The organism is Bradyrhizobium sp. SRL28 (assembly GCF_018596315.1).
GTDB lineage: Bacteria > Pseudomonadota > Alphaproteobacteria > Rhizobiales > Xanthobacteraceae > Bradyrhizobium.
In genome coordinates, this window is sequence record NZ_JAHEAG010000001.1 from 518,250 (window position 1) to 568,191 (window position 49,942).

At 60.4% G+C, this 49,942-nt stretch carries 79 protein-coding genes and 1 pseudogene (2 of these 80 only partly in view); 58 read left to right on the forward strand and 22 right to left on the reverse strand.

Features of this window, described 5'->3' with window-relative positions; genetic code table 11:
- From KIP88_RS02225 to KIP88_RS02245, 5 genes are all read right to left on the reverse strand, one after another.
- Nucleotides 1-337: the 5' portion of an enoyl-CoA hydratase-related protein gene (locus tag KIP88_RS02225; RefSeq protein ID WP_249790464.1), read on the reverse strand. 101 nt of this gene lie to the left of the window's left edge; 337 of the gene's 438 nt are visible here — the first part of the coding sequence; the start codon lies at nucleotides 335-337; its stop codon lies beyond the left edge, outside the window.
- 225 nt (nucleotides 338-562) lie between these two features.
- The gene (locus KIP88_RS02230; RefSeq protein ID WP_214486188.1) at nucleotides 563-1,384 is read right to left on the reverse strand and encodes an enoyl-CoA hydratase-related protein; all 822 of its coding nucleotides are present in this window, start codon (nucleotides 1,382-1,384) and stop codon (nucleotides 563-565) included.
- An 88-nt stretch (nucleotides 1,385-1,472) separates the two neighbouring features.
- The gene (locus KIP88_RS02235) at nucleotides 1,473-2,177 is read right to left on the reverse strand and encodes an SDR family NAD(P)-dependent oxidoreductase (protein ID WP_214486190.1); all 705 of its coding nucleotides are present in this window, start codon (nucleotides 2,175-2,177) and stop codon (nucleotides 1,473-1,475) included.
- Between the two features lie 17 nt (nucleotides 2,178-2,194).
- On the reverse strand, nucleotides 2,195-4,522 hold the full coding sequence (locus tag KIP88_RS02240) for a molybdopterin-dependent oxidoreductase (RefSeq protein ID WP_214486191.1): 2,328 nt from the start codon (nucleotides 4,520-4,522) through the stop codon (nucleotides 2,195-2,197).
- A gap of 16 nt (nucleotides 4,523-4,538) precedes the next feature.
- Nucleotides 4,539-5,162, reverse strand: a complete 624-nt coding sequence (locus KIP88_RS02245) for a TetR/AcrR family transcriptional regulator (RefSeq protein ID WP_214486633.1) — start codon at nucleotides 5,160-5,162, stop codon at nucleotides 4,539-4,541.
- A 168-nt stretch (nucleotides 5,163-5,330) separates the two neighbouring features.
- Between KIP88_RS02245 and KIP88_RS02250 the strand changes: the two genes are divergently transcribed.
- Together KIP88_RS02250 and KIP88_RS02255 are read left to right on the forward strand one after the other, a co-directional pair.
- Nucleotides 5,331-6,530 carry an acetyl-CoA C-acyltransferase gene (locus tag KIP88_RS02250; RefSeq protein WP_214486193.1) on the forward strand — a complete coding sequence of 400 codons (1,200 nt, stop codon included), beginning with the start codon at nucleotides 5,331-5,333 and terminating at the stop codon, nucleotides 6,528-6,530.
- 94 nt (nucleotides 6,531-6,624) lie between these two features.
- Complete coding sequence (locus KIP88_RS02255) at nucleotides 6,625-7,836, forward strand: multidrug effflux MFS transporter (RefSeq protein WP_214486194.1); 1,212 nt, start codon at nucleotides 6,625-6,627, stop codon at nucleotides 7,834-7,836.
- 4 nt (nucleotides 7,837-7,840) lie between these two features.
- Here the strand turns inward: KIP88_RS02255 and KIP88_RS02260 are convergent.
- The 4 genes and pseudogenes from KIP88_RS02260 to KIP88_RS02275 all read right to left on the reverse strand — a co-directional run.
- Nucleotides 7,841-8,116 (reverse strand): annotated as a pseudogene (locus KIP88_RS02260) (flavin reductase family protein); the annotation flags it as partial.
- On the reverse strand, nucleotides 8,032-8,214 hold the full coding sequence (locus KIP88_RS02265; RefSeq protein WP_214486648.1) for a hypothetical protein: 183 nt from the start codon (nucleotides 8,212-8,214) through the stop codon (nucleotides 8,032-8,034). The pseudogene KIP88_RS02260 and the gene KIP88_RS02265, both read right to left, overlap by 85 nt.
- A gap of 15 nt (nucleotides 8,215-8,229) precedes the next feature.
- On the reverse strand, nucleotides 8,230-8,967 hold the full coding sequence (locus KIP88_RS02270; RefSeq protein WP_214486196.1) for an SDR family oxidoreductase: 738 nt from the start codon (nucleotides 8,965-8,967) through the stop codon (nucleotides 8,230-8,232).
- A 19-nt stretch (nucleotides 8,968-8,986) separates the two neighbouring features.
- Complete coding sequence (locus KIP88_RS02275) at nucleotides 8,987-10,585, reverse strand: class I adenylate-forming enzyme family protein (RefSeq protein ID WP_214486198.1); 1,599 nt, start codon at nucleotides 10,583-10,585, stop codon at nucleotides 8,987-8,989.
- Nucleotides 10,586-10,822: 237 nt separating this feature from the next.
- Here KIP88_RS02275 and KIP88_RS02280 point away from each other — a divergent pair, with 237 nt between their 5' ends.
- Both KIP88_RS02280 and KIP88_RS02285 read left to right on the forward strand, forming a co-directional pair.
- Entirely contained in the window at nucleotides 10,823-11,566 is a 744-nt protein-coding gene (locus tag KIP88_RS02280) for an SDR family NAD(P)-dependent oxidoreductase (RefSeq protein ID WP_214486200.1), read from the forward strand.
- Nucleotide 11,567: 1 nt separating this feature from the next.
- Entirely contained in the window at nucleotides 11,568-12,245 is a 678-nt protein-coding gene (locus KIP88_RS02285) for a glutathione S-transferase family protein (RefSeq protein ID WP_214486201.1), read from the forward strand.
- A 35-nt stretch (nucleotides 12,246-12,280) separates the two neighbouring features.
- Here KIP88_RS02285 and KIP88_RS02290 read toward each other — a convergent pair whose 3' ends face one another.
- Entirely contained in the window at nucleotides 12,281-13,480 is a 1,200-nt protein-coding gene (locus KIP88_RS02290; protein WP_214486203.1) for a CaiB/BaiF CoA-transferase family protein, read from the reverse strand.
- Between the two features lie 108 nt (nucleotides 13,481-13,588).
- On the reverse strand, nucleotides 13,589-14,221 hold the full coding sequence (locus KIP88_RS02295; RefSeq protein ID WP_214486204.1) for a 2-hydroxychromene-2-carboxylate isomerase: 633 nt from the start codon (nucleotides 14,219-14,221) through the stop codon (nucleotides 13,589-13,591).
- A gap of 240 nt (nucleotides 14,222-14,461) precedes the next feature.
- Between KIP88_RS02295 and KIP88_RS02300 the strand changes: the two genes are divergently transcribed.
- Entirely contained in the window at nucleotides 14,462-14,974 is a 513-nt protein-coding gene (locus KIP88_RS02300; protein ID WP_214486205.1) for a helix-turn-helix domain-containing protein, read from the forward strand.
- Nucleotides 14,975-15,245: 271 nt separating this feature from the next.
- Here the strand turns inward: KIP88_RS02300 and KIP88_RS02305 are convergent, their stop codons facing one another.
- From KIP88_RS02305 to KIP88_RS02325, 5 genes are all read right to left on the reverse strand, one after another.
- Nucleotides 15,246-15,395, reverse strand: a complete 150-nt coding sequence (locus tag KIP88_RS02305; RefSeq protein WP_214486206.1) for a hypothetical protein — start codon at nucleotides 15,393-15,395, stop codon at nucleotides 15,246-15,248.
- A gap of 389 nt (nucleotides 15,396-15,784) precedes the next feature.
- On the reverse strand, nucleotides 15,785-16,105 hold the full coding sequence (locus KIP88_RS02310) for an NIPSNAP family protein (RefSeq protein WP_057857011.1): 321 nt from the start codon (nucleotides 16,103-16,105) through the stop codon (nucleotides 15,785-15,787).
- A gap of 16 nt (nucleotides 16,106-16,121) precedes the next feature.
- Complete coding sequence (locus KIP88_RS02315) at nucleotides 16,122-17,261, reverse strand: ABC transporter ATP-binding protein (RefSeq protein ID WP_214486207.1); 1,140 nt, start codon at nucleotides 17,259-17,261, stop codon at nucleotides 16,122-16,124.
- Nucleotides 17,262-17,276: 15 nt separating this feature from the next.
- On the reverse strand, nucleotides 17,277-18,110 hold the full coding sequence (locus KIP88_RS02320) for a carbohydrate ABC transporter permease (protein ID WP_214486208.1): 834 nt from the start codon (nucleotides 18,108-18,110) through the stop codon (nucleotides 17,277-17,279).
- Complete coding sequence (locus KIP88_RS02325) at nucleotides 18,107-18,739, reverse strand: carbohydrate ABC transporter permease (RefSeq protein ID WP_374226416.1); 633 nt, start codon at nucleotides 18,737-18,739, stop codon at nucleotides 18,107-18,109. The genes KIP88_RS02320 and KIP88_RS02325 overlap by 4 nt, the downstream gene beginning before the upstream one ends.
- Between KIP88_RS02325 and KIP88_RS02330 the strand changes: the two genes are divergently transcribed.
- Both KIP88_RS02330 and KIP88_RS02335 read left to right on the forward strand, forming a co-directional pair.
- Nucleotides 18,652-19,155, forward strand: a complete 504-nt coding sequence (locus KIP88_RS02330) for a hypothetical protein (RefSeq protein ID WP_374226425.1) — start codon at nucleotides 18,652-18,654, stop codon at nucleotides 19,153-19,155. The two genes, KIP88_RS02325 and KIP88_RS02330, sit on opposite strands and share 88 nt — an antisense overlap.
- Before the next feature lie 94 nt (nucleotides 19,156-19,249).
- Nucleotides 19,250-19,708 carry a carbohydrate ABC transporter permease gene (locus KIP88_RS02335; RefSeq protein ID WP_214486213.1) on the forward strand — a complete coding sequence of 153 codons (459 nt, stop codon included), beginning with the start codon at nucleotides 19,250-19,252 and terminating at the stop codon, nucleotides 19,706-19,708.
- Here the strand turns inward: KIP88_RS02335 and KIP88_RS02340 are convergent.
- Nucleotides 19,641-20,438, reverse strand: a complete 798-nt coding sequence (locus tag KIP88_RS02340; RefSeq protein ID WP_214486215.1) for an ABC transporter substrate-binding protein — start codon at nucleotides 20,436-20,438, stop codon at nucleotides 19,641-19,643. The two genes, KIP88_RS02335 and KIP88_RS02340, sit on opposite strands and share 68 nt — an antisense overlap.
- Nucleotides 20,439-20,562: 124 nt before the next feature.
- On the opposite strand from KIP88_RS02340, the gene KIP88_RS02345 reads away from it, so the two are divergent.
- The gene (locus KIP88_RS02345) at nucleotides 20,563-21,438 is read left to right on the forward strand and encodes an IclR family transcriptional regulator (protein ID WP_214486216.1); all 876 of its coding nucleotides are present in this window, start codon (nucleotides 20,563-20,565) and stop codon (nucleotides 21,436-21,438) included.
- Nucleotides 21,439-21,781: 343 nt separating this feature from the next.
- On the opposite strand, the gene KIP88_RS02350 is transcribed toward KIP88_RS02345, so the two are convergent.
- The 4 genes from KIP88_RS02350 to KIP88_RS02365 form a co-directional block, all read right to left on the reverse strand.
- Nucleotides 21,782-25,135, reverse strand: coding sequence for an AAA family ATPase (locus KIP88_RS02350; protein ID WP_214486217.1), 3,354 nt, complete (start codon nucleotides 25,133-25,135; stop codon nucleotides 21,782-21,784).
- A gap of 171 nt (nucleotides 25,136-25,306) precedes the next feature.
- A complete protein-coding gene (locus tag KIP88_RS02355) occupies nucleotides 25,307-26,233 on the reverse strand; it encodes a polyprenyl synthetase family protein (protein WP_308163183.1) in 927 nt (308 codons plus the stop codon).
- A 17-nt stretch (nucleotides 26,234-26,250) separates the two neighbouring features.
- Nucleotides 26,251-26,874 carry a hypothetical protein gene (locus KIP88_RS02360; RefSeq protein WP_214486219.1) on the reverse strand — a complete coding sequence of 208 codons (624 nt, stop codon included), beginning with the start codon at nucleotides 26,872-26,874 and terminating at the stop codon, nucleotides 26,251-26,253.
- Between the two features lie 125 nt (nucleotides 26,875-26,999).
- A complete protein-coding gene (locus KIP88_RS02365; protein ID WP_214486220.1) occupies nucleotides 27,000-27,371 on the reverse strand; it encodes a hypothetical protein in 372 nt (123 codons plus the stop codon).
- A 33-nt stretch (nucleotides 27,372-27,404) separates the two neighbouring features.
- Between KIP88_RS02365 and KIP88_RS02370 the strand changes: the two genes are divergently transcribed.
- Nucleotides 27,405-28,988 (forward strand): FAD-dependent oxidoreductase, encoded by a 1,584-nt coding sequence (locus KIP88_RS02370; protein WP_214486221.1) that lies wholly within the window; start codon nucleotides 27,405-27,407, stop codon nucleotides 28,986-28,988.
- Nucleotides 28,989-29,007: 19 nt separating this feature from the next.
- Here KIP88_RS02370 and KIP88_RS02375 read toward each other — a convergent pair whose 3' ends face one another.
- Complete coding sequence (locus KIP88_RS02375; protein WP_214486223.1) at nucleotides 29,008-30,123, reverse strand: hypothetical protein; 1,116 nt, start codon at nucleotides 30,121-30,123, stop codon at nucleotides 29,008-29,010.
- A 1,274-nt stretch (nucleotides 30,124-31,397) separates the two neighbouring features.
- On the opposite strand from KIP88_RS02375, the gene KIP88_RS02380 reads away from it, so the two are divergent.
- From KIP88_RS02380 to KIP88_RS02620, 49 genes are all read left to right on the forward strand, one after another.
- Nucleotides 31,398-31,580 (forward strand): hypothetical protein, encoded by a 183-nt coding sequence (locus tag KIP88_RS02380; RefSeq protein WP_214486226.1) that lies wholly within the window; start codon nucleotides 31,398-31,400, stop codon nucleotides 31,578-31,580.
- 3 nt (nucleotides 31,581-31,583) lie between these two features.
- The gene (locus tag KIP88_RS02385; protein ID WP_214486227.1) at nucleotides 31,584-31,781 is read left to right on the forward strand and encodes a hypothetical protein; all 198 of its coding nucleotides are present in this window, start codon (nucleotides 31,584-31,586) and stop codon (nucleotides 31,779-31,781) included.
- A 23-nt stretch (nucleotides 31,782-31,804) separates the two neighbouring features.
- Nucleotides 31,805-32,116 carry a helix-hairpin-helix domain-containing protein gene (locus KIP88_RS02390; protein WP_214486228.1) on the forward strand — a complete coding sequence of 104 codons (312 nt, stop codon included), beginning with the start codon at nucleotides 31,805-31,807 and terminating at the stop codon, nucleotides 32,114-32,116.
- Entirely contained in the window at nucleotides 32,082-32,309 is a 228-nt protein-coding gene (locus tag KIP88_RS02395; RefSeq protein ID WP_214486229.1) for a hypothetical protein, read from the forward strand. Before KIP88_RS02390 ends, KIP88_RS02395 begins: the two co-directional genes overlap by 35 nt.
- Nucleotides 32,306-32,485 carry a hypothetical protein gene (locus KIP88_RS02400; RefSeq protein ID WP_214486230.1) on the forward strand — a complete coding sequence of 60 codons (180 nt, stop codon included), beginning with the start codon at nucleotides 32,306-32,308 and terminating at the stop codon, nucleotides 32,483-32,485. Before KIP88_RS02395 ends, KIP88_RS02400 begins: the two co-directional genes overlap by 4 nt.
- Complete coding sequence (locus KIP88_RS02405; protein ID WP_214486231.1) at nucleotides 32,485-32,739, forward strand: hypothetical protein; 255 nt, start codon at nucleotides 32,485-32,487, stop codon at nucleotides 32,737-32,739. The genes KIP88_RS02400 and KIP88_RS02405 overlap by 1 nt, the downstream gene beginning before the upstream one ends.
- Nucleotides 32,736-33,449, forward strand: a complete 714-nt coding sequence (locus tag KIP88_RS02410; protein WP_214486232.1) for a hypothetical protein — start codon at nucleotides 32,736-32,738, stop codon at nucleotides 33,447-33,449. Before KIP88_RS02405 ends, KIP88_RS02410 begins: the two co-directional genes overlap by 4 nt.
- Nucleotides 33,450-33,612: 163 nt before the next feature.
- Nucleotides 33,613-33,858, forward strand: a complete 246-nt coding sequence (locus KIP88_RS02415) for a hypothetical protein (RefSeq protein WP_214486233.1) — start codon at nucleotides 33,613-33,615, stop codon at nucleotides 33,856-33,858.
- Between the two features lies 1 nt (nucleotide 33,859).
- Complete coding sequence (locus tag KIP88_RS02420) at nucleotides 33,860-34,072, forward strand: hypothetical protein (RefSeq protein ID WP_214486234.1); 213 nt, start codon at nucleotides 33,860-33,862, stop codon at nucleotides 34,070-34,072.
- A gap of 58 nt (nucleotides 34,073-34,130) precedes the next feature.
- A complete protein-coding gene (locus tag KIP88_RS02425; RefSeq protein ID WP_214486235.1) occupies nucleotides 34,131-35,111 on the forward strand; it encodes a hypothetical protein in 981 nt (326 codons plus the stop codon).
- Nucleotides 35,112-35,197: 86 nt separating this feature from the next.
- A complete protein-coding gene (locus KIP88_RS02430; protein WP_214486236.1) occupies nucleotides 35,198-36,208 on the forward strand; it encodes a hypothetical protein in 1,011 nt (336 codons plus the stop codon).
- Nucleotides 36,205-36,432: a hypothetical protein gene (locus tag KIP88_RS02435; RefSeq protein ID WP_214486237.1), complete on the forward strand. Its 228-nt coding sequence runs from the start codon at nucleotides 36,205-36,207 to the stop codon at nucleotides 36,430-36,432. The genes KIP88_RS02430 and KIP88_RS02435 overlap by 4 nt, the downstream gene beginning before the upstream one ends.
- A 184-nt stretch (nucleotides 36,433-36,616) precedes the next feature.
- Nucleotides 36,617-37,135, forward strand: coding sequence for a GIY-YIG nuclease family protein (locus tag KIP88_RS02440; RefSeq protein WP_214486238.1), 519 nt, complete (start codon nucleotides 36,617-36,619; stop codon nucleotides 37,133-37,135).
- A gap of 36 nt (nucleotides 37,136-37,171) precedes the next feature.
- A complete protein-coding gene (locus KIP88_RS02445) occupies nucleotides 37,172-37,366 on the forward strand; it encodes a hypothetical protein (protein ID WP_214486239.1) in 195 nt (64 codons plus the stop codon).
- Entirely contained in the window at nucleotides 37,338-37,637 is a 300-nt protein-coding gene (locus KIP88_RS02450) for a hypothetical protein (RefSeq protein ID WP_214486240.1), read from the forward strand. The genes KIP88_RS02445 and KIP88_RS02450 overlap by 29 nt, the downstream gene beginning before the upstream one ends.
- A 4-nt stretch (nucleotides 37,638-37,641) precedes the next feature.
- Nucleotides 37,642-37,848: a hypothetical protein gene (locus KIP88_RS02455; RefSeq protein ID WP_214486241.1), complete on the forward strand. Its 207-nt coding sequence runs from the start codon at nucleotides 37,642-37,644 to the stop codon at nucleotides 37,846-37,848.
- Nucleotides 37,845-38,324 carry a hypothetical protein gene (locus tag KIP88_RS02460; protein ID WP_214486242.1) on the forward strand — a complete coding sequence of 160 codons (480 nt, stop codon included), beginning with the start codon at nucleotides 37,845-37,847 and terminating at the stop codon, nucleotides 38,322-38,324. The genes KIP88_RS02455 and KIP88_RS02460 overlap by 4 nt, the downstream gene beginning before the upstream one ends.
- A complete protein-coding gene (locus KIP88_RS02465) occupies nucleotides 38,321-38,566 on the forward strand; it encodes a hypothetical protein (protein WP_214486243.1) in 246 nt (81 codons plus the stop codon). The genes KIP88_RS02460 and KIP88_RS02465 overlap by 4 nt, the downstream gene beginning before the upstream one ends.
- A gap of 117 nt (nucleotides 38,567-38,683) precedes the next feature.
- Nucleotides 38,684-39,382, forward strand: a complete 699-nt coding sequence (locus KIP88_RS02470) for a hypothetical protein (RefSeq protein ID WP_214486244.1) — start codon at nucleotides 38,684-38,686, stop codon at nucleotides 39,380-39,382.
- Nucleotides 39,375-39,791 carry a hypothetical protein gene (locus KIP88_RS02475; protein WP_214486245.1) on the forward strand — a complete coding sequence of 139 codons (417 nt, stop codon included), beginning with the start codon at nucleotides 39,375-39,377 and terminating at the stop codon, nucleotides 39,789-39,791. Before KIP88_RS02470 ends, KIP88_RS02475 begins: the two co-directional genes overlap by 8 nt.
- A 144-nt stretch (nucleotides 39,792-39,935) precedes the next feature.
- Complete coding sequence (locus tag KIP88_RS02480; protein ID WP_214486246.1) at nucleotides 39,936-40,145, forward strand: hypothetical protein; 210 nt, start codon at nucleotides 39,936-39,938, stop codon at nucleotides 40,143-40,145.
- Nucleotides 40,146-40,153: 8 nt separating this feature from the next.
- Nucleotides 40,154-40,348 carry a hypothetical protein gene (locus KIP88_RS02485; protein WP_214486247.1) on the forward strand — a complete coding sequence of 65 codons (195 nt, stop codon included), beginning with the start codon at nucleotides 40,154-40,156 and terminating at the stop codon, nucleotides 40,346-40,348.
- Nucleotides 40,345-40,959 (forward strand): hypothetical protein, encoded by a 615-nt coding sequence (locus KIP88_RS02490; RefSeq protein WP_214486248.1) that lies wholly within the window; start codon nucleotides 40,345-40,347, stop codon nucleotides 40,957-40,959. The genes KIP88_RS02485 and KIP88_RS02490 overlap by 4 nt, the downstream gene beginning before the upstream one ends.
- Nucleotides 40,931-41,362: a hypothetical protein gene (locus tag KIP88_RS02495; RefSeq protein ID WP_214486249.1), complete on the forward strand. Its 432-nt coding sequence runs from the start codon at nucleotides 40,931-40,933 to the stop codon at nucleotides 41,360-41,362. Before KIP88_RS02490 ends, KIP88_RS02495 begins: the two co-directional genes overlap by 29 nt.
- Entirely contained in the window at nucleotides 41,359-41,580 is a 222-nt protein-coding gene (locus KIP88_RS02500) for a hypothetical protein (protein ID WP_214486250.1), read from the forward strand. Before KIP88_RS02495 ends, KIP88_RS02500 begins: the two co-directional genes overlap by 4 nt.
- On the forward strand, nucleotides 41,577-41,870 hold the full coding sequence (locus KIP88_RS02505) for a hypothetical protein (protein WP_214486251.1): 294 nt from the start codon (nucleotides 41,577-41,579) through the stop codon (nucleotides 41,868-41,870). The genes KIP88_RS02500 and KIP88_RS02505 overlap by 4 nt, the downstream gene beginning before the upstream one ends.
- On the forward strand, nucleotides 41,867-42,091 hold the full coding sequence (locus tag KIP88_RS02510) for a hypothetical protein (RefSeq protein ID WP_214486252.1): 225 nt from the start codon (nucleotides 41,867-41,869) through the stop codon (nucleotides 42,089-42,091). Before KIP88_RS02505 ends, KIP88_RS02510 begins: the two co-directional genes overlap by 4 nt.
- Before the next feature lie 103 nt (nucleotides 42,092-42,194).
- Nucleotides 42,195-42,425: a hypothetical protein gene (locus KIP88_RS02515; protein ID WP_214486253.1), complete on the forward strand. Its 231-nt coding sequence runs from the start codon at nucleotides 42,195-42,197 to the stop codon at nucleotides 42,423-42,425.
- Entirely contained in the window at nucleotides 42,422-42,790 is a 369-nt protein-coding gene (locus KIP88_RS02520; RefSeq protein ID WP_214486254.1) for a hypothetical protein, read from the forward strand. Before KIP88_RS02515 ends, KIP88_RS02520 begins: the two co-directional genes overlap by 4 nt.
- Nucleotides 42,790-42,960 carry a hypothetical protein gene (locus tag KIP88_RS02525; RefSeq protein WP_214486255.1) on the forward strand — a complete coding sequence of 57 codons (171 nt, stop codon included), beginning with the start codon at nucleotides 42,790-42,792 and terminating at the stop codon, nucleotides 42,958-42,960. Before KIP88_RS02520 ends, KIP88_RS02525 begins: the two co-directional genes overlap by 1 nt.
- Nucleotides 42,957-43,511, forward strand: coding sequence for a hypothetical protein (locus KIP88_RS02530; protein WP_214486256.1), 555 nt, complete (start codon nucleotides 42,957-42,959; stop codon nucleotides 43,509-43,511). The genes KIP88_RS02525 and KIP88_RS02530 overlap by 4 nt, the downstream gene beginning before the upstream one ends.
- Entirely contained in the window at nucleotides 43,508-43,717 is a 210-nt protein-coding gene (locus tag KIP88_RS02535) for a hypothetical protein (protein WP_214486257.1), read from the forward strand. The genes KIP88_RS02530 and KIP88_RS02535 overlap by 4 nt, the downstream gene beginning before the upstream one ends.
- Nucleotides 43,714-44,130 (forward strand): hypothetical protein, encoded by a 417-nt coding sequence (locus KIP88_RS02540; protein ID WP_214486258.1) that lies wholly within the window; start codon nucleotides 43,714-43,716, stop codon nucleotides 44,128-44,130. Before KIP88_RS02535 ends, KIP88_RS02540 begins: the two co-directional genes overlap by 4 nt.
- Nucleotides 44,131-44,144: 14 nt before the next feature.
- A complete protein-coding gene (locus KIP88_RS02545; RefSeq protein WP_214486259.1) occupies nucleotides 44,145-44,357 on the forward strand; it encodes a hypothetical protein in 213 nt (70 codons plus the stop codon).
- Nucleotides 44,354-44,635, forward strand: a complete 282-nt coding sequence (locus KIP88_RS02550) for a hypothetical protein (RefSeq protein ID WP_214486260.1) — start codon at nucleotides 44,354-44,356, stop codon at nucleotides 44,633-44,635. Before KIP88_RS02545 ends, KIP88_RS02550 begins: the two co-directional genes overlap by 4 nt.
- A 245-nt stretch (nucleotides 44,636-44,880) precedes the next feature.
- Entirely contained in the window at nucleotides 44,881-45,327 is a 447-nt protein-coding gene (locus tag KIP88_RS02555; RefSeq protein ID WP_214486261.1) for a hypothetical protein, read from the forward strand.
- A 66-nt stretch (nucleotides 45,328-45,393) separates the two neighbouring features.
- The gene (locus tag KIP88_RS02560; RefSeq protein WP_214486262.1) at nucleotides 45,394-45,849 is read left to right on the forward strand and encodes a hypothetical protein; all 456 of its coding nucleotides are present in this window, start codon (nucleotides 45,394-45,396) and stop codon (nucleotides 45,847-45,849) included.
- Nucleotides 45,850-45,984: 135 nt separating this feature from the next.
- Nucleotides 45,985-46,263: a hypothetical protein gene (locus tag KIP88_RS02565; protein ID WP_214486263.1), complete on the forward strand. Its 279-nt coding sequence runs from the start codon at nucleotides 45,985-45,987 to the stop codon at nucleotides 46,261-46,263.
- A gap of 22 nt (nucleotides 46,264-46,285) precedes the next feature.
- On the forward strand, nucleotides 46,286-46,543 hold the full coding sequence (locus KIP88_RS02570) for a hypothetical protein (RefSeq protein WP_214486264.1): 258 nt from the start codon (nucleotides 46,286-46,288) through the stop codon (nucleotides 46,541-46,543).
- Nucleotides 46,540-46,860, forward strand: a complete 321-nt coding sequence (locus KIP88_RS02575) for a hypothetical protein (RefSeq protein WP_214486265.1) — start codon at nucleotides 46,540-46,542, stop codon at nucleotides 46,858-46,860. Before KIP88_RS02570 ends, KIP88_RS02575 begins: the two co-directional genes overlap by 4 nt.
- Nucleotides 46,857-47,084 (forward strand): hypothetical protein, encoded by a 228-nt coding sequence (locus KIP88_RS02580; RefSeq protein WP_214486266.1) that lies wholly within the window; start codon nucleotides 46,857-46,859, stop codon nucleotides 47,082-47,084. Before KIP88_RS02575 ends, KIP88_RS02580 begins: the two co-directional genes overlap by 4 nt.
- Nucleotides 47,071-47,232 carry a hypothetical protein gene (locus KIP88_RS02585; protein ID WP_214486267.1) on the forward strand — a complete coding sequence of 54 codons (162 nt, stop codon included), beginning with the start codon at nucleotides 47,071-47,073 and terminating at the stop codon, nucleotides 47,230-47,232. The genes KIP88_RS02580 and KIP88_RS02585 overlap by 14 nt, the downstream gene beginning before the upstream one ends.
- The gene (locus tag KIP88_RS02590) at nucleotides 47,229-47,447 is read left to right on the forward strand and encodes a hypothetical protein (RefSeq protein WP_214486268.1); all 219 of its coding nucleotides are present in this window, start codon (nucleotides 47,229-47,231) and stop codon (nucleotides 47,445-47,447) included. Before KIP88_RS02585 ends, KIP88_RS02590 begins: the two co-directional genes overlap by 4 nt.
- On the forward strand, nucleotides 47,447-47,710 hold the full coding sequence (locus KIP88_RS02595) for a hypothetical protein (protein ID WP_214486269.1): 264 nt from the start codon (nucleotides 47,447-47,449) through the stop codon (nucleotides 47,708-47,710). Before KIP88_RS02590 ends, KIP88_RS02595 begins: the two co-directional genes overlap by 1 nt.
- A 69-nt stretch (nucleotides 47,711-47,779) precedes the next feature.
- A complete protein-coding gene (locus KIP88_RS02600; RefSeq protein ID WP_214486270.1) occupies nucleotides 47,780-48,121 on the forward strand; it encodes a hypothetical protein in 342 nt (113 codons plus the stop codon).
- Nucleotides 48,121-48,594 (forward strand): hypothetical protein, encoded by a 474-nt coding sequence (locus KIP88_RS02605; protein ID WP_214486271.1) that lies wholly within the window; start codon nucleotides 48,121-48,123, stop codon nucleotides 48,592-48,594. The genes KIP88_RS02600 and KIP88_RS02605 overlap by 1 nt, the downstream gene beginning before the upstream one ends.
- Nucleotides 48,591-48,998 carry a ParB/RepB/Spo0J family partition protein gene (locus KIP88_RS02610; RefSeq protein ID WP_214486272.1) on the forward strand — a complete coding sequence of 136 codons (408 nt, stop codon included), beginning with the start codon at nucleotides 48,591-48,593 and terminating at the stop codon, nucleotides 48,996-48,998. The genes KIP88_RS02605 and KIP88_RS02610 overlap by 4 nt, the downstream gene beginning before the upstream one ends.
- A 2-nt stretch (nucleotides 48,999-49,000) precedes the next feature.
- Nucleotides 49,001-49,351: a hypothetical protein gene (locus KIP88_RS02615; RefSeq protein ID WP_214486273.1), complete on the forward strand. Its 351-nt coding sequence runs from the start codon at nucleotides 49,001-49,003 to the stop codon at nucleotides 49,349-49,351.
- Nucleotides 49,352-49,906: 555 nt separating this feature from the next.
- A protein-coding gene (locus KIP88_RS02620; RefSeq protein ID WP_214486274.1) for a TROVE domain-containing protein crosses the window boundary here: on the forward strand, nucleotides 49,907-49,942 show its beginning. Its footprint extends 1,311 nt past the window's final position; only the first 36 of its 1,347 coding nucleotides appear in the window; it begins with the start codon at nucleotides 49,907-49,909; its stop codon lies off the right edge, out of view.

Below are 49,942 nucleotides of genomic sequence, written 5' to 3' on the forward strand. Positions count from 1 at the left end.
TGAAACATATCCCCTGCACTGCCGTGACGATCGGCTTGCGGCACCGGCTCTTCAAGGCGAACGCATCGATGTTGCCGGGCTTGATCTCGGTATTCTCGGCCTTTGGTCCAAAGAATTTCGGCATATCAAGTCCGGCCGTGAAATCCGGTCCTTCGGCACAGAGCACCCCGACCCAGTAATCGTCCGTCCGGTCGAGAAGCGTCATTGCATCCGACATCTGCGCCATCATCTGCGGACTGAACGAGTTCTTCTTCGCCACATTGTCGATGATGATCTTGAACACATGCCCGTGCACCTCGGTGCGGATCTGACCGACCTGGGTTTTCGTCTCGCTCATTTGCTGGTCTCCGAATTGCTTTAGGCGACAGCGTTCTTCCGTCCGGCCGTCACGTACCTTCAGCAGCATTGTCTCGGGTGATTGCGGATTCCCCTCTGGCGGAATCGCTGATGGCTGCCGTTGTGGCGGATATTGCCGGACCATCCCCGGAAAACAAATCGGCCGAGACGTGATGCGACGCGGCAGCAGAATGGCTTTGGCGTCTTCATGTCACAGGCGTTTCGGTCACCTGTAACTGGGCGCACGTTTCTCGATGAAGGCCCGCACGGCTTCGGCGTGCTGCGCGGTACCGGCCGCAACGACCATCTTCTCGGCCTCGTGATCCAATGACGTCAGGAAGTCAGCCGACAGCGCAAGGTCGAGATTATCCTTGATGGAGGCATAGGCGCTCGCCGGACCGTTCGCCAACGTCCTCGCCAACGCAAACGCTTCGTTCTGCAGATCAGCATCAGGCACCACGCGATTCACCAGCCCCAGTGCTTCGCAGCGGCGTGCATCGATCCGTTCTGACAGAAACATCAGTTCGCGGGCGCGCGCCGTCCCGGCCAGCCGGGTCAGCAGCCACGAAATGCCGTAGTCACCGGTCAGCGCTATTTTGGCGTAACCGGTCGTCATGATGGTGGACTCGGCTGCGATACGCATGTCGCAGGCGAGCGCGATCGCAAGTCCGGCGCCAGCCGCCGGTCCCGGCAAGGCCGCGATGGTGGGCTTACGCACCGAGACAAGCATGCCGGTCAGGGTTCGCTGACGTTCCCTTAGTCGCGCGACCTTGTCGCTGAATGACATGGCCGGTGCGGCCGAGTTGCTGCCCATCCCCTTGACATCGCCGCCCGAACAGAAAGCGCTGCCGGCACCGGTAATCAGCAGTGCGCCGACGTCCGGATCGTCACCGTTGCGTTTGATCATCCGGCGCAACGCCGGCGTGAGATGGTCGGACAGCGAATTTCGTGCCTCGGGCCGGTTCAAGGTGATCACGGCGACGCGATCCCGGATCGCACACAGCAGTTCGTCCGTCCCTGTATCAATCGAGATTGCCCCATCAGTCATGGTTTTGACCTTTCAAGTCCTGCGTCTGCAGAGCGTTGAAATGAGGAAGCGCGTTCCCCCTCTGACTGCGTTTCTTACCGGCCATGCATCACCAGTTTTCGCGGAATGGCCGCAGTTCCGTGAGGAATGACCAGGCCGATCGGTCCTGACCGTAGAGATGGTAAAGTTCGTCGGCGATGGCGGCAGGCTTGATGAAGAACTCATCCGGTCTGTCGCTCATCCGCGCGCGCATGCGGGGCGTGTCGATGACGGCGTCGATGAGAACATAGGCGACGTGCACCCCGAGAGGTCCCATGTCACGTGCGATCGACTCGGCCAAAATACGCTGCGCCGCCTTTGTCGGAGCGAAGCCGGCGAAATTGGCCTTGCCTCGGATCGAAGACGTGTTTCCGGTCACCAGGATCGCGCTCTTGCCGCGATCGATCATGTCAGGAGCCACCTCGCGCGCCAGGTACAACAAGCCCATCACGTTGACCTCGAAATTTCCCCTCAGCATCTTCGGATCGATCTCGCGAAAGCTGCCCCAGCCTCCTCCGACTGCGTTGTGGATGAGAACATCGGCCGCGCCAAAACGGTGCTTTGCGTCAGTGACCACGGTCCGCACCTGGCTCTCGTCCGAGACGTCGCAGATCACCGCGTGCACGTCGGGAAGCTCTTGCGCAAGGCGATTGATGAGCTCCGCTGAGCGGGCAAGCGCGATGATACGGAACCCGCCAGCAGAGAAGCGCTTGACGATGGCAGCTCCAGTGCCCGGCCCTACCCCGGTCACGATCGCGATTGGCTTCTCGGTCATTTAACGCTCCCTTCGAGCTATTGTCCCGCCGCTCTCATATGAATTCGCTCCGACTGCGACTGATGAGAGGCAGCCTCGTGCGCAGACACCAGCGCCAGACGAACCGCGACGTTCTTGTGGTAAGGCGTGCCCGCGATGGGATCGCGGTTGCCGCTCTCGGTGAGCAGATTGATGCGCGGGCCGTTGATCAGGCGCTCTCCGTCCGACGTGGGGTATGCCTGACCATAGCCGTGCGGCAGCGCCAGCTGGCCATTCCGCATGGCGTCATCAACCTTGCAGCGGACCACGAGCCGCCCGACCACCGACTCGACGGCGATCCAGTCGCCATCCTTCGCGCCCAACTCGCTCAGATCGCTCGAATTGATCAACATGGCGCCATCAGGATCGTCGCGACGCCACGCGGGATCGCGAAAGATCTGATTAGCATTGAACATGCGGCGGCCCCCGGCCGCCAGCATGAACGGAAACGCCTTTGGCGCACCCGCGGCTTGCGGATCGAGACGCGCCAACCATTCCAGCATCTGCGGGACCACCAGCCGAACCCTGCGATCCGAATGGCTGATCAATGACCAGACCTCGTCATAGTCATGCCGCGTAACCGCCGTGCCCTGCCGGGTGGCCACGATGGTGTCGAACAGGAGATCGCCGAGCTGATGATCCGCCACGTCATCGGATGCGCCGATCGCCCGCCGCACCGCTTGCGGCGATCGCTTCGCGCAAGCCAGCGCCGCACTCCACAAGGGAGCCGCAGCCGCCGTGCCATCCGGAAGCGTCTGCCCCAGCGTGTGATAGAGCACCAGGGCAGGCACTGCGCCGATCGAAGGGTTTTCCGCGATGAAAGCACGAAAGGCTGTGGCGAACTCGGCTCGCGAACGCCGCGCCGCCTCCCGCAGGGGCGCGAGTACATTGTCGCCCGGTAGAAGCCCGAGGGCGATGGCAAGCCGCGTGTAGATCTCGGGCTCCGGCAAGGTGCCGGGGAGTGGCGGCAATACATTGGCACGAACGTGAAAATAGTTCGTCGGGAATTCAAAGTTGAACAAGGTAAATTCGGTTTTCTCGAACTGTGAGGACGCCGGAAGGACGTAATGCGCAAGCTGTGCGGTTTCGGTCATCGCAACGTCGACCACCACGCATAGCTCAAGCGAGCGCAGCGCGCGTTCCACCGCCTCGGTGTTTGCTGCCGTGTTGGCGGGATTGGAACTATCGATCCAGGCGCAACGCAACCGGTCGGGATGGTCCTTGAGCACCGCTTCGGGGAAAATGTTGGGCGGCAACAGGCCCCCAATAATCGCGTCGCCGGTCGGCGCGAATGTCTGGTTCGGAGAATTGCCCCATAGCGGCTGCAGCCAGCTATGCAATTGGTTGGTACCTTTACGGCCGAAACTCCCGGAAAGCATGATCAAAAGCTTTTCGAGATAGGAGTTCAGCGTAGAGTTGGTGCCCTGCTGGATGCCAAGTTCGACCCGAACCGCCATGGCCTTGGCGGCAGCGATCATCGCGGCGCAACGCTCCAGATCCGTGATCGAGATATCGGCGGCGGCAGCCCATTCTTCAACGGGGATGTTCAACAGGGCCTGCCTCACTTCCGCGAAGCCGATCGTGTGCTCCTCAATGAAGGCGTGGTCGATCCGGTCGGAACGGACAAGCGTGGCCAGCAGCGCGCCAAGGAGAAACGCGTCCGTGCCGGGACGAACCGCGAGATGCAGATCCGCCATTTCGGCGGTTTCGGTTCGCCGGGGATCAATGACGATCAGCTTGCGTGCGGGATCCTTGCGGATTTGATTGAGATGGTCGCGCGCATTGGGGAAGCCGTGCGCGATCCAGGGATTTGCACCGATGACAAGCAAGAGATCGCAATGATGCACGTCCTCGGCAGTGTGGCAGGTCTGGCTGCCGAACATGTGGCCATTGACCCAGAAGTCGCCGGTTTTCTCCTGTGAAAGGGCGTTGAAGACGCTACGCGAACCCAGTGCGCGCAACAATCCACTGGCGTAGGCGCCGCCCGCGTGGTTGCCCTGCCCGCCGCCGCCATAAAGGGCAATACTCTTGCCGCCATACCTGTCGACGATGTCTCGCAGTCGCTCCGCGATTTCCGCGATCGCCACGTCCCACTCGATCTCATCAAAGCCGCCGTCGGCACGACGGCGCAGCGGGGTCGTTAGCCGATCCCTGTGATGCGCATAATATGGAATCCGGGTCGCCTTGTTGCACAGATAGCCCTGAGATTTCGGGCTCGAACGGTCGCCTCGCACTTTCTCGAGCCGCCCGTCATGCACCCAGACTTCGATACCGCAATTTACGTAACACAGGTTGCAGGCTGTCTTGAGCCACTTGCCGGCCGTCATGGTGACCTCCCTTCTGTTATGATTTGTCGCAGCCCATCGCCTGTATTGTTCTTCGCTGGGGTTTCCGAATTCGGCAGCCGGCGGTCATGCGTCCGGCATCGAGAATGCTGTCGGAAAGCTTCCCGGCGCCGACGGCACGCGACAGCACCATCGATCCAACCATGGTTGCGATAGCGCCCGTCGCGATTTGGCGTGCCCGTTGGGGTGTCTCATCGGGAAGCAGCTCGACAAAGACGTCGATCATCTTCTCCAGTTTGGAAGCCAACGCCCGCCGTTCGCCGGGGCTCGATCGAGCGACATCGGCGTCCAAGACTGGAAGCGCGCAACCGTGTTTAGGACTGTCGCGATGCCGGGGACTAAGATAATCGGCGATCAACGCCTCGAAGCACTCCCCGTTGGCCTTCCCGTTCGCCAGTTTTCTCCACCGCGCGGTCATTTGGTCCATTGCAAAAGCAATTGCCTCGCCAACAAGCGCGGCACGCGAATCGAAATGGTTGTAAAAGCCGCCATGCGTCAGACCGGCGAGCTTCATCAAGTCGGCAACGCTGAGTCCCTTGGCACCGTTTTGGCGCAAACCGTAGGAGGCATTTTCAACGATCCGACTGTGCGTTCGACGCCTATGGTTTTCTCCGTAACGCATCGCCACTCCGTGCAAGCTCCAAGGGACCAGCTGTACAAGCCGTTCCATCCCCTGCGAGCAATTCTGGAACCGCACTTCCTTGAAGGCCACGGCAACATTGCATTGCAATGCCGACCATCTTATATGATTATCATCATATAACAACAGCTATCAACAGGAGAGTTCGCCATGGCCGCTGCTTCCGATCCCGTCGTCATCCTTTCCGCCGCCCGCACGCCGCTCGGCCGGTTCATGGGCGACCTGTCGCCGTTCAGCGCCCACAAGCTCGGCTCTCACGTGATCGGCGCTGCGCTGGAGCGGGCGAAGCTTGCGCCTGAAAAGATCGACGAGGTGTTCATGGGCAACGTGCTGCCGGCCGGACAGGGTCAGGCACCGGCCCGGCAGGCTGCACGCGACGCCAAATTGCCGGATGCTACCGGCGCGACTACCATCAACAAGGTCTGCGGCTCCGGCATGAAGGCCACCATGCTCGCCCACGACATCATCAATGCAGGCTCCGCCTCGATCGTGCTGTCCGGCGGCATGGAGAGCATGAGCAATGCGCCCTACCTGCTGGCCAAGGCGCGCGGCGGTTACCGCGCCGGTCATGACCGCATCATCGACCACATGATGATGGACGGCCTGGAAGACGCTTACGAGACCGGCCGCTCGATGGGCGATTTCGGCGAGGCCACGGCGGAAGCCTATCAGTTCACCCGCGGGGATCAGGACGCCTATGCAATCGAGACACTGACCCGCGCGCGAAAGGCGGTCGAAAGTGGCGCGTTCAAGGCCGAGATCGCGCCGATCACGCTGACCGAAAAGGCCGGGCCGCGCATCATCGCCAACGACGAGCACCCGCTCAAGGTCGACCCCGCCAAGATCCCCGGATTGAAAGCCGCGTTCCGCGCCAATGGGACCATCACGCCGGCCGCCTCCTCCGCCAATGCCGACGGCGCAGCGGCCCTCATCCTCGCAAAGCGCTCCCTCGCCGATCGCGACGGCTTGCCGGTGCTGGCCGAAATCAAGGGCCACGCCACCCACAGCCAGGAACCACAATGGTTCACCACGGCGCCGATCCCTGCCATCCGCAAGCTGTTGGACAAGGTCGGCTGGAGCGTCGGCGACGTCGATCTGTTCGAGATCAATGAGGCCTTTGCGGTGGTGGCGATGGCGGCGCAGAAGGATCTCGGCATCCCCAGGGAGAAGCTGAACGTCAATGGCGGCGCCTGCGCGCTCGGCCATCCCATTGGCGCCACCGGCGCGCGCCTGATCGTGACGCTGTTGCATGCGCTGGAGGCGCAGAACCTCAAACGCGGCGTTGCAGCCCTTTGCATCGGTGGCGGTGAAGCTACCGCCATCGCGGTCGAGCGCATCGTCCGCGCATAGCGTGGGCGGTCCTGCAAAAATGGTTGGCGAGTGGCGCGAACCGCGTCGCTCGCCGCCTAGTAACCTGCCTATCCCTATCAGCGCGAAAGTTCCCATGGCTGACCAGTGCGAAACGATCAAGACCGCGTCGCCGGCCGTTGTCCCCTCCAGCGCGCTGCCGATCGCGGTCCTTTCCGTCCTGGCCGCCATGGGAACGCTCGCGACCAACATCTTGCTGCCGTCGCTGCCGCAAATTGCGATCTCATTGAATGTCACCAGCGCGGCGGTCACATCAGCCATCACTGTCTATCTTGCAGTGTTCGGGTTGGGCCAACTCGTGGTCGGGCCGCTTTCGGATCGCTACGGAAGACGCTGGCCGGTCCTGATCGGATTTGCCGTGTTCTTCGGCGGCAGCGTCTGGTGTGGCTTGGCAAACGACCTACCTAATCTTTTGGCCGGCCGCATCGTGCAGGCTGCAGGGGCTTGCGCGACGTCCGTACTGTCCCGCGCCATCGCCCGCGATATGTTCAGTGGGGCGGCGCTGGCACGCGCGCTGGCGCTCATCATGATCGTGATGTCCGCAGCCCCCGGCTTCTCGCCGCTGCTTGGCGGCGCGCTCGATCACAGCTTTGGCTGGCGCTCCGAATTCGCTCTCGTCGCAGCCTTTGCCGCTGTTGGCGCCCTTGCCTACAGCATCGTGCTCGGCGAAACCCATCATTCGATCCGCACTCCGTTCAATCCGGTCGCTATCGCCAGGACCTATGCTGGCCTGATTGGCGATCGCCGTTTCGTTATCCCGGCTGCAACCGCGAGCCTGATCATAGGCGGCTTGTTCTCCATGTTTTCAGCTGCACCGCGCCTATTCATTGAAGCGATGCACTTCACGCCGATCCAGCTCGGCCTGTTCTTCGCCGGCACCGTCTTTATCGTATTCGCCGCGGGTATGCTGGCGACAAGATTGGCACCACGCTACGGGCTCGATGGCCCGATCCGGGCAGGACTGTGGGCGACGGCCGCGAGCAGCATTGCGATCCTGCTCTTCTCGATGATCAGCCCGACTTTCCTGCCATTTCTGGGCGCGATGAGCGTATTTCTCCTCGGCATGGGCGTTGTCAGTCCACTGGCTACCGCGCGGGCGCTCTCGCCATTCGGGGAGAAAGCCGGCGCGGCCTCGGCGCTGCTCGGTTTCTGGCAGATGATGACCGCCGCCATCGGCGTATGGCTTGCCGCCACTGTGTCGCATGAAGCAATGTTGGCGCTGGGCATCGTGTTGAGCGCGTTTTCACTGCTGGCGCTTGGCCTGTACGGGCGAGGCCCGAGGTCTTGATTGGCTCGCTAACGCCGTGATCGAGAGGCGTCGCCGTCACGTTCATGCGCTCGCCCAAATCCATCGTCACCAGATTCCAGACGAATTCGCGGGTCTCGCTGACGTTCTTGACGGTGTCCTTCCACGAAATTGAGGAGAACCCGATTATCGGAGGGTCGTAGAGGAACGCGTTGAAGAAGCTGTAGGGGGCGAGATTCAATTGACCAGCCGCATTCCGCGAAGAAATCCAGCCAATCGAACGCGGCGCGGCAATCGCGTTGAATGGATTATGTCTGGGCCCGGATTGGGAACGCGCATTTCCGCCGGATAGTTCTCCGCGATGAAGGCGCGCACCTCGTCACGAAACGCGGCCTCCTCGCTGGAAAGTTTGAGCTCCATCGTGAGTGGCTCCCGCTACCACTTCTCGCCGAAGGGGCGAATCTCCAGCTCAAAAGTCCAGGCGCTTTTGGGCTGCTGATAAAGCAGCCAATAGGATTCTGCGACCGACGAGGGCGGCATCAAGAGATCGGGATCATCCAGCGCGTTCGGACCAAGCGCCTCGATCCGCCGCTGCCGAACCCATTCGGTATCGACGCCGGAATCGATGATGAGATGCGCGACATGGATGTTCTTTGGACCCAATTCACGCGCGGTCGCTTGTGCGACGGCCCGCAGGCCGAACTTGGCGCTGGCGAAGGCCGCATATCCCGATCCGCCGCGGAGACTCGCTGTCGCGCCGGTGAAGAAGATATTGCCTTTGCCGCGGGGCAGCATTAGCCGCGCTGCTTCGCGGCCGGCGAGAAAGCCGGAATAGCAGGCCATTTCCCAGACCTTGCGGAACACGCGTTCGGTCGTATCCAAAATCGGGAAGTTGACGTTGGCGCCGATGTTGAAGATGCAGACCTCCAGCGGCGCGTGTTTGTCCGCATCGCCAAGGAAGGAAATGATTTCCTCCTCCTTGCGTGCGTCGAGCGAGCACGCGTGAATTTCGCCGCCGGCTTTCTCGATCTCCTTGACGAGCGGCTCGAGCTTGGCGCCGTTGCGGCGCCCGGCGAACACTGTAAAGCCCTCGGAGGCGAACTTCTTTGCAATCTCGCCGCCGATATAGTCACCAGCGCCGATCACGGCCACGGTCGCGTTTCTCTTTTGCAACGGTTTTCTCCCGGTCAGGTTAGATCTGTTGTCTGCGAAGTGGAGCGGCCTGCGCCGGAGGCGCTTCCCCGCGCAGGGACTCCGCCAGCTTGTGTTTGAGTATCTTGCCGGTCGAAGTGGCCGGCAATGCATCGAGGATGACGATTTCAGACGGCCGCTTGTATGAGGTGAGCTGAAATCGAATGAAACTCATCAGCTCCTCTGGCGTCACGCGTGACCCTGGCAGCAGTTGCACAAAGGCGACAATCTCCTCATTGCCATCGGCGGCACGGCCGACCACGGCAGACTGCACGACGTCCCTGTGTGAACTGAGGACCGCTTCGACCTCGGCAGGATAGACGTTGAAGCCCGAACGGATGATCATTTCCTTGGTTCGGCCGACAATGTACAGGCAATCGCCGTCGAAGCGCGCGAGATCGCCGGTATTGAACCAGCCCTCGCTGTCGATCACCTTGGCCGTCAGCTCGGGGGCCCGATAATAGCCACGCATCACGTTACGTCCGCGAACGTGAAGTTCACCGACTTCACCCTTCGACAGTGGTATGCCGTCGATTGTTCTGATCCGGGCTTCTACTCCCGGCAGCAGCGTGCCGACCGCCTGGTCGGAACGCGGCGCATCGAAACGTACGCCAGATATTCCCGGCGAACATTCGGTGATCCCGTAGCCGTTAAGCAGCGGAAGGCCGAACTCTTTCTCGACGCGCGACTTCAGATTCAAATCGAGGGGTGCGCCGGCGACGGCGATCAAACGTAACGAGCCTCGGGCGAGCTGTTCCACGCCCGATACGCTCTTATATTCCAGCAGGCGCTGATAGGTGGCGGGCACGCCATTGAGGATGGTAACGCCCTCCTCCGCGATCGCCCGGGCGGTTGCGGCAGGGTCGTACTTGCTGACCATCCGCACTGTGCCGCCCACCATCAATGTCATGATCAGGAGCGAGATGCCAACGATATGGGAGATCGGCAACACGAGATAAATCTTGTCGTCTTGATTCATCTTGCGGAAATACGCGGTGGTCGTTGCGCTGATCAGCAGATTATCATGCGAGAGCATCACGCCCTTGGGGGTCCCCGTCGTTCCCGAGGTGTAGATCAGCACCGCGACTTGTTTTACGGGATCGGCCTCCACCGGCTCGACGGTTGCGCTTTCGTTGAGCGGACCGACACCAATCTCCAGCAGCGGGCCTATTCGCCGGTTCTCGGCGCCATAGCGCGACGCGTGAGCCGCAGCCTCCTTCGAAATACCTGATGTGAAAAACATCCGGCGGGCGCCGCTATGGTCGCGAATCTGGTCCAGTTCGCGCGCCGACAATCGCGGGTTGGCGACGATCGCCCAGGCGTCGAGCCGGCTCGCCGCCAGCAGCAAGGCGGCAAGCGCAATACAGTTTTCGCTGACAATGACCATCCGGTCGCCCGGCCTGATCCCCAGCGACGAGAGGACGGTGGCGATCTCGCCGACACGCTGATCCAGATCGCGGTAGCTCCAGGACGCCCCGTCTTCGACCAGCGCGATCCGGTCGGGAGCTTCGGCAACCTGACTTGCCGTAACTTCGTGGATGCGGCGCGGCAAGTCGACAGCAATCTCGTCGAGATTGATCGTCTGTGAAAGCTCCGCCACGACTAGCCTCCCGACCAAACCATGCCTACTTTTGCAACGCGGCACATTCGTCGCCTACCTAACGTTCTTTTTTAGAACTCGTCAATCACTAATTCATCTTCCCTGCTTCACGAGGTCCAAAAGGGCAACCCAACTGCCCCATTATCATCTGCCCGTTATTGAAAGACCGTCGTTTACAATGTGCGGGCTGGCCGTTACGATTAAAGTATCAAATAGGAACTTAATGGGAGAGGCAGAATGCCGGAGAGCCGCGGCGTAGCGATACTTGTAGGCGCAGGCGACGCCATCGGCGCGGCGGTCGCGCGGCGTTTTGCCAGGGGCGGCTATACGATTTGCATCTGCAGACGTGATGCGTCCAAGTCGCAGGGGCTTGTGAGCGAGCTGAGGGCTGCGGGACATAACATTCACGCGTTCAGCATCGATGCCCGTCAGGAAGCAGAAGTCCAAGGCATATTCGCGCGGATCGAGAAAGAGCTCGGGCCGATCGAGGTCTGCCTCTACAATGCCGGTTCGAACGTCAACAAGCCATTGCTGGAGACAACCGAGAAGCTGTTCTTCAAGGCCTGGGAACTGGCCTGCTACGGCGGCTTCCTGGTCGGACGTGAGGCTGCGCGCGTCATGCTGCCGCGCGGACGCGGCACCGTCTTCTTTACGGGGGCGACCGCCAGTGTGCGTGGCGGTCCGGGGTTTGCGGCATTTTCATCAGCGAAGTTCGGCCTTCGCGCAGTGGCCCAGGCGATGGCGCGCGAGCTGGGGCCGAAGAATATTCACGTCGTGCATCTGTTGATCGATGCAGGCGTCGACAGCGAGGCCATTCATCAGCGCATGAAAGCAGCAAAAGGGATCGAGGCAAGCGACATTCCCCCTGATAGCCTGACCAAGACGTCTTCCATTGCCGAGGCCTACTGGTTCACCCACCAGCAAAGCAGGGATGGCTGGACCCACGAGCTCGATCTCCGTCCGTCCGTGGAGAAGTGGTAACATGAACGCGACACCAAACCTGACCCTGTGGGGCGTTGGGACAAGCCGCACCATTCGTCCGCATTGGGCCATGCACGAACTGGGCCTGGTCTACGAGACAAAGCCGATCGGGCCGCGAACGGGCGAGACCAAGACCGCTGAATACACCAGGCTCAATCCGCGCCAGAAAATTCCGCTGCTACAGGACGGCGACTTCTGCATTGGCGAGAGCGCCGCGATCGTGGCCTACCTGTCGCGAACGTACTCCACGGCGGAACGTTCGCTGATTCCTGAATCCACCCGCGAGTATGCCGCGTGGCTGGAATGGTGTTTCTTTATCGTCGCGGAGCTGGATTCCACCAGCCTTTACGTGATGCGCCGTCATCGGGCTGACGCACTCGGTCCGATCTATGGTATTGCGCCCGAGGTCGTTGCCCAGGCCGGTGAGTACTTTCGTCAGCAATTGCGCCATGTGGAAGTAGCGCTCGCGGACGGTCGGCAATTCCTGATGGGCGAGCGGTTCACCAGCGCTGACATCCTGCTCACGACCTGCCTTGAGTGGGCCATCGCCTATGGTGTCGGCATTTGCGACAACGCGCAACCCTATCTCGAACGCATCAAGAAACGCGACGCCTTTCAGCGAGCCGTCGCGGCAAATACCCCATTGGTACCGATCACGCCGGCGCCGGCGAAAGTTTAGAAACCGCTCGCCGCTCGTGCGAGAGGGCTTCGGAGTTAGACCGCCACGCGCACGCTGCGTTCGGCGACCATCTTGTCGATGGCGCTGTCGTCGTAACCCAGCTCGCGCAACACGTCGCGCGAGTGCTCGCCGACCCGGGGAGCCGGCCCGCCGATCGCGGCCTCATTGATCTCAAAGCGGGCCGCCGGCTTCGGCTGGCGCACCCGCCCGACCTTCGGCTGATCGAACTCCGCGATGATATCGCGCGCGATCACCTGTTCATTGTGGATGATTTCGCCTCGCCGCAGGATCGGCGCGCAAGGGACGTCGGCGGCGTCCAGGCGCTCCAGCCATTCGGCCGTGGTGCGCTGACCGATATACTCTGCCATCTTGTTGATGCGGGCCGTGGCGTTGACCGAGCGCGCCGAGGGCGTCGCAAACCGTGGATCCCTGGCAAGCTCGGGATCGCCGGAGGCCCGGCAAAACCCCTGCCATTCGGAATCCGAGATGGTGCCGGCCGTGATGTAGCCGTCGCTGGTCTTGAACACGAGATCGGGCCGATCGTTGGGATCGGCGGCGGTGGTTTCCGCGCCCACCACCGTGTATTGCATCATGCCTTCGGGCCACAAATACGAGATCATCGCATCCAGCATTGCGACCTGAATATGATCGCCCTGCCCTGTCTTCTCGCGGGCGTAGAGCGCCGCTGCCACCGCCTGTGCCGTGAACACGGCGGTAGTCTTGTCGCATACGATGGTTCGGATCATCTGCGGACGGTTCGTTACCGGCTGCGACTGGATATCGGCAAAGCCCGACAGGCCCTGAATGATCGGATCATAGACGCGCTTTTTCACATACGGTCCGGTGTCGCCGACGCCGCTGATCGAGACATAGATCAAGCGTGGATGGCGCTGGCGCAACTCATCGGCGCCGAGACCGAGGCGCTCCATGGTGCCGGGCCGGAAATTCTGCACCAGGACATCCGCCTGCGCGACCAGCCTGGCGAGAACCTCACGGCCGGCCGCGCTCTTGACGTCGATCGACAGTGATCGCTTGCCGCGGTTTGAAGAGATAAAGAGCGCGGAGAACTCGCCATCCTTGTCAATGGTGGCACGGCTGCGCCGGGTGATATCGCCTCCGATCGGCTCGATCTTCAGCACGTCGGCGCCCTGATCCGCCAGAAACATCGTCGCAAACGGTCCCGACACCACGCCTGTCAGATCGAGGACACGAACACCGCTGAGTGGGCCAGGCATGGCATTCTCCCTTATTGTTACTTTTGCTACGGGGCGGACTGCGAATTTGGCTTTCGGTCGTGCAGGCCCAGCATACAGGGCCTGTCTTCCAGCGCTCAATTCCCGATCTTAGGCCGTTTTCGAAACCGGTTGGCTGGTCTGCTCGACAATCGACTCCTCGACGTCGCGGAGTTGGTCCTTGCCGAAGAACATTTCCTTTCCAACGAAGAAAGTCGGCGAGCCGAATGCTCCGCGGTTGACCGCGTCGGTGGTCCGATCGATCAACCCCTTCTTGACGTCATCCTGCTGCGCACGCGCGATCAACCGGTCGATATCGATGCCGGAGGAGATGAATGCGTTTCGGAAAGTTTCGAGATCATCCATCTTCTTCGGCTCTTCCCACATATGATGATAGGCAGCGCGGAAATAGGGTTCAAACATGCCTTCGAACTGAGCCGCGACGGCGCCGCGCATCAGCATCAGCGTGTTGACCGGAAAGAACGGATTGGAGCGGAACTTCGTCGCGTTATGGCGCCGAATGAAGCGCTGGGTCTCCAGCGCCTGGTGTTCCGGCTTGTTCTTGATTCCGCGAAGCGAGTCGAACGGCGACATGTTGCCGGTTGCCTTGAAGATGCCGCCGAGCAGAACCGGGACATATTCGAATTTCACGCCGGTGCGCCGTTCGATCCCCGGAAGGACCAGTTCCGCCAGGTAAGCGTTCGGGCTGCCAAAATCGAACAGGAATTCAACTTTCAGTGGCATGTCGGCTCCTCCCGTAGAGCGAAGTGAATGGTCAGGTTTGGCGATCCTCTGGCCGATCCCTGGCTACTTTTCGTTCATACAGTTCTAAAATTGAACTGTCAAATCTATGCTGAATTCCGCTAGTTTTAACCAGTCGGCGGGGTATTGTTTCAAATTTAGTACCTATCTAGAATGGTATCGGCGGTTGCGGTTCCCTGGATGATTCGAGTGGAACAGGCGCCGGACGACCGGAGAGCAGGAATGAAATGGGATGAACTCGAGGAAGAGCCTTGTTCGATGGCTCGAACCATCGGCGTGATTGGCGACCGCTGGACGCTTCTGATCCTCCGCGAATGCTTCCTGCGCACGCGCCGCTTCGAGGGTTTTCAGTCAGCGCTTGGGATTACGCGTCATTTGCTCGCCGAACGGCTGAAGAAGCTGGTCCGCCAGGGGGTGCTACGCCGCATTCCATATCAGGAGTCGCCCAAACGCCACGAGTATATCTTGACGCAGAAGGGCCTCGATCTCTATCCGATCATGATGGCGCTCGTGCATTGGGGCGACACCCACATGCTCGACGAACGCGGACGCCCCCTGCTGCATGAGCACCGCAAGTGCGGCAAGATGTTCGATCCCGTGATGGTGTGCTCGGAATGCGGCGAGCCGCTTTCGGCCAAGGAAGTTCATGTCCATCCTGGACCAGGCGCGCGGCCGGCTTCAGAGAAGGTTTCTCTCGACAAGAAGAAGCCGAAGAGCCGCAGGCAAGCGGCGTGACTGCACCCGGCAAAGCCGCGTTTCACGGCTGACACGAGACGTCTGATTGCCGCCACTCCACGAGAACTACGCCTATGCGGCGGTGAAACGTCTTCTGCCCGCTGTATTGGAGACGAATAGTGCGAAGCGGCGACGCAGCTCCGTTTTCTGGATTTTGCCGGTTGGGCAATCTCTGAGAGCACCGACGAAAACGATGTCATCGGGCATCCATCATTTGGCTATTTTGCCCCCGAGATGCGAGTTCGGCCGGGCACCGGCGGCGGTACAAAAATCAACCCTGATGGAGCGGTGACTTGTCGTCCCCCCGATCGCTGATCGCCTCGACCGGCGGGAAGACGCTGTCGTATATCGCGCGTGCTTCTCGAACCAGGCGGGCCCGCTCAAGCTCCGATTTCGGAACGAAACGAATGACTTCACCCATGTGCGGCTCCAAATTGGGATACACTGTCTTTCAGATGACAAACATCATTCCATTTAATTGGGAAGACCATCACGGATTTGCACCTCACCGGCGGCGACAAAGGGATAAAAAGCGCGTGAACGCGGAACCGGCGACACGGGCCAATTCTTTTGGCGTTACTTGCGAAAGGTCGAGCAACCTCGCGCGGGTACAGCGCAAATCTTGGCATATCGTCCTACCGGGCCGGATCTTGTGCATGAGGAAAGCAAGGACCGTGCCGGCGCTTGCGACCGTCCAGTTCGCGACATCGGGAATGCCAACTAGTTACCTACCCCGCCTTGAGCGAGAAGCCGCCGTCGACCACGGTTTACTGGCCGGTGATGATTTATCCAAGCTCGCGCTTGCGCGCCCTATTGCAGCGGCGAGAACTTCACCGGGACGATGATCTTGGATTCCTGATGCAGCAGCGCACCAAGCTCCTCGTTCTTGCGCAGAAAATCATGCCAGGCCGGATCCTTGGCCATTTCGGCGCGGCGACGGGCGCGGTCATTGAGGTCCGCAAAACCCCAGAGATGAACCACCTGATTGAGCGTGCCGATTTCGGTCTGAAAGAAGCCGATCAAATTGCCGAGGTATTTCTGCTGCACCGGCAGCGCGCATTCTTCATAGAGCGCAAGCCATTTGCCCATTTTGAGCGGCACGAGATTGTAGGTTCGGTGATCGTAAATCATTTTCCGCGTTTCCTCGTTAGACCGCAAGGCGGACTGGTGTTGAAGCGTCATCGGCCGGGTGCACCACCCTGCCGCTTTCAGGATCGATCAGATAAATATCCTTCGCCGCCGCCCTGAGCCGAACCCGGGCTCCCGGCCGGCGCATCAGGGCGACGTCGCCGATCGCGGTGTAGCTCGTTCCCCCCAGCACGAAAGTCAGGAGGCTGGTCGATCCCAGGGGTTCGACCACGTCGATGGTGACGTCCATGGCGACGGCGCCGGAGTCGATCAGCCTGGCATCATCGAGCAGATGCTCGGGACGAATGCCGATCTCGACGCTGCGGCCGGCGTATGGCCGATACGCCGCGTCGCGCTCTTGCGGCATTTCGATCTGGATGCCCTCGCCGAGATCGGCATGAAGACCGCTCTCGTCGGCCAGCAGCCTGGCGGGGAAGAAATTCATTTTCGGCGATCCGATGAAGCCGGCCACGAAGCGGCTCACCGGCCGGCGGTACAACGTCAGGGGATCGCCGACCTGCTCGATATGGCCGCCGTTCATGACCACGATCTTGTCGGCCAACGTCATGGCCTCGACCTGGTCATGCGTAACGTAGATGATGGTAGTACGGAGCCGCTGATGGATGCGCTTGATCTCGATACGCATCTGCGCTCGCAGCGCGGCGTCGAGGTTCGACAGCGGTTCGTCGAACAGAAATACCTTCGGCTCGCGCACCAGCGCCCGTCCCATCGCGACGCGCTGGCGCTGACCGCCAGATAATTGCCGGGGTTTGCGGTCCAAGAGATCGGTGATGTCAAGCATCTCGGCAGCGATGCCGACCAGCCGCTTTTTCTCCGAAGACGAGACGCCCTTCATTCGCAGACTGAAGGCCATGTTGTCGCGCACGCTCATATGCGGATAGAGCGCATAGGACTGGAACACCATCGCGATATCGCGGTCCTTCGGCTCCAGCCGCTCGACCGCCTTGCCGTCGAACAGAATGCTGCCGCCGGTGGCCTCCTCCAGGCCCGCGACCATTCGTAACGTCGTGGTCTTGCCGCAGCCTGAGGGCCCGACCAGCACGGCAAACTCGCCATCCGCAATATCGAGGTTGATGCGGTGGATGACGCTGACGTCTCCGAACTTCTTTTCCAGCGCGACCAGTTTCACTTCAGCCATTGGACCTGATTCCCGTCATCCCTTGACGCCGCCGCTGCCCCAACCGGCGACCAGAAATTTCTGCACATAGGAGAACACGATGACCACGGGAATGATGACCAGCAGGCCGCTGGCCATGATCATGCCCCAGTCGATCACGCTGGCGTTGTAGAGATCGGCAATGCCGACCGGGAGCGTCTTCAGATTGTCCGACGAGATCAGGATCCGCGCGAAGATGTAGTCGTTCCAGGCCAGGATGAAGGTCAGAATGCCGGTAGCGATGATGCCCGGCAGCGCCATCGGAATCACCACGTGGATTACTGCGCGGAACCGGCTCGCACCGTCGGTCATCGCTGCCTCCTCCAGGTCGATCGGGATCGACTGGAAGAAGGTACGCAGCATCCACAGCGCGAAAGGCAGGCTGAACGCGCAATAGGCCAACACCAGCGCGATGTGGGTATTGGCGAGCCCGAACGTTCGCATCACGATGTAGAACGGAATGATGATCATGATCGGCGCGAACATGTAGGTGAACAGGACGGTCGCTGCGATCATCTCGCGGCCGAAGAAGCGGTAGCGCGTCAGCCCGTAGGCTCCGGGTACGGCGAGCAGCAATGTGAGGATCACCGCGGCGCTGGAGACGATGACGCTGTTCTTGAAGTAGGTCACAAAGTGCGTTTGCGCGAACAGCCGCTCGATGTTGGAGAGCGTTGGCGCCTCCGGCAGCAGCCGCGGCGGCCATGTGAATATTTCCGTTGAAGGTTTCAGCGCGGTCAGCCCCATCCAGAGCAGCGGAAATGCCGCGAAGGCGAGCAATACCGCGACCGCTAATCCGAGAAACAGAAGCTGCAATCCCGACCGTCGGGTCATAGCTGGTCCTCTCCGCGAAACAGGAAGAAATAGGTAGCTGCCGCCGCCACCAGCATCAGGAACATCACGATCGCGACCGCGGCCCCCATGCCGGCTTCATAATAATTGAACGTCCGCAGGTAGGCGTAGACCGGCATAGTGCGGATGTAACGCTCGGCGCCGCCGCCCTGTGTCATCAGCCATACCGTGTCGAACTTGGTGAACATCCAGATCGACCGCAGCAGGATGGTGATAAAGAGCACTGAGGCCAGTTGGGGCAGCGTCACAAACACGAAGCGCGCCACCGGACCCGCGCCGTCGACCCGCGCCGCGTCGTAAAGCTCGGTTGGAATGCTCTGCAGCCGCGCCAGCACCGCGAGCAGCACGAAGGGAAAAAATTGCCAGACCGAAACCAGGATCAGCGAAACCATGATGTAGCTGCGGCCAAACCAGTTGATCGGCTCGCTCGAAATTCGCCAATCTGTATGGGCAGAAGGCCGCGATGATGTATGCCGGCTTCGGCCGCGGCGCGTCGCTGATCGAGCAGTATGCCCCCGAAAACATGCGCAACACCGAGACGTATGATGTCTGGCGCAAGCCTCATGGTCCGAGCGGAAATGCGCCCGCATCGCAGGTGGACGAAGAAACATGGATGCTGTTCAAAGGTTCGGCCAATCCGGAACTGGCCAAGGAATTCCTGGCGTTTTTCTACAAGGATGAAAACTACGTCGAATACATCAAGTCGGTGCCGATCCACTTCTTCCCGATCACGAAGTCGCTGCGCAATTCTCCGGCCTACCGCGACATTCCCATGGTGAAGCGCTGGGCGAGCTGGCTGCAGGTTCAGCAAGAAGATTTGGACAAGGACCAGGCGCGCCCGACCCTGATCATCGATTGGGAGGACCTGACCAACAAGCCGTATCTGCTGCAGATACTTGGCTCGGGCGTGCTGCGCGACATGGTGCTGGACGTCGCGGTCGAAGGCAAACCGGCGGCGGAAGCAGCCAAGCGCGGCCAGCAGCGGGCCGAGCAGATCGTTCGCCAGGCCGGTGCCGCGAAGTGGTGATCTCCAATTGAACCCGCGCCGGCGGCAATGCCGGCGCGGCCTCATGCTTCACAGATGAACGTTGCGGCTCGGCGCGGCGTGCGGGTATCGTGATATGCAAACGCGCGGCCTTCCTGGCTTTCTCCTGGTGTTGCCGGCGCTACTGCTGCTTGCAGCGCTGACGCTTTATCCGGTCGGATACGGCTTCTGGCTTAGCCTCCACGCCAAGCATTCGCTGTTTCCCCAGCAGACTTTCGTCGGCCTCGATAATTATCTCTATCTCCTGCACGACCCCGAATTCTGGGAGAGCCTCCGCATCGGCCTGATCTATTCGGTCAGTACGATCTTCCTGCAACTGGTGCTTGGGGTGGCGGCGGCGCTGTTGCTTCATCAAAGCTTTTTCGGCCGCAACATCGTTCGCGGCCTCGTGCTGTTTCCTTACATGATCCCGACCGTGGTCGCAGTCATTCTGTGGAAATGGATGCTCAACAATCAATTCGGCCTGATCAATTTCGGACTGGTCTCGCTGGGAAGGTGTCGAGATAACCGTGGCCTTCCCAGCCCGGCGGCATGAATTTGGTCAGCCGCTTCCAGTAATCGAGCGTCTCCAGCATCTGCCTGGATTCGAACAGCGGACGGTTCTTTTCGTCGAACAGCTTGCCGCCGTTAGCCGCCATCATTTCGCCGACCAGGATATTAATGAACAAATTGTCGCCCGGCATGGTCAGGCCATAGATCTCGGGCTTGCCGTCCTTGTTCTCGTCGATGGTCAGCTTTTCCGCAATCTTGACGAAATCGTCCCAGGTCTTCGGCGGCTCGATGCCCATCTTCTTCGCAAGGTCCTTGCGATAGATCATCAGCGAGGTGCCGGACGCATGCACGAGCCCGTACCATTTGCCGTCGGCAAAACAGAGCTTCTTGTAGTGCTCCCAAATGTTGGATTCGCCAATTGCCTTGACGACATCGTCGATCGGCAGCAGCAGCTTCTGCTGCAGAAGTGCGGCGCAAGTCACCGGCTGGCCGTGCGACAACTCCGGCGGACTGCCGGCGGCAAGCGCGGCCATGATCTTGCCTTCGAGGTCATTCCAGGAGAGCGCCTCGGCTTGGATCTTCACGCCCGGACGGGTTGCCTCGAAGCGCTTGACGATTTCAGCGACCGCCGCCTGCGACGCCGGATTGGTTTCGGTGTGCCAGACCCGAACCGTCTTGACGGGCTGAGCCAATGCCGTCCCGGTGAGTCCAATCGCAACAGCGCAGCCGAGCAGACTCGCCGCCATCCTCAATCGCAGAGTCTTTGCTTTCATGTTACCCTCCCCCAATCAGCCTCTTTGAGGCCATTTTTATTACTATGTGGACACTATCCGCATTTTTTGATAATTTAGTGAGAGTGTTCCAGATCTGTCAATGATGAAACGACGGACGCGGCAGATGGCCGCCGAGTTGGCGTGCGCGACGAAAGAAAGATGGGCGGAGCGTTACTTAATGGATGATCAGCCCACGCCGGATAGCATCAAAGGTGTGGCGGCACTCAACAAGGGCATCAAGCTACTAACTGCTATTGCCGACGCCGAAGTGCCGCCGACGGTGCGCGACCTCAGTGATCAGACAATGCTGCCGCGCCCGACGATTTACCGTCTGCTCGCCGCGCTGACGGAGGCCGGTCTGGTGCGACAATCCTCCGGCCATACCTATCAACTCGGCGCAACACTGGTCACGATCGCGCATCGCGCACTCGACCAGATGGATATCCGCGATATTGCCCACGAACATCTCCTGAAGCTGCGCGACGAAACCGGCGAGACCGTGCATCTCGCTGTGTTCAGCAATGACGCCATGCTTTACGTCGACAATATCGAGAGCCGCGAACGGGTTCGCATGAAGTGCTCGCTGGGGGTCTCGGTTCCGCTGCATACGACTGCAGTCGGCAAGGCCTATCTTGCCTTCTCGCCGCAAGATCAGCGCGACAGCGCGCTTGAACGATTACGGCTCGACGACGTGACCGGACATTCCATCACTTCCCGCGACGCATTGCGTGCGCAAATTGCAGAGGCGGCACACCGCGGCTGGACCACGGACGAAGAGGAAAACGAGCGCGACATCTTTTGCTTCGGCGCCCCAATTCTGGATCGGCGCGGCAACGCGGTGGCCGCCGCCAGTATCAGCATTCCGCGATTCCGCCTGCGTCCTATGGCTGAGCAAGTCTACGTCGCGCCGCTGCTCGAGGCCACCACCAACGTCTCGCGCATTCTCGGTTACCGACCCAATTTGTCGGGCGCAAAGGCAAAAGCTGCTGTGGCTGGTTAGATATCTTCGCACGCATGTTGGATGATCCGATCGGATGAAATTCAGATTCCGGAACGGCACCCGCAAGGGCGGCGGAGTGATCTTGACCAGGTCCGTTGGGTGAAAAGGCATCCGGGTCAATACGATTGCGCTATGGCGAGACGGGCGCCAATGGCTTCGGTCGGCATGACGAGCACATCGCGTTGCGGACCATCCCGTCTTCAAGCACTTGCTGACGATGTCGCTGACACTGTCGCGGCGTTTCTGTGCGCCTGCCTCAATCACCACGCAAATCCGCGATATTTCCTCCGATCGTCCGCTTGGCGCCCATTTCCAGATGAATGACAACCATCCGCGGTAAGAACTAGCTTATACTCTCCAACACTGCGCGAGCCTTTTCCAGATCGGCAGTGTCGTGGCCATTCGTGAACCAGCCATACTTCGCCGAGAGCAGCTTGCGCGCGCTATCAAGTCGTCCGGCATCCCGCCAGACTTGCGCCAGACTCGTCGCGGTCCGCAGTTCGAACAGCCGCGCATTCTGCCTTTGTGCCGTTGTCAATCCGCGTTGGAACAAGGTCTCCACCTCGGCAAGCGATGCGCCCTGGGAGAGTCTGGCGTAGGCTCGTACGCGAAATTCCTCCGTCTCGCTGTAATGCTGCCCAGTTGCATCAGCCTCCGCCGCTGCTCGATCCAGCAAGGCGATAGCCTCATCGCTCCTCTGATTCTGCACCAGGATTTCAGCTTCGCTGATCAGGAAATAGGGACTCCAGATCCTGGTTTGCGTCCTGTCGCGAATTTCCCAGCTCCGCTTCAGTCGTGCCAAGCCGTCATCCACCGCGCCTGACCTCGCCGAAGCCCAGCCGAGAAGGGCTTCCGTGAAGCATTCCCAAAAGAACACATGATGGCGATTCACGATCCCTACAAGCTCTTCAGCGAGCGAGGAAACTGCAGCAACATCCTGCTCAACCATCGCTTTCATCGCGCAATGATAGATAACGTAGCAGCTTGTGAGGTGGTGCCCGCTTTCACGAACCTCACGCAAACTGCGCACGCACAATTCCTGAGCCTCGTCCAGATGACCGAGTTGTTGTGCGGCAATCAAATACTGTGACAAGGTCGTCGGACGTGGAATTGTCAGATAGTCGCCGAGCGTCGCAGCCGTACCCTCACGCTCGAATGCGTCGATCACCTCCAGGAACCGCTCGCGCGCGACGACCAGATCGCCGCTCGCAAGCGCGATCATTGCGCTGATGCGAACTCCCTGCGCCGCCGACGTGGCGTCGCCGGCTTGGCGCGCCAGCTCGAGAAAACTCCCAACATACTGATGCGCGCGCGGAAAATCGCACCGCACCAGAACTCCGCCAGCCCGTCCCCACAAGATGCGCAGCAATTGCCGCGTTTCTCCCAGGTCTTGACCAAGTTCGAGCAGCCGGGCGTAGTTCTGTTCGACCTCTGTCCCCGAATAGCCGCTCGTCGCGTATAGCGGCTCGATCAGGGCTATCCGGAGCTCGAATTCCCGGCGTTGAGTTGATGAATCATGCGCAAGTTGCGCCAGTAGCGACAAAGCCCGGTTGAACTGACTGACCGCTTCAATGTTGTTGTATCGGGCCGCCGAGCGCAAAGCGGCCCGCTTCCACCAATTGATCGCCTGGTCGGTGAGACCCGCTTCGGTGAAGTGATGCGCCAATAGTTCTGGCTGCACCTCCGCGATCTGAGAAAACTTGCTCTGCAACGTCTCGCAAATGCGTTTGTGTAGCACCTGGCGACGACTAATCAGCAACGTCGAATAGGCAGCCTCCTGCACGAGCGCGTGCTTGAATGTGTAGATCACCTCCGGTGGATTTCCTCGCGCGCTGATCATGTCCGCCGCCTCGAGCAGCGCCAAAGCGGCTTCAAGTTCCTTGGACTTGGACGGTGCAACGGCAGCCAATAGCTCGAATGAGAACTCCCGCCCAATGACCGCACCAATCTGGGCAACGACCTTGCTCTCAGTCAGCCGGTCAAGACGGGCCAGCAATGAGTCCTGCAGCGTTACCGGTATCATCGACTCGCCAGATCCCCGCTTGTCGTCATAGGAACCGGAGTTCGCCTCGAACGGGCCGGAATCGATTACGACCTTCGTCAGTTCTTCGATGAACAACGGCATCCCGTCCGCCTTGGCGACGATTTGCTCAACAAGAGTGTCGGATAAATCCGTCCGCGCCACCCGCCGAACCAACTCGTACGACTGCCGTCGGCTCAGCCGATTGAGGCTGAACGAGGCAACCTGGCTCCGGCCGATCCACGGGGGGTCATATTCTGGTCGGTGCGTTATTATAGTCAGGATGCGAGCGCTGTTGGCCCGACCCAAGCCGCGGCTGACTGCCTCGACCGTTGTCGGATCAATCCAGTGCGCATCTTCCAATATGCATAACACTGGCTTCAGTCGCGACAGGTTCACGACCGAATCATCCAGAGCATCAAGCGTCAGGCTCTTCATCTGCTCGGGTGACGCCTCGTGTCGGGGCAAGCGATCGCCAACGGGTATCGACAGCAGATCGGCAAAGAGCGCTATCGTCTCGGGCGCCACATATCCGGGCTTCTGCATTCCGGCAATCAATCGATTCAGTTTCTCCTCCGGCCTCATGCCGAGCGTCAGTCCGGCCACGCGTTCGAAATAAGTGAAGATCGGATGCAACGCAGTATCGGTATGGAACGGAGAGCACTGCAGGCGGATGATGAAATGGCTCTCTGTCGCAATCCGGCTTGCAAGGGCCATGCATAATCGCGATTTTCCGATTCCTGCTTCGCCCGTCAGCAGGACCAACTGACGCTCGCCGTCGCACGCGGTCCGCCATCGACCAAGCAACAGCGACAGCTCATCCTCCCGACCAACAACTTCCGTCAGATCGGCGTGGTGTGTAGCATCGAAACGGCTTTCGGCCGCCGCCTCGTGCAACACGCGCCATACAGGTCTTAGGCCGGGCAGACCCTTCAAGTCGCACATGCCGAGGAATTCGAGCTCGAACATGCCCTCGACCAACCGGCGTGTGCTGCCGGCAATCGCCACCCCGTCGGGCGGAGCAAGACTCTGCAACCGTGCGGCCAGCACCGGGGTTTCGCCGACAACCGCCTCTTCCCTGGCCGCGCCCTCACCTAAAAGGTCACCAACGACAACAAGACCGGTCGCGATTCCTGTTCGTACATGCAGCGTTACATCTGGTAGCGGGGCCAGGTTTGGTACAACCCGACCAAGCTCCAGGCCCGCGCGCACGGCCCGTTCCGCAGCATCCTCCAACGCGGCTGGATAGCCAAAATAGGCAACCAGTCCGTCCCCGGTGTATCTGGCAATGAAACCGCCGAGGGAAGTCACGGCCTTTACGCACGCATCGAAGTAGACACCCATCACCGTGCGGAGTTCTTCAGGATCCAGCTTGGACGCAAGGTCAGTCGACTCGACCATGTCGCAGATCAGCACGGTCAACTGCCGTCTCTCAGCGTCAGGCCGCGTTCGTACAAGTTGGACGGGCGCGTGCGGTTCGGTCGTTTCCCGCCCGAGAAGGTCGTCAATGGCCTTAAAAAGCTTCTTGCGGTGCCCCAGCGGTACGCCAAGACGCACCAGATCGTCGTCTGTCAGGTCAGGCAGAACATCGCTGTCGATCGCCTGATCGGAGAACAGGGCCCGGTATTGGCCAAGCCCAAGCTCTTCAAGCCACGCCCCGACGTCCAGACTTTGCATGAGATCGCATGTCCCAGACCCCTGATCGCCTAGCGCATTTGCTCGCTCTGGTCGCCGCGACGTTGCACCTCGGCGTCATCCGGGCAGCGTCGATCCAAAGATGCACGCGCTATGTGATCAAGGCTTCTTTCTTGAGCTTCCACTTTGGCGACCGTACACCAGAATCGCCGGCTAGTAGCGGCTCAATTGCCGGGTTTGTTCGATCAGCGCGATCAATGGGGTGGGATCAACAGCGAACGATCGTGCCTCGGTTCGGCCCTCTTCGGCGATCTGGTCGAGATAAGCCTCTGCTTCCGGCAGCTTGGCGACGAAGTGCCTGCCCAGCTCTGCCAGATCGCCGCCCTCCGGGTCGCAAAATAGCTTTGCCGCTGCGGGATCGCGGATCGCTAGCGCCGCAGGTAGCGTAAGGATGCCGTCGCGCAAGTCCTCCTCTCCGCCGCCTCCGAGTGCGGCCAGCCCCTTCACATCGCCAACATCGTCGCAGCCGTGATAGAGCAGCCCCAGCAGGCCACCGAACGTTCGCAGCCTGCCCGACCGATCGCCCAAGCAGGCGCACACCTCGAACATCGAGCCGGTGTCCTCTCCGGCGATCTTGCGCCAGTCCTCAATTCCCAGCGGTCGACGACGAAGCCGCCACTGCATGCATTCAGCCACGCCCAATCGTTTCAGCAGTTCCGAAAACAGCGCAATGCCCGTTAGGTCGTCCTTCAGCTGCAGATACCCCTCCGCCACGATGTAGCCCGAAGTCATCAAAGCCGATAGTTCGCCGAACTTGGTGTGCATGGTCGCCCGACCGCGCCGCGTCGGGGAACGATCTACAATGTCGTCAATGATCAAAGAAACATTGTGAAACAGCTCGATTACCAGCGCCGACTGCATGATCTGTTCGGGGATCGGCCCTTCGCGCACCGCCCGATAACAGGAGAAGATCGTCAACGGACGAAAATACTTTGATCCGGTCAGGAATTGCCATTCAAGCGCTTCGCGCATCTCCTCGCTGCAGCCGTCAATCCAGCGTGCAATGCGCTGGCGCAAGTCGGCCATCTCCGTCTCGAAACCAAGTCGTGCAATGACAGATTTTGTGGTTTGCTCTTGCATGTTTGAAACGCGCCGCCCTAAATTTTACTGCGCCAGCGCCTTCGGTAGGATCCGGACAGGTCGGGTTGTTGAAAATTCTGCGCTAGGCTCTCATCCAAATTACTCAACTCGCTCTGCAAAATGCGCGCTTCCCTGACAGCCAGGTCCCCCACCTCACGCAGCAATGCACGCAATTCATCGGCCGCAAGGAGGCGCTCAGCTCCCGACGCACGGCCGTCGGCCGCGTTGACGCCAACGGCCTGAGCGAACCTCGCTTGATGACTTGCGAGTATTTGAGCCAGTCCGAACCAGTAACTGGCCGACCTGTTCGCGGCGATCATCATGGCGTGGCCCATTGGCACCACGAAATCAGTGGCAACCGAATTCTCCTGGCCGCCTGGCGGCGAACCAATCGCCCCCTCGGCGCTCGACTGGTCGAATCGCTGGCGATTGGCGGCGGCCAAATCAGCCATCGCGCCGAGCATGCCGATCATGGGTCCCAGCAGCGTTGCCCCGAGCAAGCCCGTCCCCGGGTTGCCGGCCGTGGGTTGCACGGTCATGTTTTCCCGAAGGCCAACACCCGCCAACCAGGCGTCACGCATTGCCATGAAAATGCCGGTGAGAGGGTCGTGCGCCGATCGATCGGGACCAGAACCAAACATGCCTTCTCCCTTTGACATTCTGAAAATCTGTGCGCCGCACTGTTACCCCGACCCTGCGTCGCGCTGGGTGGCGTGCGGTTGCGGAGCGCAACCAGCACTTTGTTTCCCGGCAATTTAGACGACGGTCAATCCCGGACCATGGCGCGCCGTCCACGCAAATTGTCATATCGCGAAAGGAATTCCATCATTGAAAACCGCGGCAGGCCAGCGAAGTCACGACAGAGGTCTGCCAAACCCGGCCGGGATGCTCCGGAAATCCTGGCCCCATCGACTGGATGCGCAGGCCCGGCAGCCCCGCCTTTGGGCTGTGTTTCCGCAGCAAGCGTCAGGAGCGCTTCCTGATACGCCTGCCCCATTAGCTGGGCATAGCGGCCAGTGGCATCGGCGAACGCGCCCGCCGCGGCCGATTGGGCCAGAAGCATTTCGGTGAAGATTGTCCGATAGTTTGCCTGCATCCGGTAGTATTCCATTGATTTGCAATCAACGAGAAGCGACAATCTTGGTATTATCTAGTGCAACTCGAGGGCGAGATGCCAGAAGTAATTGTAATCGGTTCCGGTTTAGCCGGTATGTCCGCAGCCACCCGATTGATGGAGCAGGGCTTCGACATAACATTATATGAGCAGAACAATTTTCTCGGCGGCAAGCTTGGCGCCCATAGGGACAGCCACACACCCGATCCGCACGAACATTGCTACCACATGTACCTGAACTGGTACAATAATTTCTGGCAATTTATGAGTGAGATCGGCGCGATCGACAAATTCGTGCCAAGCCCTGTCATCGGCTGCCGCTTTTCGGGAGACAAGCAGACGCGGCCATATCTCACCAATCCCGGATCGCCCGCGACCATTTTGACCAACATGCTGAACGGCGTCGCGTCCCCTGCGGACCAATTCCTGTCGGCGTATTCGTTGCTCGACCTCATCGGCACGCAATCGATGTCAGGGACCGTGCTGGAGCAAACCTCTGTTAGCGGTTTTTTCCGATCAAGGGGCTACAGCACTGAAGGTTCGATAGCAGCCTCTGCCCGCACCTTGGCGGAGGCCTTCGCCTCGCCAAGTTACCTTTCCTCCGCGCGAAGCTATCAGAGCTTGATAAAGTACGGGTATCCCAACCCGGCTCCATCCTTGTGGCTACTCACGCAGAACACCAACGACGCCATCTTCGAGCCGTGGAGACAGCACCTTGAAGCGCGTGCAAAGGTTCTTGGGCGCCGCTTCGATATTCAGTACCGGACGCGGGTGGAAACCCTACACCTGAGGGATGGCCAGGTGCGCGGATTGACACTCGGCGAGATGCCGGAGGAGCCCACCACCGACCGCAACGACGAGCCGGTGGCAAGCAAAACGTGGGAGATCGACGTTCCCGGTGATCTGGTACTCGCGGTGCCGCCAGGCCCGCTCGGTCGCCTCGTTAGCCCGGAGGTCGCGGCTTGCGCACCCAAGCTTGAAACGGTTCGCGAGCTTCGATCGGAGCCTATGATCTCCCTTGATGCGTATTTCAAGTGCAGGATCCCCGGCCTGACCAGCAGCATTACGCTGCTTCTGGGCTCGAAATACAATCTAAGTCTGCTCGACATTTCGCAGGTCTGGAGCGACTGGCCAGCGGGAGGAGGCACCGCGCTTAACGTCATCTCCTCGAATGCCAACTTGATCGCCGACTATCCGAAAGAAGTCATTTTGGACGTAATGCTCAAGGAACTGCAACGCTTCCTCGACTTCAAACTTGATGATGTGGACTACGACCGCTGCCATGTTCAAACCAATGTCGGCGAAGAGCTTTTCGTCAACCAGGTCGGCAGCTGGGACTACCGCCCAAAGGCGACTTGTGAGATTCCGAACCTCTTTCTGGCGGGTGATTTCTGCCAGACTTTTATCGATGTCGTCACGGTCGAAGGAGCCGTGGTCAGCGGCCTGTTGGCGGCCGAGGCATTGCGCCGCAAGCGCAAGATTGGCGCTCCGATCGATATCATCCGGCCGGATTCCTATCCGGCGCTTCTTCCAGCGGCGCTCGCGGCGGCTCTACGCCCTGCGGCCTGGGCCGCAAAGGGAGTGTCAGTGGCCGATTCCATGATGCGCGCAAGTTTCTCCCGGATTTTTCCCAACGGATGATCTTGGACGCTGCAACTCATCAAGGAAAATCCAGCAACCGGGGCGGACCGTAAACTGCGGTCTGCCGCTCCGTCCAGCCATTTGCAGCTGGCAACCGGTCGGCGATGTCGAAACCGCGCAGCATCTCGCATACGCAAACCGACTTGCCGTCGGCACACAGACACAAGCCGTCTCCCGACCTGCCCAATTCAAGTCTCACCGAGCCGCCGATCTGCGTTCCCTCTCCACTGCCGCTTTTCGTCGTCATTGCCCAATAAGTCCGCCGTTCCGGATCCGCTCCACGTCGAGAGATGGAGAAGGTCGGCAGATCGGAAGACCGTGCATCGCCGAAGCGCGGAAAGCGGATCGACAACGCCTTGCCCTTCGCGTTCGGAACGCCGAATAGCACGTTGTCCGCGGCATAACGGACCGCAAGCTTGGGGCAGACGATCTTCTCTAATCCCCACGCGATGCGGGCGGCCTCTTTGGTGAACTCCTGCGTGACGACAATCGCCAGGTAATAGGCGAACAATTGCTTTGCGGGATCGCCCTTCACGGTCACTGTCAACGCAACAACGAACTCCGGATAAACGCCAAAATCGCTATTGCGATAATCCACTCCGACAACCATGAGCGGCGTCCGCCCGCCGCCGGCATCGAACGCCGACAGGATTTCGCGCACGTCTTCGCCAAGCGCATCGTTAGCCGCCTTGATGTCCACGAAAAACATCGCCCATCCCTGCGAGGCGTCCAGAACCCGTGCCGGCATTGCGAACGGTTTGCCGTCCACCTCGAAAATCTCTCCATCCGGTTCAGGCCCGGTGTGCTCGTCACCAATGTAGGGCTCCAGACCCGCATCCGGTCGCCGGGTCAATTCCATCGCCGCCTTTTCGGCAGCCGAGGGCGCTATCGTCGCCAACTCACCCAGGCAATTCACGTAGCCGCTGATCACGCCCCGCAGCAACGCCTCCGGCGGCACGGATGCCATCGCGCCCCGCACTAAACGGTCGACCTCGTATCCCCAATTGCGACTGGCTATTGTCCACCATTGGCCGTACGCCTCCGCGCCAAAACGAAGTGCCACCTCTCCGACGCGCAGCAGGTGGTCGCTACGCGATGGCCGGCGTGACCCTGGGCGAGACAGAATGTGCGGCATGACGAAAACTCCTGGCCTGCGCCGATCGGGCGATTCGTCTGCGGCCGACAGAGCGCGCTAAGCTAGATGTAAATCATGATAATGAAATAGTGGCTGCCATGATGTTACACGGAGGCGGGCCGAACTCAAGTTCGCTTTGCTATCTGAAGGCGAACGGATAACTGCGGCCTCAGTGAAGACTACCTTTGTTGGCAGCCTCCTTGCTCCTTTGGGTCCGTTAGCTAAAAGCCCACAAACACTTGCTGATGCCACGCAAGGTCCGTTTAAGACCGCACACCGCCCGGATCTGCCCTGCCGACTTGTGATGATGATCGGAGATACTCTTGATCCATCATTTGCAAACCCGCGAGGTTCTTCAGCAAGGATGTCGCCGATGCTCCTCAATTTCCGGAGCTGCAAAGTTCTCGTCGTGATCAAATCCAACATCTAGATAGAGCGCGCGGGTCGGTTTGAGTCCGCCCCCGGCGGCGACTATCTCTAGAATCTTTAGCCGACTCCGCCACGGCAATACTCCGTAGCGCCGATACGAAGCTCCGTGGTCGTTGTTGTGTAAAGCGATGTGGTCCCTGATATCGCCGCGCGCGAAACGCATCAGCGGCTCTAGAAATTTTCGTGCGTCACCCTAAAAAGACTTTTTCAACACAATCCGCCAGAAGCGGTCGTTCGATAACCGCTCAATATGCGAATCCCCTGCTTGAGCTGTCTCACCTAGATCGCGCGCAAGCCGGGCTTTGCCCCAAACTTTCGCCTGAGTTATGGAGCGAATTCATCCGCTCGTGCAGACGAGGCGCTACCATTGAGCGCAAGGGATCGCAGAGATCGAAGGAAGGCGAGCAAAATCATAGAAGGTTGGTAGCGAGAGAGCGCTACCAACCCACGCTGCAAGGATTCTTTGTTCTCAAGCTCGGCCACGCGGCTAAGCGCAAGTTAGGTCCCGGCGTTTGCCATCCCAGGCAATTGAGGTCAGCTCTTCGGCGGCAAGTGTGTCTCTCCTGCCCCCGACCATTTGTCGTGCACCCCACTCGGCCTTAGTGGCCCGTCCCATTTCTGAAGGACTGCTCACACTGGTCGTTGAGCCGTACTTTGGTTCTAATCCATCAACGGGCAGCGGAACGACGCCGTTCAGAATGAAGCCCCGAGAAGACGATTTAGGTAAGTAATATCAAATGGCTGGGGCGGGAGGGATCGAACCCTGCTCCATAGCACTGTAACAACATAGCTTTTTCAGTTCGCCTTCACCCGTTTGATTCTTTTGACTCGGGAGGAGGGCCGCCATGTTCATCATCCCCCACGCCGGATTCTTCTACGGCCCGTTCGACACCGCCAACGACGCCGCTGCGTTTGTCGCGGACGTCAAGCTCGCCGGGCCGTGGTCGATTGTGAAGCTGCACAATCCTCTCTCGGCCGAAGAGAAGGCCGACATCCTCGCCCGCTTCAAGCGACAGCATGGGGAGTGACCGATGGCCCGCGAAACAATCAACCGGCCCGACTGTGAGAAGGCGTTCTCGTTTGAGGCGGGCACGTGCGACGACCCCGGCTGCGGCCTGCACATCATCGCGGAGCGCCGCGACGGCACGGCGATCTGCGAGATCATCATCGGCCGCAAATCGATCCACGGCCTGCTCCAGATCATCCACGACGAAGGCCTCGACCTGTAACCACAAAAGCAAAGGAGGAAGACATGACTGACCACGCCCCTACCCTGCTGTCGTCCCTCGCCGAGCGCGCCGCCGCCAAGGGCGAATGGTGGAAGGAAGATGCGCTCGACAAGCCCAACGCACTGGCGCTGCCCGCCCGCGTGCTGGCGATCCTCGCTAACGCAGACATCACCACCGTCGAGCAGCTCAAGGCCGCCGGTCCGGCCAAGCTCCGCGAACTGCCGCACCTCGGCAAGCAGGCGTTCGAACAGATCATCGAGTTGCTGCGCGAGCTGGATCGGCAGAACGGCGGAGGCTCGAATGGTCACGAACGCGGACAAGTTACACTGCGCTGAACGCGAGCTGGCGTTTCGCTTCCGCGTCTACGACCGCCTCGTGGTGCGCGGCAAGATGACGAAGGCCGAGCAGGAACGCGAGCTGCTCCTGATGTCGGCGATCGTCGAGGACTACCGGGCGCTGGCCTCCGCCGACGAGCCAGAGTTCGCGATGTTCATTGAGACCCGGAGGACCGTGGAGCCGCACCGATGACCACCAGACAACTCGCCATTCGCTCGCTGCTCACCGTTGGCCTGCCGTTCATTCTGATCTGGGCCTTCGTCGCCGAGCTGTGGCGCGAATTGAGATCTGCGTTCCGGCACGCATGGCTGGAGGTGCGCGCCAATCTGGAAGCCTATCACCGCGAGATGCAACGGGACGATTACTGATGAGCACAGAGCTGACGGCCAACGAAGAGTTCATGCTGGTCTGGCTGAGCAAGGAAGATTTCAGCCAGTACGGCGAATGCCATGGCGCGACGCTCGACGCGCTGATCGCCAAGGGCCTCGCACAGGTTCACGGCGAGGACACCGAGACCAACAACACTTTCATTGCCAAGGGCCACGGCATCATGTTTCGCGCCGTGTCGCTCACCGACTCCGGACATGCCGTTGTTCTTCTAATCAGGGAGAGAGACTCATGAACCAAACCGCCGCCGTGTACAACCGCTCGATCAACGCTGGCTCGATGCCGGACCGCATCCGCCGTCTGCCGATAAGCCCTCAAGGTTTTCCGGTGCCCTACTTCGTGACGTGGTTCAAGAACGGCGAGCCCTGCGACGACGGCGAAGGCGAGCCCGACTTCCGCGTCATCGAAGCGCGCAAGATGAAGAAGGCGATGGCGCAGCACCTGTGCTGGGTCTGCGGCGGCGTTCTCGGTGTGCATAAATCATTCACGATTGGACCAATGTGTTGCGTCACGCGCACGATTTCAGAACCTCCGAGCCACAGGGACTGTTCTATTTTTTCGGCGACCGCATGTCCGTTCTTGAGCAAGCCGATGTCTCGCCGCAACGAGCGCGGCATCTACGACCTCAACGGCGACATGCTCGGCGGTCTGCAGGAGCCAGCAGGCCACGGACTGAAGCGCAACCCCGGCGCGGTCTGTGTCTGGACCACCAAGACCTATCACCCGTTCAAGCCACCGGGCGGCGGCATGCTGTTCAGTCTTGGCCGTCCGACTGAGGTGCTGTGGTTTGCCGAAGGCCGCAAGGCGACGCGCAGGGAGATCATGGCATCCATCGATTCCGGTTACCCGTTGCTGGAGGAGATCGCGCGCGAGGAAGGTCCCGACGCGATGGCCGCGCTCAAGATCCAGCGCGAGGTGGCGATGGCGCTGGTGCCTGATCGATGACCCCGAGCGAGCGAGGGCAAAAAGTCTGGCGCGAGAATATCGGACGCGGCATGAAGCGGGCCGCCGCACATCGCGCGCTGTTGGAAGACAGCCTGCCCAATCCGTTCATGCCACCCGTCACCAAGAAGAAACCGACGGCAAAGAAAAAGGTGCGGCGACGACCATGACCCCGCAAGAGATTCACAATCGCGACGTCGGCGGCATCGTCAAGGCGATCATCAAGCCGACGCTGGAGGCCGGGCACGACTTCACCAGCGTGCTGGTGATCCTCGAAAGCGTCATCGTCGGCGTGATGTTGTTCGCGGTCAGGATCGGTTATGGCAACGACGAGCGCGTGCTCGACAGACTGATGGAAGGCGTCAAGACCCGGCTGGAGGAGCAGCGGGCCAAGAACGCGAAAAGTAATTGAGATGCGTGCCCCGCCGAATTGCCAGCACCTCGACAATCATCGCGGCTGTCGCGTGCATCGGCCGCACTGGCTGATCGCGGCGCTGTTTCCCAATGCGCGGCCGGGCTGCATCCTCGACCGCGAGATGCCGCCGCGCGATGGCGAATGGACCTGTCCGGACCAGAAGCCGTTCCCGCGTCCGGCCGGTCCGCCGCCAAGCCCGAAAAAAAGTTGACTCTGCCTCTTGCAGCATAGGTCAAAACGGCCTATGTATACGGCGAAGGAGAGTTCCAATGGCCCCGCGTAAAGACATCCACCGCCCCGCCGCAATCGAGCCCGCCGACTATGTGTTCGTCGCGTTCGACTATTTGCCAAGTGATGGCGACCCGCTCGGCGCGGCAATGTTCCTCGCTGAACAGCGCAAGTACAAGCGTGCCCACATGGAGAAATCCGGCGGCTTCTACAGCCAGCACGAGCATGGTGGCCTGTGCCACATCTGCGGCTCGGTGAACGCGATCTATTCGGCGTCGTTTTACCACGCGAAAAGCAACAGCTACATCAAGGCCGGTCTCGACTGCGCCCAGAAGCTGGAATGCGAAGGCATCGACGCGTTCCGCAAGAACGTCAAGAAGGCCAAGGAAGCCGCCGCCGGTAAGCGCAAGGCCGCCGCGATCCTCGCGGAAGCTGGTCTCAGCAAGGCGTGGGAGCTGTATGAGGCCGACGCCGCCGCGCGGAAGGCCCACGCTGCCGCCTACAAGGAATGGCGGGAAGCTGGCAACAGCGACGACGAAGAGGACGGCGCTCCGAAGTTCAAGGAGTACAGCCGCGACGAGCTGATTGTTCAGGACATGGTGTCGAAAGTCGTGAAGTACGGCAACGCGCCCTCCGAGAAGGCGCAGGCCTTCCTGAAGCTCCTGCTCGACCGGATCGAGCGCGCTCCGGAGATCGCCGCCGAGAAGGCCGCCGCCAAGGCGCTGGAGATGGCGAACGCCAAGCCGGTGCCTGCGGTCGAGGGCCGGATGGTGGTCAAGGGCGAAGTGCTCTCGATCCGCGAGCAGGAAGGCTTCTATGGCATCCAGCACAAGATGCTGGTCAAGGCGGCCGATGGCTGGAAGGTCTGGGGTTCCGTCCCCTCCTCCATCTTGGGCGAGGTCGAGCGTGGCTCGGTGGTTGAGTTTAACGCCTCACTCAAGCAGAGCGATAATGACGAATACTTCGGCTTCTTCAGCCGCCCGTCAAAAGCCAAGGTTCTCAAGGCCTTGTTGGCGGCCTGAAAATAAGTTGGGAAACCGCGATATGGTCCCTTGTCATAGGTCAAAACGGCCTATATAAAGGTGAGGTCGGAAGGAAAGGAAAGAACGTGGACTTCGCCAAGATCAGCCCCCACCTCTCGGAACGCCGCCCCGGTCAGTTTGAACGGTCGGTCGGCGAGCTGCAGGCCGCCGTTGCCGCTGGCATGGTGCCGAACAAGATGTTCGTCGATGTGAAAGACAGTATCAATCGCGCCATCGAGCAGGCCGCCAAATCGTTCCTCGATTCCGGCCCGCACATCAAGGGTCGCAACGGCGAGGCCCACCATCAGAGCGATTGGTGGCTGAACGCCTACGATGCCGACGCCTTCGTGAGCGGCGCGCACAACCTTCCCGCCGCCCTGAAGCGCGCCCAGAAGCACGGTGGCCTGTCCGCCTATGCCGAGTTCATCTCGGCCCTGATGCCGCTGCGCGAAATGCTGGAGAACGCCAAGCCGCTGATCAAGAAGCGCAACGAATTGCCGAAGGTTCGTTCGGCCGCCCAGATCGCTGACGACAGCAAGCGGATGCACTGCCAGTGTTGCGGTCGCGCGATCTTGGCGAATCAAGGCTCGATTGCCCACCACGGCTACGAGCGGCCGGAAGCCTACTACCAGACGGCCTCGTGCATGGGCGCGAAGCGGTTGCCGTTCGAAGTTGACCGTTCCGCCCTCGGTGAGATGATCAGTTACATGCGTGATCGTCTGGCCCGGAACGAAAAGCATCGCGCCGCGATCAAGAGCGAAAAGCTCCCCATCGTGTTCGACTACGAGAGCCAGTTGATCGGCCCCTCGCAGTTTCAACAGTTCGGTCGCTGGGTTAAGTGGCCCGTCGTGAAGCGTTCGTTCAACGTTTCAAGAGAGAGCTTTGAAGAATTCAAAAAGGGACCGGGAAGCAATTCGAGCTACGGGCAGGACTACGAAGCCTACAAGGCGCGTCACATCGAATACCTGTCCGACGCGATCAAGAACCTGAAGCGCCACATCGCGGAAGAGCAGGCGCGCTACGACGGTTGGAAGCAGTCACACGAATGGAAGGGCGACGAATGGGTCGCTCTCAAGAAGGAGAAGGCGAAAGCATGAAGCAGTATCGTTTAGGCTCGGCCGAGTTCGTCTCGGCCCCCGGCTTGGTTCGCTGGGCGATCAACGGAGCGGCGTTCGAAGACGATCGCCCGGCCATGATCAACGTGGTCGCGTCTACGTGGAACGTGCCGCCGGAAGCTGCGAAGGCGCTGCTGTTGCAGCAAGTGCCGTACAGCGTCGAAGGGGAGACGGTCGTCTTCGCCTTCGGGAAGGAGGCCTCGTGAGCCATCGCATTATGCCCTGCCCCTGCGGAAGCGGGCTCGACAGCTACTGGCAGAACGACGCACGAGGCATCCCTCTGTGCCGTACCTGTCACAAGTGCCACAAGGCGAAGATGAAGACGTACCGTCCGGACGTCCTCACGGACTCTAACTACTGGGCTGACGAAGCCATCGAGGAGGACTGATTTTGAATGCTCTAGAACATCTGACGTTTATTCTAAGTCGGCGCATCGAAGAAACCGGCGGCAGCGAAGAGCTGTTATCGATGGTCCGCGAGCTGCTCTCGGCGGCCATCGCGTTGCCCGAAGAAGAAGGAAACAGCGAGCCATTGCTGGCGCTGAACGTCGATTGGACGCAGCGCTATTTGCCGCCCGTCGTGGATTATCCGGCGCTGTACGTCATTCTCGCGGGCAACACGGGTTACCACAAGATCGGCAAATCGAATGTCCCGCCCAATCGCGTGAGAGACCTGCAGACCGGAAATCACGAGCAACTGGTGATCGTCCATATTGAACATGGCGAAGATGAAGGAGAGGCTGAGAGACTGGAGGGGAGAGTGCATGACATTCTGGACCAGTATCGCTCTCCATTTAGTCGAGAGTGGTTCAATGTCACGCTCGATCAAGCCAAGGCGGCAATCGCACAAGCCAGAACTGAAGAGGTGCAGGCGCTGTACGGTGCTCTCTACGTCGCGCCAAGCGTCTGAAGAGCATTTCTCGAAACACTTTTAGAAGGAGACAAAGTGACTAACGACAGACTTCAACTGCTCGCAGCATGGGTTCGCCGCGAGCGCCGAGAAAGGACGGATGTAAACGAAGTGATCGAATACGCCAACGACATCGGCATCACCATGGACGCGCACGACGCCATCGACCTGTTTCACTACATCAACAACGGAGAAGACCAACATGAGCGACATTACGAACCAGCATCTTGAAGCGGCGATCATCGACCAAAAGGTCGCTGGCGAGTTTGCGGGCAAGACCTACGCCTTCGTCGCCGTCATCAACGACGGCCAGTACAAGCTCGGTGTCGCCGTCGCCAACGAACAGGGCTACAGCGCGATCTACGGGAAGACGTTCGACGGCCACGACGAGGCCAAGCAATGGGCAGACGGATTGAACGCGCACATCGGCCTGTCAAAGGACGCGGCGCTCGACATCGTCGGCTCGTCCATGTTCGGGCGTGGGAAGCGCGTCGGAGGATAAACCAATGACCAAGAAGCCGAAGCCAATGTCGGAGAAGCAATTCAAGGCCGCGCTCAAACGGCTCGGCCTGACCGTCGCGAGCCAGCAAACCTCTCGGCTGCTTGGCGTGGGCATCCGTCATAACATGCGGATCGCCAAGGGCGAGAAGCCGGTCCCTCGGCCGATTGAGTTACTCCTGAAGATGTACCTCCAGCACGGGGTCGGTGAATGATCGCCCTGAAGGCTCTGATCGAGTTCGCCTCGACGCAGGCGGGGAAGCTCTTCCGCAGGCAAGGCATCCTCTATCCGCTGTATCACTGCATCAGGGCAGACGGCGAGACGACGATTCTGAATCAGTTCGATCAGGACAAGGATTTGAGCGTCGCCATGACGAAGGCGTGGATGCATCTCAACGACATCGACACCTACGTTTTCATGGACGAGGCGTGGATTCTGGACACCACAAAAAGCGGCAGCCCGGAGCCGGATCTGGAGTGGATCAAGCGTCACGGCGTGAGCAAGCATCCAGACCGCCGCGAGGTCGTGATGTTCTCGGCCGAGAACCTGCGCGGCGAGCGGTTGACGGCGAAGCGCTTCATTCTGCGCCCGGAGATCGGCAAGCCGACGCTGGCCCCGCTCGTGATCGACGAGCCCTTCGAACACTCTGAAGGCCGAATGGTCGGCCTGCTCAACTGGGAGAAAAAATGAAGATCCTGTTAACCCTGCTCACGCTCGCCGCCCTCTCGTGCGACGCCTCGGCGCAGTCGCGTCAATACTACGATAGTTCAGGCAGGAGCGTCGGCCGCTCTTCGACCGACAGCCAAGGCACGACGACGTTCTACGACGCGGGCGGACGAGTCACCGGCAGAGAATCCAAAAGTGGCAATACGACGACGATCTACGACGCAGCCGGGAGGAATGTCGGAAGAGCGACCAACGGGGCACGTTGAGTATGCCGAAAGTGCCAAACGTGACAAAAGGTCGGGACGACTGGCGAATTCTTCTTGAGGTACAACCAAAGCTGGCTTTAGGTTAGCGGCGTTCGTCAGGCAAAGGAAGGGACAACCATGCCGAAGACTTTCGGAATTCATTTAGAGATTGAGGAGATCGCGCTCGGCACCGTGCTGCGCAAGCTCAATGAAATGCCGGGAATCGCGAAGATCGATTTGAACCTCGGTCACGGAGGAACGGGCGCGGGCAAGGAGAAGCTCGTCCAGCAAGCCTCGCAGATGCGCGAAAAGATGCGCGGCGAGAATGCCGAGCAGGCCGTCGTCAAGCTCTTGGTGGAAAAGCAGGGGCAGATGCACATCAAAGAGATCGCATCAGCGCTCGGCTGGGAGAAGCAGAAAGCCTATGGTGCGACGCACCAACTGCGCAAGAAGGGTATCACGGAAGCTGGCGAAGGCAGTGGGACGCATCGACTGACGCGGAAGGCTGCGCAACACATTCATGGCGGCAAGGCCGTCGCCGCGAAGGCTCCCGCTGACACCCCCGCGCTTCCCGCACCTCAAGTCGCGCATGGCCCGAAAGGACGCGCCGTCCCCGGATCTGGCAACATCATTCTTCGCAACATCCTTGGCGAAGGAGCGAAGACGCCTGCTGAAGTGCGCTCGCTCGCCGCCGCGCAAGGAATGTCTCCGAAGAGCGTCTCTGGCGTGCTTGATCGCGCACGGAAGGGAGGCCTCATCAAGAGGAACGGCAACAACGGCTACGAGCTGACCGCGAAGGGGCAGAAGATCGAGACGGGAGTAGCGGCGCATGGCTAACTTCCGCATGTATCGAACCTATCGCTGGCTGCCGAAAGAGAAAAACCCCGTTCTCGGCAAATTGCAAACCATCGCGCAGGACGAAGGCGTCTTCAAAGACTTGAAAGCGCTTCACGAAATTTCCGGTGTCTCGGCGTCAACTTTTCACGGATGGTGGCACGGAGACACAGTGAATCCGCAGCACGGCACCATCATGGCTTTCCTGACCTCGCTTGGCTACGAGGAGCGATTTGAAAAGACGAAAGACATCGACATCGAAAAGGAACGCAAGTCTGGCAAGGCGTGGCTGGAAGCACGCGCAGAGGAGCGCGAGAAAGAAGCGCCTCGCGCGAAGCGAAAGAAGAAGGCCAACGGCCACGCCGCTCCGAGCATGAAGCGAAAATACGTCGGAGAGAAGCGCGAGGCCTGATTTCGAACTGCTCCAGCGCTGCCACGGCTGTCTACCGTGGGAGAGGTGTGACAACAACCAACTGGAGGGTCCGGCGGAGAGTGTAGTTGTCCCTCTCGCGGCCGGGCATTTTTCGGAGGAGTTGATATGGGATACGTGACAGCAATGAGCCCGTGCATTGGATGCGGGACCGTCTTCAGCTACAACCCGATGCTGGTGCCGTCGTGCAGCGCAGTGACCGGGAAGCGCGAACCGATCTGCGCCGACTGCGTTGAACGGGTCAATCCGATGCGGATCAAGAACGGGCTGGAGCCGATTGTGCCCCACCCCGACGCCTACGAGCCGTGTGACGAGAGCGTGCTATCGAATGACTGAGGCCCCGCATGACGACGTGGCGCGATGGTGTTGAATTGATCCGCGCATGGGCTCGCGCGGGCGGCAACGTGATCGATCCCGGCGACGCCAGATGCATCGGTGCCTTCTATGACGCATTCACGCTTCATTGCGGCAGAGACGGCGGCAGGATGGACGACGAGATGCCTGCGGAAGTGGTCGAACAGCTCAAGAGAATCCAATGACTGACCACGGCCCATGGGAGACTGAGCCCGACAGCCTCGACTTCGAAGCCGAAGGCCTACCGTGCGCGATGCGGCGCGGCGGGTTCGGCTGTTGGTGTGGCTACGTCGGCATCGGCCCGGAACATCCGCTGTATGGCCTGCCGACCAACCATCCGCTGGCGCTGCCGCCGTCGTGGTTCGATGGCCGCAAGGTCGATGACGGCATGGGGCCGATGGATATGTTTATCCACATCCTCAGCGGCGCGAAGTCGATAGACGACGCCTGCCCGATCAGCCTCGCCTTCCATGTTCATGGTGGCTGCAACTGGGCGGAAGACCACGTCCCCGGCAGCGAGCCGGATGGTCGCTGGTGGTTCGGCTTCGACTGCGGCCATGCGGGCGACTACATGCCCGGCCGCAAGATCCCGGACGAGCTGATCAGCCAGATGATCGACTCGCTGCCGGAAGAGGCGCGCGAGACCATGCGCAGGATCGCTGGCAAGCCCGGCCAGTATCGCGACCAGCAGTATGTCGTCAGCGAGTGCCAGTCGCTCGCGGCCCAACTGAATGCCATCGTCAAGGTGCTCGCGAGGGAGAATGTTAATGGCGGTACTGATCATCGGCGAGACTGAGCGCGAACGCATCGCGGAGCTGGTCGCCTATGCCAAGGCGCACCCGTTGACGTTTGACAAGATGCGGGAGGCCATCGTGGACGAGCGGCCACTGGTGAGGCTGAAGGATCGCCAGCCCGGCCACGAGCGCCCGCCGTCGCAGCATGTCGAGTTTCCCGGCGGCTACCGCGCAGCATTCTCCATCGAGGCGCAACCGGCCGGGTTCTGCACCCACCTCTCGATCAGCGTCTTCGGCCGCCACAAGAAGGGCATGATGCCGTCCGCTGAAGCGGTCGCGATGATCGCGGAGGAGTTCGGTGTTCCCTTCCCGCCCGACAAGGGCTGGACGGAGGAGTTCGACCCCGGCGAGTACGCCGTCAATCTGCTTTCGCTCTACGCGCCAGCGCAGGAAGGTCACGCATGACGACACTGAAGCCTGATATTCACAGCGCGACCGGGCGAGCGATGGTCGAGATCTATAACGACGACGGCAAGATGGTCGGCTGCATCTATTCGACCGACAACGGCTCCAACAGCATCCACGTCGTCAGCAATTATTTTGCCGATGACGAGCCCATCAAACCCAGCATCGGCATGCTGCCAGTCCCCGGCTATCTCGTGCGGTTCAAGGCAAAAGAATGATCAGCAAGGTCCCCGAAGAGAACGTCTTCCCCGATGACGAGAGCTGCCCCGACTGCAAGGGCACCATCTGGCGGTCCGGCCCGAAAGGCGGCGTCAGCCAGAACATTGAATGCGTCGGCTGCGGCGCTCGCTTCAACATCGCACGGTGGTCGCGAGAGTGGGACCAGCGCTTCGGTTATGAGACCATCAAGGACGGCAAGATGCCGATTGTCTGGGCGCAGCGGATTCCGTCCGAGAAGGAAGGCGGCGGCGTCTGGCGCGAGGATATGTTTCCGAAGGTGCTCGAATGAAATACGCCAAGGGCGACAACATCGAGGTGACGTGCGAGGGCCGGACGGCTGATGGCGTCGTGATCATGGCGTCGGAGAACGGCCTGTCGCTAATGATCGGCTTCGACGCAATGTTCGGCGGTCATCTCGGCATGATGCCGGTGACGATGCGCGACGGCGTCAGCGGCTACTCTATTATCGACGGCACCGAGATCGTCCTCAAGAAGGTCGCACGGCAATGAACGCGCCCCTGATCGTGGTCGTGCTGGTTGCGCTCGTGCTGCTGTGGCCCGCGAAGTACGACCCGGCGATCCGGTTCAAGGAATGGCTCAACAGGGACAGGCAATGAACGTCACGATTTTCACACGCGCCAGCGTCCCGGAGAGCCTGCAGCAGAAATGGCTGCAGCATCTGCGCGACTTCGACACCGCCAATCCCGGCTGCCATTTCGATGTCGGCATCGATGGACCAGAAGAGCCGTTCGCCGACATGCTGAAGCGCCTCCACGTCGAGCCCGGCCTGACCTTCACCAAGATGTACGAGCGCGCGAAGTGGGAACCGGGAGACGAGCTATGAACAGGCACGACCGGCGCAAGGAGCGGCGCGACAACGACAACCCCTATGACAGCGCCGACTTTAAGCGCTGGGCCGACACCATGCGGAAGCGACTGATCCCGAAGATGAGGGACTCGGCCAGCGTGCTGATGATCGCGCCCGATATGAGCACCGACTTCGACATCGAGTTCGCGCTGCAAATCGGCGCGTCGATCCTGCTCGAAAAGCCCCTGATCCTGCTGGTGCATCAGGGGCGCAACATTCCGCCGAAGCTGCGGGCGATTGCAGACCGCATCATCGAGACCAACCTCGACGACCTGACCATGGACTCGGCCGACATCCAGTTGCAACTCACGCAAGCGTTTAACGATTTCGGGAAACAATGATGACCGCTCTTGATGACGCGAACGACCTTGATGCCCTCGTGGAAATCGTTGACTTGCTCTGCGATGTACTGAGCAGCGATCAGACCTTGCACAAAGACACGCGCCTGCACGTCGCCAGCATCGCCGAGCGAGCGAAAGCGCTCTATCGCAAGAGAGTGGACGACGAATGATGCGCCAATGCGGTGATTGCCAGCTCTGTTGTCGCCTGCTGCCGGTGCCGCCGCTCGGCAAGAAGGGCGGCGAGCGCTGCAAGCATCAGAAGTTCGGCAAGGGCTGCGCGGTCTACCACAAGCCCGGCATGCCGCCGGAATGCGCGATCTGGAATTGCCGCTGGCTGGTCAACGACGACACCGATGATCTGTCGCGGCCGGACCGCTCGCACTATGTCATCGACATCATGCCGGACTTCATCACCGTCAACCACGACGAGACCGGCGAGAAGCAGAACATCCAAGTCGTGCAGATCTGGATCGACCCGAAGCACCCGGACGCCCACCGCGATCCCGGCTTAAGGCGCTTCATGTTCAGGCGCGCAGAGGAAGGCAAGGCCGCGATCGTGCGCTACAATGCGAAAGAGGCCATCGTGATCTTCGCGCCGCCGTTCGACATCAACGGCCAGTGGCACGAGATCACCAGCGGCATGCAGTCGGTCAAGACGCACACGCTGGACGAGATGATGGCGGCGCTTGGGGGCGAAGCAAGGATGGTGATTGAGCCATGACAGCAGCACTGACACGCAAGCAGCTCGACGCCGCCGGATGCGAGATACCGGACTGCGGCCACGACCACAGTGTGATCTTCCTCCATGCGGTCTGTCACCCCAGCGCTGGCACACGCGTCAGCTACGACAAGCCCACCGGGCTACTGACCGTCAAGTGCAGGCGATGCGAGAAGCTGGTGGCGCAAGTGAAGGTGGCGGACCAATGAGCAAGACCTATCGCGCGATCCTGATCGACCCGGAAGCGCGCAGCATCACCGATCTGGAGAGCGACTGCTCGCTCGACAGCATCCACAAACTGATCGGCGCGGAGACGCTCGACAGCTTCGGCCTCGCCGTCTATGGCGACGGCGGTCGCGACATGGGCTGGGTCGATGACAATGGCCTGAATGGCGAAAAGCCGGTGCATGCCTTCCTGCTCCCGACTGCTAAGGACCCGATCCCCGGACGCTGCGTGATCATCGGTGCGGACGCTCGTGGCGAGACGTGCAAGGCCCGGCTGCCGCTCGTCATCCTCAAGCAGGACGTGACGTGGCTCGGCAGGATTCTGCCAGAGGTGACGTGGGATCACACCGCGCACGGCTCGCGCGCCATCGTCACCTATTCGCGGATGAAGACATGACGGTGGCGGATGCATTGTACAAGGCGCTGGTCACCTCGCGGGACAAGACCGTCACCGAAGTCGCGAAGGAGCTGGAGATGAGCCGTCCTTGCTTCTCCAACGTCGTCAACGGCAACGCCAGCCTCTCGGTCGAGCTGGCGCTCAAGATCCAAGACACGTTCGGCCTGCAGGCGCGGAAACTGCTGATCCAACAACTCGACGAACAGATTGCGGCGGCGCGCAAATGAGCGATGGCCTGATCTCAATCAACGAGGCGATACGGCGCGGCTTAAGCAAGCTGCGGCTCGACAAGTGGACCAACCCCGACGACTACATGGAGTTCTACATCTATGAGGACCCGGCGACGCATGAGAAGTCGCCCGGCCCGTGGGTGAAGCTGTGGTCCCCGGCCAACGAAATCGTCGGCAACAAGAACCCGCACAAGATGATGATCCTCGAATTGGGCGATCTCAACGACCCATGTTGGCGACCGCTGCCGAAGTCGCTGGAGCGCGTCGAAAAATAATTTTGCCTCTATACAGTTGTCACTTTTCCGCTTCGCATCGCTGACTCCGCGCGCCTCTCGCGCAGTGTTTTCCGAGTCAACAACTTTTTTCAACGCGCGTTTGCGCCTTGTATCATAGAGGCGACGCAGGCCATTTCGGCCTATTCATCGAATTTGGCAAAAGTCGATTTGCTATACTGCCTGTGTCAGTCGGGGAGTCCGGCTGCAGGCTGTTTGAAAATGTAAATCAGAAAGGAAGACAATCAATGGCTACCAAGCCAGTGAAGAAGACGACCGACTCAACCTCGTTCAAGATCGGTGATCGGGTTCGACTGCTTCGGCTCGACGGCACCGTCACCATGGCCACCGTGACAATCCACGATATGTGGGGCGACGAGACCAGCAACCGCAACGCCTCGTTCATGTCCGGCAACTGCGAGCAGTTCACGCACACCGACTTGATGAAGCACGAAGACGACAGCTCGCCTGTCGTCGTACCTGACGGTGGCGTCTGGTACATCGCGCGCGGCAATCAGATGGGATGGGGTCGTGCCCAAACCATCGAGGGCGCTGTACGCAACATGCAACGGCAGGGCAAGTGCTCCGCCTACATCGTCCACCGGGTCAGCAAGTGGACTCAGGTCGATGGCATGGGGAGCTTGAGATACCCGGAAGGCATCGCGCCGGTCGAGGTGAAGAAGGTCGGCAAGTAAACGCGAACGGCCCCGGTGATCAAACCGGGGCCGTCATTCCCAACTCAACAAGCAAAGGAGAATGCAATGGCCAAGAAGCCAAAGAGCATCGAGCATCTCGATGCATCCATCGGGCGATGGAAGACGCGGCTCAAGCGAGCGATGACCGCCATCGACAAGCTGGAGAAGCAGAAGAAGCGGCTCGTGAAGGCGGCGGCGAATCCACCGCAGCCCAAACCGGTGAAGCCCGAGCCTGCCGATCAGAATATGGTCAAGGTCACGTCGGTGCCCACCGGCAACCCGGATCGCGTCAAGCTGATCATGGAGCCGGTCAAGGCCGCCGAGATCGACACCAGCATCCCGGCGTTCCTGCAGCGCAAGAAGCTCGACCCGGTCGCGGCCGAGATCAAGGCCGAGCAGGACGAGATCAAGCGCAAGAAGACGCAAGGCCGCATCGCCAAGATGAAGGCCAAGAAGAGCGGCGAGACCAAGAAGATGCCGCTGACCGGCCGGGCGGCGCTGGAAGCGATCCGCAACGGATAAACAAAAGGCCGCTCCGGGAAACCGGGGCGGCCTCTGTTTGTAACAATACGTGATGTAGGCCGTATTGACCTATATGGCCCTTGGCCCTATATCAGGCTGGTCGGACGGGACTGGCCCTCCGGGAAGGAGTTTGAGATGTCCTACGCTCCCTATGCTGCCTGTCTGAAGAAGCTGGTCAAGGGCTGCTTCAAGTCCGCCAGCGGGGCGTTCTTCGAATACGCCGCTCTGGAAGAGGGCGAGTCCGTCCCGTTCCCCGGCTACGAAATGAAGGTCTACTGCGGCCCGTTCGAAGAGTGGCGGTACGCCAAGGTCGTCGCCAGCCGGGCCTACGTGGTGGTCGAAGAGGCCGCCTCCGGTGCCCCGGTTGTCGAGAAGTGGTTGATCAAGGGCCACAAGAAATACGCGCTGGCCTGATTGAGACGGAAGGAGAAGAAAGATGTCTGAGACCTACAAAGAGCGCGTCAACCGCTGGCGGATCATGCGCCACGACGATCTGCCGGAAGGCCACAAGGCCGAGTACCGCGCCGCCGGGATTAACCCCGATGAGCTGTGGTCCTTGATCTGGTCGTTCGAATCTGAGGAGGCTGCTCTCAAGTGCCTCGCCGACGAGGAGGCCCACGCCGCGAAGTGGCAGAGTTTCAAAATTGTGGATGGCGGCGAAGCCGTCGAGATCGAAAGGAGTGTTTGGTTATGAGTTATCAGGAATATCAGGAGATCCCCGCCTTTGAGCAGGCGATCTACAAGGACGGCTTCGTCAGCAATGTCGAGGAAGGCAAGCTGGTCTGGGCGAACAAGGACGGCTTCCAGCCGCCGCCGGTCGGATCGAAGGTAATGGTGCGGATCAACAACCTCGGCGTGGCGGAGGTCAAGGGCTACTTCTCGCAGGAGGGTTACCTCGGCTTGCTGGTCGTGCTGGACAACGCGCCCGAGTGGTACATCAAGCAGAACGGCGACGCCAAGAAGGTCGGCCATGTGTTCGGCCCGGAAGTCAAGGCGCTGGAGGCGAAGTGAACCCAGCAGAGAAATACATCGTCGTGAACGAAAACGCGCTTTGCTATCGCATTGAGGGCAGCATCTTTCACGGCGTTTTGGCTGGCAGCGTTCTGTTGGGCGGCCCCGATCCGATGACCGGGACCATCGTGGTCGCACCGAGTGACACCGTGCGCCCAGCCACCGTAGCCGACTTCGCATTCTTCCGTGTATCACCCAAGGGACACATCAATGATCGTAGGTGATCGCGTCCGCGTCCTGAAGGAACGCGACACACCCGCCGCCATCGGCGACAAGGTCGTGCCCGTGGTCAAGGTCGATGAGCTGTCGATCTGGGTCGAGTACAAGGAAAAGACCTACGTGCTCGACCGCTCGCAAGTGAGGAAGATATGAAAGACATCAAGAAGCCGAAGCTAGTCACGTTCACCAAATGGTGCGTCACCGAGAAGGACCGCACGCTGGTCTCGGTCAACCCGGCGGAAGTGTCGGACGTCGAGGACTATTGCGGCGCGGTCGAGCCGGGACAACTGATCACCCTGAAGAACAAAAAGACCTATCTGGTCCAAGGCGCGCACGCTGACGTCGTCGCCAAGTTGAAGGAAGAATAATGAAGCCCCTCGTCCTGCCCCGCATCAATTTGAACGGCACCTCGCGCGAGTGTCTGGTCGAGCAACAGTGCAGCGTGCTGCATGTGCTCCGCTCGCTGCTCACGGTGATGTCGGATGCCTCGCCCAACGGGCGCGACTACCAGACCGCACCGATGGGCACGTTCACCAAGGCGCAGGAAGCGTGGCGCGAGCGCTGGCAGATGATCGAGGATCTGCGCCGCGAGATCGAGGAGCATGCGCTGGCGATTCAGGACAGCAAATAAATCATAGGCCGTATTGACCTATGCGACGCGCGGGCGTATAAGCCGCGTTGCAAACTGAAAGGAACCAGCATGCCATTGATGACACCAGCCGAGCTTGAGCCGCTGCAGGAAGTGCGCCGCGCAGCCGAAGAGCACCTCACCACGATCCGGGATCTCTACTACACCCGCCTCAACACACCCACCGAGAAGAACAACGACGAGGACGAGGCCAACCGGCTGTCCAAGATCGCCGACGTCGCGGGCGCGCTGCAGACCATCTACGACGCGGTCTCCGAGCTGGAGTTCGAAGAGGAGCAGCCCGAAGAGCCCGCCGAGCCCGAGATCGACGACCCCCGCAACCACGAGGAAGACGAGCCGGAAGACGACGAGGATCAGGACGACGACGAGGACGAGGAGGAAGACGAGGACTGATGGCTGGCGATTGTGGAAGCTGCACCGCGTGCTGCAGGGTCTACGCGATCCCGGAGCTGAGCAAGCCAGCTGGCAAATGGTGCGATCACTGCGCCATCGGCAAGGGCTGCAAGATCTACGAGCAGCGCCCGGCGATGTGCGTCGATTTCAAATGCCTCTGGCTGCAGAGCCAAGACCGCGACGACCCGCGCGAGCGCCTGTCACCGGAGCTGCGGCCGGACCGCTGCAAGGTGGTGTTCTCGCCGACGACCAACGACGCGATCATGGCAGCGCTGACCATGCCGGGCATGCCTGATGCATGGCAGAAGCCCATCGTTCGCGCCCTGATCGACAGGATGATCAAGGCCGACATGGCGGTTGCTGTTGGTCCGCCGATGGCGACGCATACGCTGCGGATCACGAAGTATGGCATTGAAGAGGTCGAGATGACCGAGCCGGACGAGAACGGCATGCAGTGGAGTGTCGGAAAATGAGCGACAAGCGGACCGTCGTCGTGTCGAACATGGAGCCGGACGACATGCTCTTCCACAACGACCGTGGCTCGTGGAACGTCACCCGCGCGCTGCGCGACTGCAAGGCCGGGAAGCACAAGATCTATCAGGAGGAAGTCGAGGCGGCCTACAACGGCAGCTCCGCCGTCGAGTTCGACGAGGACAAGGTCAAGGCGCTGTTGCTGCTGAAGCCGCACGAGTACGAGCCGCTGATCGCGGTCATCGACGGCGGCGCGATGTGGCTGATCGACGGTCGGCACCGGCTGGAGGCAATGCACCGCCGGGGCGAGAAGACCTTCCTCTGGTTCGTCATCGAGGAAGCTGACGCCGCACCCTACCGCGTGCTGTATAATGGCCAGCGCAAGCCACCGTTCAAACCGTATTGACCATGCAAGCCTTCTTCGACGAGCTGCCGTTCACGCCGCCGCTGTTCACGACAGCGAAGGGCGACGCCGTGGTGCATCTGGCGCTGCTGCGTGATGGCCATGTTGCCGTGAGGTGGCTGGCATCGCTCCAGCGCGGTGCCGGACGTGCGGCGCTTGCCGCGATCACTGAAGCGGCGGACCGTCACGGCGTGACACTGGAGCTGACCGCGCGACCGCAACCGCCGCCCGGCGACGGCAAGAAGATGACGCCGGAAGAGCTGGAGGCCTTCTATGCGGGCTTCGGCTTCGTCGTCACCAAATGCGGCAACGACGGCTACGCGCACATGGTCCGCGCGCCGCAAGGTTCCATCTAAGGTTCCGCCTCGATTAGAGACCCGTACAGAGGCCGTCCCGGAGCCGGGTCCTGACCTAGCGGCCACTCCCGGCGAACGCATCCTGCGGGCGGAATTCGCCAGCGCTGAGCCGTTCCAAGCATAGGCCACCTTGACATCGCCGCAAAACGAGCGCTTATCCCGCGCCGCCACGCCGTAGCTTCCGGTTACTTCGCTTTGCCAAACTAAAGCCTGAAAGCCGGGCGCGTCACTTGCTGGCACCCACGAGACAGACGCCGTAGAACTCGGATACTTCGCTTGAAGAGCCCGATGTCGTTGGTTCGATTCCAACTCAGCTCGAAAGAGCTGGTAGCTCAGTGGTAGAGCGCGGACCAAAGGACCGGATTCGCTTTTTGCTCTGTCTCGCCGGTTGCCCCGTCGTGGTGGATCGAGCGTGTGGAGTGGCCGCCGTAGGATGCGGTTACTTCGATGGATGAAAGCCCTGCCTCTGGCAGGGTTGGCCGTTCGACTCGGCAAACCCGTGTTCGAATTTTGCGCCATTCCACCCGCTCGATCCTCAACTGACAGGAGCGACCGATGCGAACCAATGTCCGTGCATACAACGCCCTTCGC

Bases quoted from the DNA above. Each gene is read 5' to 3' on its own strand.
- KIP88_RS02480 (WP_214486246.1), top strand. From the start codon at position 39,936: ATGAGCCCGTGCATTGGATGCGGGACCGTCTTCAGCTACAACCCGATG.
- KIP88_RS02410 (WP_214486232.1), top strand. From the start codon at position 32,736: ATGAACCAAACCGCCGCCGTGTACAACCGCTCGATCAACGCTGGCTCG.
- KIP88_RS02495 (WP_214486249.1), top strand. From the start codon at position 40,931: ATGGCGGTACTGATCATCGGCGAGACTGAGCGCGAACGCATCGCGGAG.
- KIP88_RS02265 (WP_214486648.1), bottom strand. From the start codon at position 8,214: ATGGAGCTCAAACTTTCCAGCGAGGAGGCCGCGTTTCGTGACGAGGTG.
- KIP88_RS02520 (WP_214486254.1), top strand. From the start codon at position 42,422: ATGAACAGGCACGACCGGCGCAAGGAGCGGCGCGACAACGACAACCCC.
- KIP88_RS02305 (WP_214486206.1), bottom strand. From the start codon at position 15,395: ATGGGTGAAGTCATTCGTTTCGTTCCGAAATCGGAGCTTGAGCGGGCC.
- KIP88_RS02405 (WP_214486231.1), top strand. From the start codon at position 32,485: ATGAGCACAGAGCTGACGGCCAACGAAGAGTTCATGCTGGTCTGGCTG.
- KIP88_RS02235 (WP_214486190.1), bottom strand. From the start codon at position 2,177: ATGACCGAGAAGCCAATCGCGATCGTGACCGGGGTAGGGCCGGGCACT.
- KIP88_RS02465 (WP_214486243.1), top strand. From the start codon at position 38,321: ATGAAGATCCTGTTAACCCTGCTCACGCTCGCCGCCCTCTCGTGCGAC.
- KIP88_RS02470 (WP_214486244.1), top strand. From the start codon at position 38,684: ATGCCGAAGACTTTCGGAATTCATTTAGAGATTGAGGAGATCGCGCTC.
- KIP88_RS02315 (WP_214486207.1), bottom strand. From the start codon at position 17,261: ATGGCTGAAGTGAAACTGGTCGCGCTGGAAAAGAAGTTCGGAGACGTC.
- KIP88_RS02540 (WP_214486258.1), top strand. From the start codon at position 43,714: ATGAGCAAGACCTATCGCGCGATCCTGATCGACCCGGAAGCGCGCAGC.
- KIP88_RS02385 (WP_214486227.1), top strand. From the start codon at position 31,584: ATGGCCCGCGAAACAATCAACCGGCCCGACTGTGAGAAGGCGTTCTCG.
- KIP88_RS02350 (WP_214486217.1), bottom strand. From the start codon at position 25,135: ATGCAAAGTCTGGACGTCGGGGCGTGGCTTGAAGAGCTTGGGCTTGGC.
- KIP88_RS02570 (WP_214486264.1), top strand. From the start codon at position 46,286: ATGTCTGAGACCTACAAAGAGCGCGTCAACCGCTGGCGGATCATGCGC.
- KIP88_RS02420 (WP_214486234.1), top strand. From the start codon at position 33,860: ATGCGTGCCCCGCCGAATTGCCAGCACCTCGACAATCATCGCGGCTGT.
- KIP88_RS02485 (WP_214486247.1), top strand. From the start codon at position 40,154: ATGACGACGTGGCGCGATGGTGTTGAATTGATCCGCGCATGGGCTCGC.
- KIP88_RS02340 (WP_214486215.1), bottom strand. From the start codon at position 20,438: ATGAAAGCAAAGACTCTGCGATTGAGGATGGCGGCGAGTCTGCTCGGC.
- KIP88_RS02555 (WP_214486261.1), top strand. From the start codon at position 44,881: ATGGCTACCAAGCCAGTGAAGAAGACGACCGACTCAACCTCGTTCAAG.
- KIP88_RS02310 (WP_057857011.1), bottom strand. From the start codon at position 16,105: ATGATTTACGATCACCGAACCTACAATCTCGTGCCGCTCAAAATGGGC.
- KIP88_RS02415 (WP_214486233.1), top strand. From the start codon at position 33,613: ATGACCCCGCAAGAGATTCACAATCGCGACGTCGGCGGCATCGTCAAG.
- KIP88_RS02510 (WP_214486252.1), top strand. From the start codon at position 41,867: ATGAAATACGCCAAGGGCGACAACATCGAGGTGACGTGCGAGGGCCGG.
- KIP88_RS02375 (WP_214486223.1), bottom strand. From the start codon at position 30,123: ATGCCGCACATTCTGTCTCGCCCAGGGTCACGCCGGCCATCGCGTAGC.
- KIP88_RS02550 (WP_214486260.1), top strand. From the start codon at position 44,354: ATGAGCGATGGCCTGATCTCAATCAACGAGGCGATACGGCGCGGCTTA.
- KIP88_RS02455 (WP_214486241.1), top strand. From the start codon at position 37,642: ATGACCAAGAAGCCGAAGCCAATGTCGGAGAAGCAATTCAAGGCCGCG.
- KIP88_RS02240 (WP_214486191.1), bottom strand. From the start codon at position 4,522: ATGACGGCCGGCAAGTGGCTCAAGACAGCCTGCAACCTGTGTTACGTA.
- KIP88_RS02330 (WP_374226425.1), top strand. From the start codon at position 18,652: ATGCGCAACACCGAGACGTATGATGTCTGGCGCAAGCCTCATGGTCCG.
- KIP88_RS02295 (WP_214486204.1), bottom strand. From the start codon at position 14,221: ATGCCACTGAAAGTTGAATTCCTGTTCGATTTTGGCAGCCCGAACGCT.
- KIP88_RS02335 (WP_214486213.1), top strand. From the start codon at position 19,250: ATGCAAACGCGCGGCCTTCCTGGCTTTCTCCTGGTGTTGCCGGCGCTA.
- KIP88_RS02535 (WP_214486257.1), top strand. From the start codon at position 43,508: ATGACAGCAGCACTGACACGCAAGCAGCTCGACGCCGCCGGATGCGAG.
- KIP88_RS02505 (WP_214486251.1), top strand. From the start codon at position 41,577: ATGATCAGCAAGGTCCCCGAAGAGAACGTCTTCCCCGATGACGAGAGC.
- KIP88_RS02460 (WP_214486242.1), top strand. From the start codon at position 37,845: ATGATCGCCCTGAAGGCTCTGATCGAGTTCGCCTCGACGCAGGCGGGG.
- KIP88_RS02360 (WP_214486219.1), bottom strand. From the start codon at position 26,874: ATGTTTGGTTCTGGTCCCGATCGATCGGCGCACGACCCTCTCACCGGC.
- KIP88_RS02290 (WP_214486203.1), bottom strand. From the start codon at position 13,480: ATGCCTGGCCCACTCAGCGGTGTTCGTGTCCTCGATCTGACAGGCGTG.
- KIP88_RS02560 (WP_214486262.1), top strand. From the start codon at position 45,394: ATGGCCAAGAAGCCAAAGAGCATCGAGCATCTCGATGCATCCATCGGG.
- KIP88_RS02515 (WP_214486253.1), top strand. From the start codon at position 42,195: ATGAACGTCACGATTTTCACACGCGCCAGCGTCCCGGAGAGCCTGCAG.
- KIP88_RS02605 (WP_214486271.1), top strand. From the start codon at position 48,121: ATGGCTGGCGATTGTGGAAGCTGCACCGCGTGCTGCAGGGTCTACGCG.
- KIP88_RS02595 (WP_214486269.1), top strand. From the start codon at position 47,447: ATGAAGCCCCTCGTCCTGCCCCGCATCAATTTGAACGGCACCTCGCGC.
- KIP88_RS02450 (WP_214486240.1), top strand. From the start codon at position 37,338: ATGAGCGACATTACGAACCAGCATCTTGAAGCGGCGATCATCGACCAA.
- KIP88_RS02500 (WP_214486250.1), top strand. From the start codon at position 41,359: ATGACGACACTGAAGCCTGATATTCACAGCGCGACCGGGCGAGCGATG.
- KIP88_RS02475 (WP_214486245.1), top strand. From the start codon at position 39,375: ATGGCTAACTTCCGCATGTATCGAACCTATCGCTGGCTGCCGAAAGAG.
- KIP88_RS02300 (WP_214486205.1), top strand. From the start codon at position 14,462: ATGAAATGGGATGAACTCGAGGAAGAGCCTTGTTCGATGGCTCGAACC.
- KIP88_RS02425 (WP_214486235.1), top strand. From the start codon at position 34,131: ATGGCCCCGCGTAAAGACATCCACCGCCCCGCCGCAATCGAGCCCGCC.
- KIP88_RS02600 (WP_214486270.1), top strand. From the start codon at position 47,780: ATGCCATTGATGACACCAGCCGAGCTTGAGCCGCTGCAGGAAGTGCGC.
- KIP88_RS02525 (WP_214486255.1), top strand. From the start codon at position 42,790: ATGACCGCTCTTGATGACGCGAACGACCTTGATGCCCTCGTGGAAATC.
- KIP88_RS02370 (WP_214486221.1), top strand. From the start codon at position 27,405: ATGCCAGAAGTAATTGTAATCGGTTCCGGTTTAGCCGGTATGTCCGCA.
- KIP88_RS02255 (WP_214486194.1), top strand. From the start codon at position 6,625: ATGGCTGACCAGTGCGAAACGATCAAGACCGCGTCGCCGGCCGTTGTC.
- KIP88_RS02230 (WP_214486188.1), bottom strand. From the start codon at position 1,384: ATGACTGATGGGGCAATCTCGATTGATACAGGGACGGACGAACTGCTG.
- KIP88_RS02250 (WP_214486193.1), top strand. From the start codon at position 5,331: ATGGCCGCTGCTTCCGATCCCGTCGTCATCCTTTCCGCCGCCCGCACG.
- KIP88_RS02245 (WP_214486633.1), bottom strand. From the start codon at position 5,162: ATGCGTTACGGAGAAAACCATAGGCGTCGAACGCACAGTCGGATCGTT.
- KIP88_RS02565 (WP_214486263.1), top strand. From the start codon at position 45,985: ATGTCCTACGCTCCCTATGCTGCCTGTCTGAAGAAGCTGGTCAAGGGC.
- KIP88_RS02325 (WP_374226416.1), bottom strand. From the start codon at position 18,739: ATGTTTCTTCGTCCACCTGCGATGCGGGCGCATTTCCGCTCGGACCAT.
- KIP88_RS02380 (WP_214486226.1), top strand. From the start codon at position 31,398: ATGTTCATCATCCCCCACGCCGGATTCTTCTACGGCCCGTTCGACACC.
- KIP88_RS02390 (WP_214486228.1), top strand. From the start codon at position 31,805: ATGACTGACCACGCCCCTACCCTGCTGTCGTCCCTCGCCGAGCGCGCC.
- KIP88_RS02400 (WP_214486230.1), top strand. From the start codon at position 32,306: ATGACCACCAGACAACTCGCCATTCGCTCGCTGCTCACCGTTGGCCTG.
- KIP88_RS02530 (WP_214486256.1), top strand. From the start codon at position 42,957: ATGATGCGCCAATGCGGTGATTGCCAGCTCTGTTGTCGCCTGCTGCCG.
- KIP88_RS02345 (WP_214486216.1), top strand. From the start codon at position 20,563: ATGGCCGCCGAGTTGGCGTGCGCGACGAAAGAAAGATGGGCGGAGCGT.
- KIP88_RS02610 (WP_214486272.1), top strand. From the start codon at position 48,591: ATGAGCGACAAGCGGACCGTCGTCGTGTCGAACATGGAGCCGGACGAC.
- KIP88_RS02355 (WP_308163183.1), bottom strand. From the start codon at position 26,233: ATGCAAGAGCAAACCACAAAATCTGTCATTGCACGACTTGGTTTCGAG.
- KIP88_RS02585 (WP_214486267.1), top strand. From the start codon at position 47,071: ATGATCGTAGGTGATCGCGTCCGCGTCCTGAAGGAACGCGACACACCC.
- KIP88_RS02575 (WP_214486265.1), top strand. From the start codon at position 46,540: ATGAGTTATCAGGAATATCAGGAGATCCCCGCCTTTGAGCAGGCGATC.
- KIP88_RS02395 (WP_214486229.1), top strand. From the start codon at position 32,082: ATGGTCACGAACGCGGACAAGTTACACTGCGCTGAACGCGAGCTGGCG.
- KIP88_RS02490 (WP_214486248.1), top strand. From the start codon at position 40,345: ATGACTGACCACGGCCCATGGGAGACTGAGCCCGACAGCCTCGACTTC.
- KIP88_RS02285 (WP_214486201.1), top strand. From the start codon at position 11,568: ATGAACGCGACACCAAACCTGACCCTGTGGGGCGTTGGGACAAGCCGC.
- KIP88_RS02615 (WP_214486273.1), top strand. From the start codon at position 49,001: ATGCAAGCCTTCTTCGACGAGCTGCCGTTCACGCCGCCGCTGTTCACG.
- KIP88_RS02320 (WP_214486208.1), bottom strand. From the start codon at position 18,110: ATGACCCGACGGTCGGGATTGCAGCTTCTGTTTCTCGGATTAGCGGTC.
- KIP88_RS02280 (WP_214486200.1), top strand. From the start codon at position 10,823: ATGCCGGAGAGCCGCGGCGTAGCGATACTTGTAGGCGCAGGCGACGCC.
- KIP88_RS02590 (WP_214486268.1), top strand. From the start codon at position 47,229: ATGAAAGACATCAAGAAGCCGAAGCTAGTCACGTTCACCAAATGGTGC.
- KIP88_RS02435 (WP_214486237.1), top strand. From the start codon at position 36,205: ATGAAGCAGTATCGTTTAGGCTCGGCCGAGTTCGTCTCGGCCCCCGGC.